The sequence below is a fragment of the Bartonella sp. HY406 genome (assembly GCF_025449315.1).
In the GTDB taxonomy this organism is placed as follows: domain Bacteria; phylum Pseudomonadota; class Alphaproteobacteria; order Rhizobiales; family Rhizobiaceae; genus HY038.
The window spans coordinates 1,903,161-1,960,831 of record NZ_CP104893.1; the positions used below are offsets into that span (position 1 = coordinate 1,903,161).

Below are 57,671 nucleotides of genomic sequence, written 5' to 3' on the forward strand. Positions count from 1 at the left end.
CGGCTCAGGCATCTGATCATAAACTTTGCGCAATGCGGGAGCCATTTTATTGGTAAGCGTACCAGCAACCATCATAACATCTGATTGGCGCGGAGAAGCGCGCGGAGCATAACCAAAACGCTCATTATCATAATGCGGCATTGAACAATGCATCATCTCAACTGCACAGCAAGCAAGACCAAAGGTCATCCACATCAATGAACCAGTACGCGCCCAAGTAACGAGCGCATCTGTAGATGTAACCAAGAAACCCTTATCAGAAAGCTCGGCATTAATATCCTGGAAGAACTTGTCGTCAGCACCAATAAGCTTGCCAGTATTAGGATCAATAATTCCTTTAGGCTGCGGCGCGACCAAAGTCTTATTTCCGGTCAATTCCATTCCAGAGCCCCTTTCTTCCATTCATAGATAAAGCCTACAGTCAAAACGCCTAAAAACAGCATCATTGACCAAAACCCGAACATCCCGATATCACGGAAAGCAACCGCCCACGGGAAAAGAAAAGCTACTTCAAGATCGAAAATAATGAATAGAATTGAAACAAGATAAAAACGAATATCAAATTTCATGCGCGCATCATCAAACGAGTTGAAGCCACATTCATAAGCAGATAATTTTTCTGGATCGGGCGAACGATAAGCCACAATATAGGGCATAATCAACAAAGCACCTGCAATCACCAATGATACTATAATAAATATCAATACAGGCAGGTAATTCATCAGAATATCAGGCATATCCTTTAACACCTTTTCAAACGAGGCAACGCCATTAAACACTTTGCATTTAAGAAAACAGCTCAGTGCACCAAAGAATCTCTTTAGACATTTTCCTCGCCCAAACAGCTTCAAGGGCATGCTGCGCGAAATTTGTCGCAAGGGTTAACGCAGAGTACACAAACAAGCAATAGTTTTATCACAAAAAAGATAATTTATGCGACATTTTGCTTACTGTTAACAGATGAAATAGAATTATCCAAAAACCCTACTTCACAACTCAACTTTTCCCTAACACCATAGAATTTACGGTATTTTTGCTATAATATCTTTCAATATGGTTTCTCAGATTAAAGATACAAGACACTAATCTTCACTTTATTGAGAAGCCACCATATTTTCGCCAAAACTAGCAGATTTGAGCAAAAATCATGATGCAACCATAGAATCATTCTAACACAAGTTCAACTTAATTTATTACAATTTAGATGATAGTCACAGCATAGGTAGCTGATCGTTTTGCGTTCCCTTGCAAATATCACCACCCAATGGAGTAATGACAAATTAAATAGAACAAGTGAAATTACCAGAGTTAAATCTAAACGCTTTTACAAGAGCAAGATGAGTCGATAGCATTAAGCGCTAAATAGAAATCACCACAAAACATAAACTGAACAAGCAAAGCTACAATGAGCCAATATTGCAACTAAAGCAAAAACTAACAAAGCTAGCATAAACCAGAATTATAACATATTATTTTATGTAGGGAAAATTAATAGCGCCACTAAACTTAAAGTTTAGTGGCGCGAGTGACGGGACTCGAACCCGCGACCTCCGGCGTGACAGGCCGGCACTCTAACCAACTGAGCTACACCCGCGCATTTGACGAAACCGTTAGTTACTGAACTTTCTTATTATCGAATTTTCATCACCATTTCGTCTGGCGTGAGCGGTGTCTAAGACGTTCAAACAAAGAAGTCAAGCGCTTTAATTGAAATAATTTCAATTTATCCATTTTTTATTGTTAAATGCCACAGTCAGCCAAACGGCCACTACCTCAGCCCATAACACAAGGCACAAAATACTAAGAAGGCCTTTTGAATAATAATGACTTTCACCAAAACGTTAAATGTAGACAGGAATGCAGTTTGCGAGGATAGCAAAAAAACAACAAAGATAAAATGAATAAGAATTAACCTATCTAACAGGGCGCAAAAGCAGGCAAAAACACCAGCCAACTTAAGCCAATAGATAGTAAAACTAGACATAAAGGGAAAAAGAACAATCAGCTATTGATTAAAGTGTGCAGTAAAGCCACCAAACCCAATTAATCAAAAAACATTTTTGAAAGGTTAAGTGGCGCGAGTGACGGGACTCGAACCCGCGACCTCCGGCGTGACAGGCCGGCACTCTAACCAACTGAGCTACACCCGCGCACTTATCAACCAAGCCAATAAACTATTTAAACAACAGCTATTTGTTTGGCGTTGGCACCGTTTAAAAGGTTAAAATGGATTCGTCAACCACATATTTTAGAAAATCGACACAAATTTCACTTTTCTTCGCTTTTTTCTAAAATTTACAAAAAAATGCAATTTTTCATTTTTTTTGCTTGCACTTTGCAAAACTATCAATTAGAGAGTGCCTACCCTTAACGGGGGCGATTAGCTCAGTTGGTAGAGCGCTTCGTTTACACCGAAGATGTCGGGAGTTCGAGTCTCTCATCGCCCACCATTATTTCTTATTATAATTGTAAGAAATAGAAAGTTATAAAAGGGCGATTAGCTCAGTTGGTAGAGCGCTTCGTTTACACCGAAGATGTCGGGAGTTCGAGTCTCTCATCGCCCACCATTATTTCCACTTTGAAATCTTAGAGTAATTTTACTACCAGCTGCTTCGCAATAACTTGGCTTTATATCCGCTTGTTTAGTTACAATGGTCAATTTCCATAAGGTTTAAAAATAAATCTACAGCAGCTAGTTTTTTCGTTACTTAAGCAAAAGCGTAATATCCTGCTTAAAGCCTAACTTTAAACACACTATTATCTACTTAATTTCTTATTTGATTCTTTAAATAGAGTTTCATAATTTAATGAATATGATGGATATTTAAACAGATGAGGAATTTACAGTGAAAAAACTTGGCTTTCTTTTTTCAGCGCTCATAGTTTTAACTGCCTGCAATAGCACGTTACCAGCGCAACTATCACCTGATAATACATCAGCAGAATTTGAAAGCCGTTTTTACGATGGTGGTGAAATTCAACCACAGACGTTAACAAGGGCAGCAGGAATTGCCCAAAGACGAGGCTTTGAGTATTTCACCCTTGAGACAAAACGTCCAGAATCATCAAGCAGGCCGCGCTTTACCGTAGATTATGGACGCAATCCCAATGGCTTTGGTGACGCTGGTGCATCTACCCCCAACGGATTGAATGCTGGAATAACTGCTGGTGGCGCGACAAGAACCCATTGGTTAGTTCGATTCTATAATGGTAATGACCGCCCAAGCCATTTAAATGTCTATTCAACCAAAGAAATATTAAACCGCCGCTAATTATCACGGGACTTATTGGGGGCAGTTTGCCCTCACATCATGTAACGACAAAATGGCAATAACAAACAGAATCAATTTTATTGAGCTGCATAGGAAATTACCATGAACAATAACTCAACTAATTCATATACAGCTGCCATGCTTGCCATTGGCGACGAATTGCTTTCAGGCCGAACAAAAGACAAAAATATTGCGCTCCTTGCTGAAACTTTAACTCAAGTCGGAATTGAATTAAAAGAAGTACGTATTGTTGGCGACGAAGACACTGCAATTATTGCTGGCATTAATGCTCTTAGAGCCCAATATGATTATGTTTTTACCAGTGGCGGCATAGGGCCAACCCATGATGATATTACCGCAGAATCAATATCAAAGGCTTTTGATCTTCCTTGTATTTTCAATCCCGAAGCCGAATTGATTCTTAGTGATTATTATAAAGAGCGTGATGTGCCTTTTACCCCTGCCCGCCGTTTGATGACAAGAACACCGCAAGGAGCAAGCTTAATAGCAAACTCGGTGTCAGCAGCACCCGGCTTTAAAATTAGCAATGTTTTTGTACTTGCCGGCGTTCCCAATGTTTTTAATGCGATGCTCAATGCAATTTTGCCAAGTTTAGATAAAGGTACACCTTTTCAATCCATCTCAATTAACTGCCCCTTTGGTGAAGGTGTCATCAGCCAAAAACTAGGCGAAATACAAAAAGCCAACCCACAAACAATTATCGGTTCTTACCCCAAATTTTCAGAAAATAAAGAAAATCCGTTTTCTGTTGAACTCGTCATAAAAAGTAAGGATGCAACTGCATTAGATAAAGCAAGTGCGGAAGTATTAAGCATGATCAAAGAGTTAGAAAAATAATACCTATCTTTTTAAAATACTGATTTTACATTTATATATTGCGATATTTATGATGTTCTATAGAATTTAAAAGCAAGTTAGGGCAAAAAATCTAACTTGCTAAAATAAAAAATAAAAATAGTTAGGAAAATTTAATAATAATGAACAAACGACAAATTCGTGCAATTTTTAACCAAGACACTATTCGTGTATATCAAGCTTTTAATAATGGTATTGCTGATGCAGCAATCAAAAAAGGGACTTTTAGCTCTCCCCCCTTTAGCCTTACCCGTATGACATGGATTAAACCATCCTTTTTGTGGATGATGTATCGCTGTGGCTGGGCCCAAAAAGATGTTGGGCAGCAACGGGTTTTAGCAATCGATATTACCAGAGAGGGGGTTGAATATGCGCTTTCCCACTCCTGCCTTAGCCATTTTGACGCTGAGCATCATCAATCCCATGACGAGTGGAATCAACAGTTAAAAAATAGCCCTATACGCATTCAATGGGATCCTGAGCGCGATATTTACAGCAAACCGCAAGACCACCGCTCACTGCAAATTGGCATATCTGGAGCAATGGTTGAAAAATATGTTAACGAGTGGATTGTTGCCATTAGCGATATTACGTCGCAAGTAAAGCAAATGAAAAAGCTACTCGATGCGGGTAAAGAAGATGAACTATTGCAACAATTACCGCAAGAAACTGTTTATCCATTGCCACAAAAAATTAAAAAAATAATTAGCATGGATAACTAAGTTTAAATATAATCTTTAAGACGAAAAATAACAACGTCTATTTTTGTCTGCAAAAGGTGTCTTTTAGGTCGAGCAACTAAAAATTAGCCCGCGCCCTTATCTCCATCTATCAAATTAATTAGATTTAACGGTAAGCCGCAGAATTATGAAACCATTATTTTTGGCCAAGTTAATTTATTATATAGGTAATTAATGCCTTAATATTGGTTTATAAAACCGTTGCAGCTTGAAAATAGGTATAAAATTGTTTTAAAAGCAATTTATTATCATAGTAAAACCATATTAACATGGAAATGCAAAAATCAAAATAATGAGATTAGAGTATGAGGCTCATCTCCATTATTTTCGTATATCCATTACTTCTAAATGAGAGAACAACATGGCATCTGTTGGCAATTGGCTAAAAAGATTTATATTGCGTAGTTTCATCTACCTGTTTGGGATAATCATTGTTTTGGTTGTTATTGGCGGGGTTGCTTTTGTTGTTGCAAGACCGCAGATTAATGATTTCGTTAATAAAGAAATCAATAAATATGGCGTTGAATTAGAAAGCTGGAGCATTGGATTAACCGGCAAGGCTAATCTTTATAAAGTACGAATTCCCCTTTCTGATGGAACAATTATTACAGTTCGGGAAATATCTGCCCGTCCACCTGTTAGCAGTTTTAAAGGCGTTGCCGATCTTTATGATGTAAAGGTTGAGCATGGTGGAGTAAGCTTGCAAATTCCGCAGCTTCATGTCGATGGCATTGTACAAAATGGCAAGGATGTGACAATTCAGTCAAAAAAGTTGCAAATGTTGATGCAAATTGGCCTGTCCTCTATACGCGCAGGTGATATTAATCTTGTTTCTAACTTAAATGGTGCACAGGAAACAGCAACTATAAAAGGTTTTAAGCTTGATAATCTTGATAAGGGAAAAATCGCCTTTATCGGTTTTGATTCAATGCAAACCACATCAAACTTCACACAAGGTGAACTGTCCGGCTTACGCATAGAAAGCGGTGCCGCTAGTGCAAAAAATATTGATGTTGCCTCAGCCTACAGTTTCTTAGAAAATACTCTTTCACAAAATCAATCCGTAGTGGATTTATTTGGCCCTCTAAATCTTTCGAACGTAAAGTTAGATGCAGGATTAAGCGATGGCAAAGAGTTTCATGCTAGTTTAGGCGCACTTAAAACCGAAGGCTTTTCGTTGCGCAACTTGGGACAAAACCCTATTGGACAAGCCAAAGCTGCAATGGCTGTTTTAAAAAATAGCAATGCGAGTAAAGAAGAGCGCAGTACCGCAACCAAAACACTTGTGCAATTGCTTCAAAATATCGCAAAAATAAATGGAAGATTAGAAAATCTTGTCGTTGATACAGCAAGTGGTAAATTGTCCGTTGGATCATTTGAAATAACCCCAAGCAGTTGGAACAGTGTCATTCCAGAATCGCTTTTGATCAAGGCTGACAACGTTCTTTTTGATTTAGCCGACTTGCCAAGTAAAGAAATCCAGACACTAAGAGATATGGGGTATGCCCAGATGGATCTTTCCTTTGTCATGAACCTAAATTGGAACCGTGATGACAATTCGTTGAATATTAACGAATTAAGTTTTACCGGCAAAGATATGGGACAAGCCCAAATATCAGGTAAATTTAAAAACGTCGCCCCCGCATTTTTTTCGGGTGATTTGCTTCAAATGACTATGGTGGCTTCAGGCATTACCTTGCAAAGTTTAGATATTGCATTTAGCGATTATGGTGCATTTGAACGGATCATTAAATCTGGTGCACCATATGGCGGCGTGAGTGAAGCCAATCTGCGTGCCGACATACGTGAAATCGCAGTTAAAAGCCCACCAGCACTTTTGAAAAACCATAAGGATGCAAATGCGATTTCTGAGGCCTTAGGAAGCTTTGTGGACAACCCTGGCACCGTTAATATCCATATCGTTTCAAAAGCACCGGCTGGGCTTAGCCTACTTGATTTATTAATTTCGCAGGCGGACCTACCTGCAATTTTAGATAAGCTTGATTTTAGAGTGACATCAACAGGCAAACCTCATTAATTAGCCTGTCAATTTAATTACATGGAAAGCGGAGTGATACAAAATCAATCCGCTTTTTTATTTTTTTAAATATTCAATGTTACACAATGTAATTGTTTTAATTGATGGCTTACACTAACCCATCATTTGCAACAAAATATTACAGGTAGAAGATTGCGATATTGCTTTTAAAAACACTTTTTGCCGATTATTCCAACATTCGCTTGAAAATGAATATGACTAACTACGCAAGTTTAATGCTAGTTATTATTTTGCGGTTTTTGCTTATCACAAAAGCGTATGTTTAAACTCGTTTTACATTTTTTGATGCGTATATAATACGTTTTTAAAAGATCAGCTTTGAATTTTCTAAACCAAACTTTGGCCAACCCACAAAATCGACCAAAGCATTAGGTCGGCGCGCTCCATCTAAATTTATTATCAAGGCAAAATCTACTTTACCACATATTACGCCCTAAAACGTTCTTTCTCGCAATTGGGCACAATTTCGTTATGAACTTGTCCATCTTGTTTAAACATACCAAAAATTGTTATTTATCATTAAGCCCCCGTTTGCATTTTTACGACGAGTGTGGAAGATTTATCTGGACTAGCAAGAGCTGTTATTATTCAATTACTTTGTCTACTAAATATTTAAACCAATATGGAGTTGTCCAATCTGATTGATACCGCTAATGTAAATAAAATCAATACAATAGGTCTTTAAATGGATATAGAAACAATATTTTTGTAAGAAGAAACTAATGATTATTCAAATATCACGAGATTTTTTAAGGGTAAAATTAGCAAATAAAATAGCGCATATTGAAGGCGAATTATGCTTTCCCCCAACGGAAAATTTTGAATTTATAGTTTACGTTAATAGCATAAAGAATTGGGAAGAGCCTTTTGATAAAATAGAAATTACTGAAGAGGAAAAAGAACAACTTATAAATGATATAAAAAATGAATTTAGACAAAAAAGAGGAAAAGTTGTTTTTGATTAAACCTTTTCATATTACCTTAGATTTTTTTAAATTCGCACTTTAGTGTAAAGTGTTTTCCTTATCTTTGCATCCCAATATCTCATATGCGGAGCATTGCTAAAAGCTAGTAAGCAGATAAACAAAGATATTCGTAGCCTTATATCCATCACTACACAACAATGAATTAATTGCGGTAGGTATTAATTTTCAATATGAAACTGATTGAAATGATAATCGATTACTAGGGGCAGATCCCAATAAGTTGAACGAAATAGTATTTATCGATTAAATGACGGAGTAAATACTCATTTTTCAAACTGGTTAGATATGTGAAAAAAAATTACATTTTTATTAGCTTTTTTAATCATGATAAAAATTTAGTCTCAATCGGCATCTAACTAATCATGAAGGACTACATCTCAAGATAGAAATTCTTAACGGAAAAAGCGGCGAAAAATGCACGACAAATACTTTGTTGAAAATTGAAACGAATATAACGTAGCTTCTGATTGCTGATGATAGGGTGGATTATAATGAATGACGTAGACTTTATTTGCCTTAATTTTTCTGATGCTAATAAAATATTAAAAAAATATATTGACTATGACATAAGTATTTTTAAAAAAAAGATCGAGTTAAAAAATTCCAACAAATATGTAGGATAGACGATTATTTTTCTAAAAGCGATATAGAATTACTGGATAAATTAAATATTAAAAAATATTTAATTGGGAACGTATTTATATACACAGAGGATTATTCCATTGATAATAATATTATATTTGAAATACAATCTTCTAAAGTCGAGTTTTTTGTTCGTCAGTTTCATGAAAATTTCAATGCTCCTTTTTTCAAAGACAAGACTATATTTATTTGCCCCAACACACAAAAACTTTTACTTTATTTTGCAGAAGGTTGGTGGTTCTATTATGATTTACCGTTGGAATTTTCAGAATAATTTTTGCACATGACATGATAATTAAAAAACCAAATGAAATAACTGAGAATGTGCATAAAGCGCAGTTTTCATCGCGAAACTTTATAGGAACATGTTGAAGCAGTTTTTTCATCTCAAGTAATTTTTACGTTGGTCAAGATTTTTATATCAATAGGTTATGATGGTTAATGGCGAGCACATTTATTAAAAAATACAATTAATCAAAGATTAGGTGACATATGATGAAATTAATAGCGCCAATAATTGGTCTTTTCTTCTGTTTTTAACCGGCCTAGTTTTAGCTGACGATAATCCACTTAGTGTGCGTGTTTTAAACTTAACTGCCGCTCTGCCCTCGCCTAACATTGAAGTCAACGTTAAAAAGTTAAATGGTGACAAATGGCAGCTTTTAAATAGCGCAACGGCCAACAAGAATGGCCGTATCACAGCCCTTTACCCTGCTAGAAAAGAAATTTTTTCTGGAATTTACAAGATGACATCTCAAACTTAAAAATGGTTTAAAGAAAACAACCGAGAAGCATTTTTCCAAAAAGTGCCTGTTATCTTTACCTACGATGAAAAAGTCGATCATCCTCACATTCCAATTTTGCTAAGTCCTTTTGGATATTCTTCCTATCGAGGTAATTGGTTATTTTCATATAGAATAAAAAAGGCGGGGTATGAACCCCGCCTTTTTTTATTTAAAAATCATTTTAATCTTAATGATTATTGATTAAAATTTCACGCTTGCCAACATGGTTTGCCGCGCCAACAAGGCCTTCTTTTTCCATACGCTCAACAAGGCTTGCGGCTTTATTATAGCCAATACCGAGGCGGCGTTGAATATAAGAGGTGGAGCATTTTTTGTCACGCATAACCACTTTTACACCTTGCACGTAAAGCTCTTCAGCATCATCACCAGCATTAGCAACGAGTTCTGCGATATTGTCGCTATCATCTTCTGGCTCATCTTCTTCACTGTCGGTAACCGTTGCAAGATAATCCGGTGTGCCTTGGGTTTTAAGATGGGAAACAATATGTTCAACTTCGCTATCTGAAACAAATGCACCATGAACACGCACGATGCGACCGCCGCCAGCCATATGTAGCATATCACCTTGGCCAAGAAGCGTTTCTGCGCCTTGCTCGCCCAAAATGGTGCGGCTATCGATTTTAGATGTTACTTGGAACGAAATACGGGTTGGGAAGTTGGCCTTAATTGTACCAGTAATAACGTCAACGGATGGACGCTGGGTTGCCATAATCAAGTGGATACCAGCGGCGCGTGCCATTTGGGCAAGACGTTGGATAGCTCCTTCAATTTCTTTGCCAGCAACCATCATCAAGTCAGCCATTTCGTCAACAATAATGACGATGTAAGGCAATGGATTAAGATCCATAGCTTCTTCATTGTAGAGAAGCTCGCCAGTTTCTTTATCAAAGCCTGCTTGCACTGTGCACATAATGGTTTCACCATTTTTAAGGGCTTCAGTCACACGTTCATTAAAACCATCAATGTTACGAACGCCTAATTTTGCCATCTTGCGATAACGATCTTCCATTTCGCGTACGGCCCATTTAAGCGCGGTCACTGCCTTTTTAGGATCTGTTACAACAGGGGTAAGCAAATGCGGAATACCATCATAAATGGAAAGTTCAAGCATTTTAGGATCAACCATGATCAAACGGCATTGATCAGGGGCGAGATGATATAAAAGCGATAGGATCATCGTGTTAATGGCAACAGATTTGCCCGAACCAGTCGTACCTGCAACCAAAAGATGCGGCATTTTTGCAAGTTCTGCAATGACCGGTTCACCACCAATATTTTTACCAAGAGCTAAAGCAAGTTTAAACTCTGATGTTTCAAAGGCTTTTGACTGCACGATTTCGCGTAAGAAAACCGTTTCACGTACAGCATTTGGCAATTCAATACCAATGACGTTGCGGCCCGGTATAACCGCAACACGAGCAGATACAGCTGACATTGAGCGGGCAATATCATCAGCAAGACCAATAACGCGTGAGGATTTTACACCAGGAGCTGGCTCAAATTCATAAAGTGTAACGACAGGACCTGGGCGGACATGAATAATTTCACCCTTGATGCCGAAATCTTCCAAAACGCTTTCTAAAAGTCCAGCGCTACGCTCTAAAGTTTCTTGTGAGATTACCGCACCATCTTTGTAAACAGGTGGCTGCAGCAAATCAACGGATGGGAATGTGTAATCATGACCGGTTGCCTGCTTAGTTATCCGCAAACCCGACTGTAGGTCGGTAACGTGGCGCGGTGTAATCGCCACACTCTTAGTTGGCATGTGCTCTGGCTCAACGGCCTTTACATCATCTTCAATGGTTTCAACTTCAACCATATTAGTTGCAGTTTCAATATCTTCTTGGCTTTGCGCTTCGATGGCGATGATGTCGTCATCTGCGGCTAAAGTCTGTTCGGCAAAGGCTGCGTCAGAAAGAGGTTTTTCAACCGCAACAATATGATCTGCTGCTTTTTCGTGTTTTTCAATGCTTTCAGCCTTTTCGATGCAATCCATTGCATCAAAATCCATATTATTATCATTGGCACTAGCAAATGCATGAGAATACTGAATAGCTTGATCTTCTGTTGATGCAACTTCTAATATTTCAGATGCTGGCACATCAATAAGGGCTGCACCGTCATTAACAGCTACGGTCTCAATATCTATGTCACCAACAACATCTTCGTTAAACTCATTTGCTGGAATTGCGACTTGAGATTCAGCTTCAATATTTGCGACTGCGGCTTCTTGATTGTCAGGTACATGAATTGCGGCTGCTTTAGCCTGTTCAACAGCTTCCATCCGGCCAGATTTTGAAAACTTGCATTCAAGCACACGGAAAAGCTCGGTAATGGATGGTTGCGGTGCTTGCGGCTCATTTTCAGGCTCAATCTGTGCCTCTGCAACCATATCAGTTTGTTGATTGCTTGGTTCAATATCAAATGGACCAAATTCGAAAAAGGCGAAATCTGAAATGGCTATTGGCTTGGATTTCACAACCTCAATCTTATTATTCGCAACTGGTGCATTAGTTGTAACAGGGGTTGTAGTTTCAACTGTTGCCGGTGTTTCGATGGTGTTTATTTTATTCGCAAGCATGGTATCACTTTCCGGCCGTTCGAGTTGTATTGATTGATTAACAAGTGGTGATTGGGCTTCAGTCGTTGATTGAACCTCAACGGTAATAATTTCCTTCGCATTTTCTGGGGCTTGACTGATATTCAACAAATCAGCGGTTGGAAGTTCGGTTTTAAGTAAAGCTTCTATATCTTCCTCACTTGGCTCCATTTCACTGCCGCCAATTATAATCGGCTTTTTTTGCTGACGCTCATAAATAGCTTGCAATTGTTCAGCATAAGCGGGATCGCTTTCAGCTTTTTTACGAATAATTTCGATATCTGGCGTGCGCGTAAAACGAACATTTTCCGCCAATGCAAAGGCCTGCCGCCAAATGGGTGGATAATCTGCCAGCGATTCTAGCAAAAGTGGTTTTGAAATAGGTTTTCCATCCGATTTTTGGGTCGGATCAGCCTTAATTGTTTGTTTGTAACTATCATAAGTAAAAGATTTTATATTACGCATAACACTCAAATACACCATGTTTCAGCCAGAATCGTCAGGCTTAATAAACTTATCGATTTTGGTTGATTGCCAACAATCATCAAGCTGCACTGTAATGGGCGAAAGTTAATAAGTTTTTGCCATAATGATTTTCATTGGCACTTTCCTACAAGAAAAATGCAGTGTGGTTTTTTGCCAACAGATATTGAATGACGTAATTTTCAATCAAGTTAAATAAAAGTTTAATTCTTAAGGATTTAAATATTTTTCAACGTTAATATCATTCAAATAGTAACCATATACATCTTGATACAAGGTGAAAGACAGCAAAGGAAAGTTTCAATGTTCCATGCCATTTTATCCTTTTTTTCTAGACAAAAGGGCTTTTTGCACTTGCGGCTTTTAAATCCTATTGCTGCGATACTTCTATTCTTATCCTGTACGAGCATAGCAACACCAACAGTTGCGCAAAATCGCAATAATAGCAGTGAGCATTATACTGCGCAGGAAATTATTGATTCAGGTCATCGTTTTTTTGGTGATACATCGGGTGGACTTGCCACCGCAATTCAAAATATTTTTTCACGCCATGGACTTCCTAATGGCTATATTCAAGGTGAAGAAGGCTCAGGTGCTTTTATTGGTGGTTTAACCTACGGTGAAGGGGCACTTTACACAAAAAATGCTGGTGATTATCGCATGTTTTGGCAAGGCCCATCTATTGGTCTTGATTATGGCGGCCAAGGCTCACGCGTTATGATGCTTGTCTATAACCTTGATAATGTGCGTAATATTTGGGGGCGTTACGGCGGTGTTTCAGGTTCTGCCTATCTTGTTGCTGGCGTTGGCTTTAATGTATTGAAGCGTAAACAAGTGCTTTTAGTACCTATCCGCACTGGGCTTGGGGCACGCCTTGGTGTTAATATTGGCTATTTAAAATTAACGCCAAAGCCAACATGGAATCCATTTTAAGAATGGTGGCTGACATTAACAACCTTCACTGGCAAATTTACCATAAATTTACATAACATTTATGGAAATTATCAAGCCACTACAAGTCTTATTTCAATTAATGAGTAGCTTTTATGATTTGGGTACAATCCATTTTATTTTTCATTTTTGGTAGTGCCGTTACCGGTTTTTTGGTGATGCTTGTTTTTCCGTTGGTTTGGCGAAGGGCACTTTTCCTTGCCAATAAAGCGGTGCGCATGGAAGTGCCCGTTTCATTAAATGAAGTTGAGGTAGAGCGCGATTTTTTGCGGGCTGAACATGCAACAACTGTGGCAAGGTTGGAAGAACTGCTCAAAATATCTGAAAATCGTTATGCAGAGGCTTTACTTCATGCGAGCAAAATGCGCGAGCGTAATTATTACCTCGCATCTTTTGAACAACAAACGCAGGAATTAATAGATTCAAATAAGCAGCTTAGTCATGAAATAGTTACTTTGAAGCAAGAATTAAATGTCGCAAAATCTGCGCTGCTTGAACAAAAAGCTTTGACAATTGGATCAACTATGGCTGAAAGCAACGAGAACGAGACCTCAGCAACGGTTGAAAACTTTAACAAAAACCTTTCCACTGACAACCAACAAGATCTTAAAAAACTAAATCTACGTGGTGAAGGTGATATGCAAAGTCTCACGGCATTAACCGATCAAGAAATATCCCATTTTTATGAGGAAAATAAAAAACTATTGGTAGCCAAGGAACAAACGCTGAATGTATTGCGCGAGCAAATTAAAACTATGGCTGCAATATTAGTTGCCAATGTAGCCGCCAACGAAGGAGCAGACTCGCCAATTTTCGAATTTATATCAAATGATGAAAATGCAAATAGTCTCGCCGGATTGATTAAAAGGAATTTGGCAAATATTTCTAACAAAACAGCTTAAGCAATTTTTAAAATTCATTTAATCATTATCATGACCATTTTAACCATGATAATGATTAAATCGATTAAAATATATATAAGTCATCAAAATATTGTACGATGTCTTGCCAATGATAGCGTGTAGCAAGTACAAGAAAAATATCGCGCCTGTTTTATGCAGTGCGCCATAAGCACTTACACCGGTTTCCCGGCCATGTAAAATCAGAAGGATTGCAAAAATGAGCAAAACCCGTACAGAAACTGATACCTTCGGACCGATTGAAGTTCCCGGCGACCGCTATTGGGGCGCACAGACAGAGCGTTCAATCCACAATTTTGAAATTGGTACCGAGCAACAACCTTTGCCGCTTGTTCATGCTTTAGGGCTTGTTAAACAAGCTGCTGCTGAAGCCAATATGGTTGCTGGCAAATTATCACCCGAAATTGGACGCGCTATCATTGCTGCTGCCGAAGAAGTGGTTGATGGCAAGTTTGATGATAATTTTCCATTGGTTGTCTGGCAAACAGGCTCTGGCACACAAAGCAATATGAATGCTAATGAGGTTATTTCAAATCGCGCTATTGAAATGCTTGGTGGCGAAATGGGCACAAAAAAGCCCGTTCACCCAAATGACCATGTCAATATGAGCCAATCTTCAAATGACTCATTTCCAACAGCAATTCATGTTGCAACCGCCATTGAAACAGTAACGCGTCTTTATCCAGCGCTTGACCATCTTATCTTGGCACTAAAAGCTAAAGAGGATGAGTTTAACGACATTATCAAAATTGGTCGTACCCATACACAAGATGCGACACCAGTCACTTTGGGGCAAGAATTTTCAGGTTATCGCGCTAGCCTAGAACATGGCAAATTGCGTATTGAAGAAGCGTTAAAAGGCGTGCTTTATCTCGCGCAAGGCGGCACCGCCGTTGGTACGGGTCTTAATGCGCCGATTGGTTTTGATAAAGAATTTGCCGCGCAAATGACAACCATCACTGGCATTCCGTTTAAAACCGCAAGTAATAAGTTTGAAGCCTTGGCAAGTCATGGTGCGATTACTTATTTCCATGGCAGCTTAAATGCTTTGGCAACTGATTTGTTTAAGATTGCCAATGATATTCGGTTCTTAGGCTCAGGCCCTCGTTCTGGCCTTGGTGAATTGAGCTTGCCTGAAAATGAGCCGGGTTCATCAATCATGCCGGGCAAAGTCAATCCAACCCAGTGCGAAGCGCTTACAATGGTTGCATGCCAAGTCTTTGGTAATAATACAACTGTTACTGTTGCATCATCACAAGGGCATTTTGAGCTTAATGTTTATAAGCCAGTTATTGCTTATAATGTTTTGCAATCTATTCGCTTGCTATCAGATTGCATGCGCTCCTTTGCCGATCATTGTGTTGATGGTATCGTTGCTAATCGCGCTCGCATCCAAGATCTTATGGAACAATCCTTGATGTTGGTCACCGCATTAGCACCTGCTATCGGCTATGATGCGGCTGCAAAAATTGCAAAAACCGCCCATAAAAACGGCACCACCTTGCGTGATGAAGCACTAAAAAGCGGTCTTGTAAGCGAAGAAGATTATAATCGTCTGGTTCGTCCAGAGGATATGATCCACCCTAAATAAGCAGCTTGCTCATTTCAATTAACAAATTGACAAGCAGAAAGTCTATTCAATGAGGCTTTCTGCTTTTTATTTCTCGCATCAATCGTTACATTTATTAATAAAATTGGCTTTATGCAAAATTGCTGGTTGAAGCCTACGCTTTGATAGGTTAGAAAGCAAAAATTGATTTTTCAGGAATCAATTACGCACCCGTAGCTCAGCTGGATAGAGCGTTGCCCTCCGAAGGCAAAGGTCACAGATTCGAATTCTGTCGGGTGCGCCATTTAAATATAATAAGATCAATGTTTTAAGACATTATTTACTGTATTTTTTCTTGTTTAATTTTAAATTTGTAGCAGTTTTGTAGCAATCAGTGCGAAAATGTGTTTTAAACCAGCGAATTGATCCTTTTGAGCGCAGTTAAATTTGTTATTATTTTCACTTATTTTAAATGAACTTGATAGGCTTGAAGAGCGAATTTTTAACGAAGCTTCACCCACAATTCACTAACTTTTATCATGGAAGTGGTTTGGCCATGAACAAAAACGCACCTTACTCGCCTTCATTATCGCCATCATATTTACCAGCCTTATAATTTTTTTCAATTTGCTTAAATGCGCTGGTGGTTAGCTTGTTAACTTCATAAGCGCATTGCTGGTCTTCCATAAATTCATGGTTGGCAACAATTTCAATATAAGGCTTGGCTTTTTCATTTGCAGGATTTTTATCATAATAAGTGCAAGCCTCTTCTTGGCAAAATTTAACTAAAACATTTTGCTTGTTTAATTTAAAGCTTTTGAGCACCTATGCAATTAGCTTGCAATCTTGCGCATGTGATGATGTTATTAAAAACGTTGATATACTGGCTATAAGCACTGCTGTATAAATCTTTTTCATTTAAGAGCCCCCATACTTCAGATGTAATTTAATGCGTTTACAAATCAGCTATTTTCACCTTAACTTAAACTACAGAATAAGTTATTTAAATTGGAGGATTTGTGATGGAAAAGTTTAGCATTTCTTTTAAAATATTGGGTGCATTACTGGTGGCAGTATTTTTATTAATAAGCCCAGCGCAAGCACGAAAATTTGAAAATTATCCCGCCACTGAAACTTATATGGGCAAGCCTGCCAAATTACAACTCACCAAGGATAATGGTGGCATAACCTTTAAAACAAGAATTACCGAAGCTGCCCAAAAAGGCGTTAATTTTGCTGGACGCTATAGTATTGTTGAAATTGGTTGCGGCACGTCCTGTCTTATTGCTTATGTAATGGATTATAAAAGCGGCAAATTATTTAGCTTTCCCCTTGGTGGTGAAGATAATTATCATATGTAATTGAAATATAATGCCAAAAGCCGCCGTATCGAAGTGGTGTAAAATGATATCAATGCGGCCTAAAATAAAGCCTGTGTAATTCAATATTTGGAAATGCAAAAAGATAAATTTAAGGGGTGGCATAGATAAGGATTAAGTTTAAGGGGCTGGCACCAATAGCTTTTTTAAGGATCTATATAAAATCGAAATTTAAAATAAATATTGGCGATTTATGGAATTGATACAAAATCAATATCATAAAGTGACCAAAACAATGGCATATCCTTCTTTAAAGCCGCTCTCAAGAGTGCTATATTTCCGGTATTAGCTCGCTTTTCTTGCAGTTTAAGTTGTAATCTATCGCCATCATGCATATAGGCATCGTAATTACTTGCAAATTTTTCAGCCTTTTTGTCCTCTAATTGCAACCCTAAGAGCATTTGCTTAACAACGCCCTTCATCTGAAGCTCAGTCATTGAACTGCCCGTTAGCCCAGCGATGTATAAAAGATTTCGACCTTTCAACCCACGGGCTTCATACTGAAAAACCAATTTATTGACTATAACATCGAATAAATTGGCAAAAATATCTTTTTGCCGCCCCGAAAATAATGACTGATTAACATTAGAAAACTCAGCGCCAACAGTTAAATGACCCAATTGTTTGCTTTCAATAAAACTATCATCAATTTTTAAGGCATTCAACTTGCTATTCCAAGTGGCCTCGAAGCGTAAATTGACATTTAAAGCCAAGTCTTTAAATCGCGGCATATCCATTTGATTGATTATCTTTTTAGGAAGTGTAAAATTATCGATTTCAAATGCAACTTTTGTTGGAATGGGTCCACTGGTTTCATAATCGTTTTTCAATGATACGTTATCAAGCTTAAAAATTTGCACGAACGCATCGTTACTATCATTTAAAAATTTTGATGGGGCATATAAAGCTAAATTGTTAATGGAAAAACTATCAATTTTTGGAAAATTCTGCCAAATTTGGGACATAAGCACTTTTGAATAGTCTTTATTCGAATTTTCTTTCAAACCATCCTTATCCAACAATCTCGAAAATTCGCCATCAATAAGATTGTAGAAATTAGCCAAATGTATATTTTCGGCCTGAACTTTATCAATTTGCCATTCACGAGGTAAGCTAAAAAGCACTATTGATCTTGGATGTTCCAAAGCTGTAGCGACATCATCAATTTGATTGAATTGCAATGTCATCTTATTATTTTGATAGGAAATAGTGCCATTTTTAATTATAAACTGATACTCCATCATACCATCTTCAGATTCTTTGACATAGTCTTCAAAATCCAAATCAACAGCTTGAACCATATCCAAAAGATAAAAATAGCTACGCAATAATTTGATGCTTTTGGAATTAGCTAAAGGGTCTTCAACCAATGGTTGACCATCTTTACCGCGCTCGACATCACTCATTGCTAAAACAGCAATTTGATTATTAATTAAATCAACAAGGGTTTCACGATTTTGCCGTAAGAATAACCGCGATAGATTAACCTCTTCAAAATCAATACTCTGGCGACTATCATAATAATTTATATGACGAATATTTGCACTCTTCGTGATGGAGATAAGCGCATCTTTTTTATTGTTTCGGGGCGCGAAAAACAAATCAAAAACTTGCCAATAATTTAAATCACGAAAATTAATATGGTCGATTGATAAATTGACAGAATTATTATCGTAGCTAATCGAATTTTTGCCAATTTCAATAGCCGATCCCCAAAAATATTGCGATTGTATGATGCCTTTTGATACCATCTCAAATGAACCTGCATCCATCGTAAATTTGATAGAATATGGGGTATTACCAATAGATGATATTAACGACATTTCCTCAAAATCAATTTGGTTAATATCCATATTGAGGAAAGAATTTATAATAGCTGGAAAATATAATAATTTAAGCGGAGATGAAGATTCTTCTTCAAATTTTAAATCAGAAATTTTTAAACTATTAAGATTAAATTCAAAACTATCCTTATAATTTATATTGCTTATATCAAAATCAAATCGGCTATTATTTTTAGGTATAATCAGCAAGGTTTCGATATTAATTTTTGCGCTATGACCAACTGCAAGATAGGCGTTTTTAATGCTTATTACGCCGTCATCACGCTCCTCCACATGGTCGAAATATAAACCATTTTGCTTCAAAAAAGTAAGCATTGGTTGGGTTTTTTGTGTTGCTGCATGCGAAAATTGATAACAAAAAGCAGCGAGTAGAAAAAAGGCTACAAACGATAAGCGCATCAATTTGAAAAACACGAATAAACCTAGGTAACAATCGTTTAAATTATACTGCAATCTTAGCATTTGCTTCCCCTTCATTCCACCAAGCAAAACAATAACGTTGAAAGCATAAAAAAACCATTGGTATGTTGAAATTTTAACAACACACCAATGGCTATTCAACGCCTTTAAAACTGTTTTATTTTACAGTGACGGCAATATCAAATAGTGACCATAATGGATCAAGGTTATTGTTTAAATTCATCATAGCTAAAGCTGGGATCCCAACACCAAAATTAGTTTTTGACTTTGCATCAAAGGCAATAACACCGCCATTATTGATAAACTTTGCGATAGGCGCAACGACGCTAGCACGATTTTCACCATCTTCGATATAATTTTGCATGGTAGGAACCAAGCTTGAAATCAAACCATAGCCAACTTCTTCGACAGATATGCCCTCTTCTTTTGCTATGCGTTCTTTAAAGGCGCTAAGCTTTCCCTTATCGTCAATGCTAATTTTAAAATCTTTAACTGTTAAGCCCGATGCGGCAGCTGCCATTTCTATCGTATTACCTGAAAAAAGATATGGCTGCACTTGACCGATGGTTGCACTAGCATCTACACGACCAAAAACATTTGTTTCTAAAAAACTATCATGAAGTAAAATTTGTTTCTTTTCTTCATTCCAGTCAGCTTTAATACGTGCAGATAACTTTAGCATGCCATCGCTAAGGCCAACACTCTGAGGAAAATAGGTAAAGTCTTCGACGAATTGCTGATAATTGACAACATTTAAATCAATAGATGTTGGGATTGGACCAGATACAGCATATTTATGGTTAAGCGATATTTCATCAAATTTAACATTCCCCTTAGACATAGGTAAATTCACATCGACATTTTTAACTTCTATTCCGTCAATCTTAGGATATAGCTTGCCAACATTTGCCATTAAGCCGACAAAATATGTTGTGTCATTTGGTATTGTGTCAAGTTTCGATAATTTATCTAATTCTGAAACAGCAAATTGATATAGGGACGAAAAGTCTACGCTCTTAATACCAACAATACCGATTTTTCCAACTGCAACAGCTTGATCATCCAATAGCGGGCTAGCGGCATTAATATCCAAGCCCTTATATTCTATACTTGTCTTAAAAGGCTCATATCGAATTTTAAGTCCCTCGATATTAACGGTTATATTAACCTCAGAATCGTTCTGGATTGAAATTGCGTTTTTAGCCTCTTGTTGAAATGGACCTACCATATCGATCATATAAAGAGCATCACGAATAAGACCAAATAGTTTTGGATAGTCTAACTCCGCTTTTTCGCCCTTTTCCATAGCCTCACTTACGGATATGGAAGCAGATTTAGCAAATGCCAAGAGGTTGTTTATCGTATCAACCGGTGCTTTTTTTCCGTAACGCATAGAAAAACCATCAGTTGTAATTTCTTCAATTGACATCTGTTCTTCATGTTTTAAGGGTGATTTTGTATCAATTTTATAATTTTTGATAACGACTGCACCGCTCACTTTTTCAAATGGCTGATCTGGCTTATCGTCTGCGATAGAAGCCATTAATACTTGCAATCTCACATTAATATCGTGAACTGTAATATGCTCAATTGAGGCGACTTGGCGAGTGGGTGGCAACGATATGCTATTGGTGCTTATATTGGTAACAATATTATATTTATCAATTATTTGTTGTGCAACAATACCATTATTATAATCATGAAGCTCATATTTATCCATGGCAATTGACGCTGAAATTTTAAGTTCATTCAGGTTAAAAGAAAGTTTAACCAAGGAATTATCAAACACCATTAATTTAAAATCATTGCTTAGTAAATGCAAGGCAAAGGGCGTCATCCTGTCCTTGAGACGAGCATCGAAAACATCCTTACTCAACTTATAACCAGTTATGGAAATAGTAGGCAAAGCAACTTCTACAATCTCACCTTTATAGCTGACATTTTTAAGGGTTAAATCCAGCAAACCATCATCTTTGAGTGCTACATCAAAGCTTTCAACATTAAGCTGCGTAGTTGCACTAACTTGCAATTTTGGCTCAACAAGAGAATAGGTTTTATCAGAATTTTTCTTCCATTCCTTAAATACGACCCCCTGCTCTTTCAATTGTTCAAAAACAGCATTTATTTTCTTTTGCTGCAAGCCAAGATAATAGTAGATGCAGCCGCCTATTAATAGAACAAGAATAATAAGGGTGACAATAAGTTTGCCCTTATTTCCTTTATTCTTATTGTCTGTGATACCCTCTTTGGACATATTTCCAACCCTATTTAATTGTCACAAATTGCTAAACTCTCATTGAAAGATCATTTAACTGCAAGTAATTTATCGCCGTTCTGAAATGATCTTTAAGCTCGCTTAACATAGTGCATTTATTTTTAAAAATAGGAATAAACAAAGGGCGTTATACACATGAAATTAAGTCTTTTAAAACTTTTATTTCTGCAATAAATTTTAAATCTATTCTATTATTCTTCTGCGCTTTTAGTTGTTTCAAGGGCGCTCACAACATCACTATAAAACTCCACCAAGGGTGGGCGAATATTATGAGCAAGCATTTCCTTGCGCAGTGCAATAGAAGCACCGCAGATTATCAATCTCATCTGGCGTTTTTTAGCCGTTTGCGCTAGACTTTCAAGTATATGCGCCCCTGTTGCATCAAGCAATGGCACTGCGGAAAAGTCAAGTATCATTACCTTATAGCTATCAGCGATTTTATCAAGCACCGAGCCAATATTAGCGGCGGCGCCAAAGAAAAAAATGCCAGAAATATGGTAGATGACAACCTCATTATTCAAACGACTATCATCATAGGGGCGAAGCGTACTATTAGCACCATCTACACTATCTTCGCCCACAAAGGGAACATCCATTTCAACCTTGCTTAGGCTTGACATGCGTTGGATAAATAATAACGCGCCAAGTGCAAAGCCAATAATAATGGCTTCCGCCACCCCCCAAAATATGGTTAGTAAAAAAGTGACCGTCAAAATAAAAGCTTCGCCCTTTGATGCGATAAATAAGGTTTTTATCGCACCGCGCTCGATCATATTCCAAGACACAATGGCAAGTACGCCAGCAAGCGCCGCGAGCGGAATATAGCTAATGAGCTGAGCTGCAAACACTATAAACATCAAGATAAAAATGGCATGCATGATACCAGCCATTGGCCCATGAGCACCTGCGCGAACATTAGTAGCAGTGCGTGCAATGGTACCGGTGACACAAATACCATGAAAAAACGCCGTAATAATATTGGCAAAGCCCTGCCCTACTAATTCACAATTAGAGCGATGGTGGCGTCCACTCATGCCATCGGCAACCACTGCCGATAGCAGCGATTCAATCGCCCCAAGCAAAGCAAAAGTAATGGCTGCCGGCAATATCTCGACCATTTTATCAATCGAAAAAACTGGCATCATCGGCATTGGTAACTGCGATGGCATAGCACCAAAGCGGCTACCAACCGTTGCAACATCAAGCGCACCCAAAAAAGCCGCAAAACTTGCCAATGCAATTGCTATGAGCATTCCTGGCCAATGAGGGCGCCATTTTTTCAAAACAATAATAATAATGATTGTGAGCGCGCAAAGGGCAAAGCTTTGAACATTAAAAGTTGTTATTGCGATATATATTGCCGCCATTTTTGCAATGATCGGGCCTGGTTCTCCTCCCTGCAACTCTAAGCCCAATATATTAATCAATTGGCTGCAGAAAATTATTACGCCAATGCCGGCGGTAAAGCCGATTGTTACGGGATAGGGAATAAATTTAATATAGGTACCAAGACGTGCATAGCCCATAATGGCTAAAAATACTCCGGACATTAGCATCGCCAGTAATAGTCCATCCATGCTATGCTCGTTAATTGTGGTGGCGACCACAACAATGAAAGCGCCTGCAGGCCCACCAATTTGAAAGCGACTGCCGCCAAGCAATGAGACAAAAAAACCGCCGATAATAGAAGTATAAAGCCCTTGAATAGGCGAAGCGCCAGACGCAATGGCAATGGCAATAGAAAGCGGCAAAGCAACGATAGCAACGGTTAAGCCAGCTAAAGCATCGGCTTTGAAGTTGCTAAAACTATACCCTTCACGCAAAACCGTAATAAATTTTGGTGTAAACATTTGCCAAAAAATAGAACTTTGCTTTGAGCTATCAGCATTAGATTTATGATTATCTATCCCCTGCCCCGACATTAGCTTTCCCCCTCAAGCCATAAAATTGCCGACCAACTTTCCATAATACTATAGCATTTTTAAAAAACTGTGAAGCGATCTTTAAAAAACGCACATTTGCTATCTGTAAAAAATATGCCAAATATTTTTAAATTTTCGACTATCGCCATCAACCCAACGGATTGTAAATGGCGATTTCATCGCCTAATCAAAGCTTCGCAAATAATCCTTTAGAACTGGTGAGATATGATATCCTTATCAGAAGTTCTTTAAAAGGATGATATGTCCTGCACCATTTCAAAACTTAAATCAAAACGAGCGAGGTATTTGCGTAAGCGGTCGGCATCATTGCCAGTTTTCTTCTGCGTTCTTGAAACGGCAAATAGTGCCCTTCCCGCTTCACTAATGGTTTTATAACGCTTACATTCGCGCACGACAAAATCAAGCTGCGGAATATCAAATGGATCAATCATCGCCAATTTATCCTCGCCTAAAACAGTTGCAAGCAATTGTTGATCTTTGTCCAAATTTTCACGGCTCCAACTATATTTTAACCGCTTAATCTCCTCCGATACTGTTTGCTCATTAATGCGCGACTGCGGTGCAAGGGTTGACATGCGCAAAACTGCTGCCCACAAGTCACGAAAATTACCGCACCACTCGGCATTGCTAGACATGGCAAAATCTAAAAACAAATTACGTGCTTCTTTATTAAAAGTAACTTTTCGCCCCTCATCTCGCTGATAATTATCAAGCTCATAATCAAGATTAGGCTCAATATCTTCACGGCGATTTTTTAATGCAGGCAATTCAAATGTCCAAAGATTAAGCCTTGCATATAAATCTTCTCTAAATCGACCTTTCGTTACCTCTTCACGCAAATCCCGATTAGTACCGGCAATGAGTTGAAAATCCGATTGGGTTTCAACATCCGCCCCAACTGCAAAAAAACGCTTTTCTTCAATAGCACGCAAACACATAGCTTGTTCATCAAGCCCAAGTTCGCCAATTTCGTCCAAAAACAACAGCCCTTGATCCGCGGCTTTCATCAAACCTTGGCGGCTGCTAGCTGCCCCTGTAAAAGCACCTTTTTGGTGGCCAAACAAGGTTGACATTGCCTGATCGCCGCGCAAGGTAGCGCAATTCACCTCGATGAGTGAACCTTCAACCTGACGCTGCATTTTCTTTAATTCATAAATACGTCTTGCAAGACGTGATTTACCCGCGCCCGTTGGCCCAGTTAACAAAATTGGTGCTTTTGAACGAATAGCCACTTTTTCTATTTCGTCTATAATATTATTAAAAGCATCATTGCGGGTAGCAATGCCTGACTTTAAAAAAGATGTCGCCGATTGGCGCTCCTGCGCAAAACGCCGCGCAATTATGTCATAGCGCGATAAATCAAGATCGATAATTGAATAAGAACCAATAGAGCTTCTATTGCCACTTTCATCCCTCAAAGACGGCGAAAGCTGTAACAAACGCCCCGGAATTGTGCGCGTCTCCGTGAGCAAAAACCAGCAAATCTGCGCAACATGGGTACCGGTAGTGATATTTACATAATAATCTTCATTTTCAAGATCAAAATCATAATTGGTAACAATGGAGCGCAATTGCTCATAGACCTCAGCAAAATCCCAAGGATTTTTAATGTCGACAAAATTTTGCACGACTTTTGTCTTGGGTGAAATCTCAGCAATATCCTTAATAATAACTTCGGCGAGCTGGTTATCATTTCTGTGATTGATCATCTCTACCCGATCAACAGGAAAATCAGCCTGCTGACAAAGCGCAACCGTTGGTCGCCATTTTGACCAGCGTTTTGCAAAAGCACCAATATCAAGGGTTGTACCAAGAACTGAAAAGACAACCGTTTTTTTATCCATAATTATAAATCTTTATAAAAAATTATCACTGATAATATTATGCCCGTTTTAACATAAAAAGGAAGACGATATTTTTATAAAATTATTTTATCAATAAAATCAGTAAGATAAAAAAATATTTTGTAGTTTTCAGTTATCTTTATCGAAGTTGGCACGCCTTATGCTTAGTCAATAGGTGCAGGCAAGATAATTTAACCAAATACCTTGTCAGAATGTCAATAATAATAAGCATGAAAAAGCCATGCTGGAAATAAAGAGGAAATACAATGGCAAACTTTGAACTTTTTGCTTCCCTACGCGGAAAACTTGTTCCTGCAACCAATAGCCATAACCATCATGGCGCACCAGCCTATGAGCTTTCACCAAATGAAGCCCTAGCACAGCTTGCAGTGACTGGCACCTTTAACAATACATTTTACGCCAATGGCGGCGACCAGTTGGATAAGATTTTAGAACTTAGCGAAAAAGTTGACGCGGAGTTTCTTGCAAAAACTGCCATCTATGCTTTTGAAAAAGGCTTGATGAAAGATATGCCTGCTTTATTGCTCGCAATTCTTTCTAAAAACGAGAGTACTTATTTCAACCAAGTATTTAAAAGGGTTATCCGCAACGGTAAGATGCTGCGTAATTTCGTGCAAATTATGCGCTCTGGCACCATTGGTCGTAAATCACTTGGTACTCGCCCTAAACGGCTTGTGCAAGAATGGCTTGAAAATGCCAGCGACATTGAAATTTTGCGTGCCAATATCGGAAATAAGCCTTCGCTCGCTGATGTTATCAAAATGGTCCATCCACGCCCAAAAGATAAATCTCGTGAAGCGCTTTATGCCTATATTATGGGTAAAGCCCATAATATTGACGAACTTCCTGCGATTGTCCGTGAGTTTGAAGATTTTAAGACCAACAAAAATGGCAAAGTGCCAGAAGTGCCTTTCCAAATGTTGACCTCGCTGAACCTTACTAAGGAGCATTGGGCAGAAATTGCACATCATGCCGGCTGGCAGATGCTGCGGCAAAACCTTAACACTTTTTTACGTCATGACGTATTTTCAGTGCCTGGTTTTACGCAATTTATTGCAAACCGCTTAAAAGACGAGAATGAAATTCGCAAGGCTCGCGTTTTTCCCTATCAGCTGATGACTACCTATCTAATGGCTGACAATAAATTGCCAGTCTTAGTTAAAAACGCATTACAATCGGCTTTGGAAATAGCCATTGACAATGTACCTGTTTTAAAGGGTGACGTTGTACTTTGCCCAGACGTTTCGGGGTCAATGTCATCGTCAGTCACCGGTTATCGCCCTGGCGCAACCTCGATTGTAAGGTGCATTGACGTCGCAGCACTGATATCGGCAGCTATTATGCGCAAGAATAACTCTGCAAGAATTTTTCCATTTGATTATCAAGTATTTAATATTGATATTAACCCTCGCGATAGCGTAATGCGCAACGCAAAAAAGCTCTCTAGTTTCGGTGGTGGAGGAACCAATTGCTCTGCTCCACTTAGCATATTAAATGCAGAAAAGGCTAAGGTAGATTTTGTGATCATGATTTCAGATAATGAATCATGGGTGGATGCCAATAATTTAACTCGACCAGGTCAAACAAAAATGATGGAAGAATGGGCGAAGCTTAAAATTCGTAACCCAAAAGCAAAGTTAATATGTCTCGACATACAACCTTACATCACAACACCTGCAGCAAATTTTGATGGTGTTTTCAATATTGGTGGATTTTCCGATGCAGTGTTTACACTTATCGGAATTCTGACAAAACAACAGGAAACAGAGCAATGGACAAAAATGATTGATGCAATCGAGCTATAAGCATTAACAATATGCTATCTTCAGCTAGCAATTATAAGCTGAAGATAGCATAAAATCAGCCAAACATTACAAATGGCCAAAATCATCAAGTTTTAAACAAAGCTTGAAATGGCCTTTTATGCCCTTAACACAAATCTTTGTTTTCATTTATTTTTTTCAAAATAATACTTTACAAAACAAAAAATAAATGCTAAATAAGACTCACTAAATTGAATTCATGGCAAATGCCAGTGGAACTACATTAGGTCACGGGTTAAAGTCCTACCCTGTTCATACACATGAACATGAGCTCAGACTACTGTTTCACTACAAACTTGTTGCTATGATTTTTATTAAACTTTAGATATGACAAATGCCGACGGAACTACATTCCAAAATCTAGGTCGCAGGTTCAAATCCTGCCAAGCCCGACATTATGGGCTTGTAGCTCAGTGTTAGAGCGAGATAGTTTGTTTCGTTACTCCCTTGTTGTCATAGCTATATAAATTTCATTTTTGATATTTGTGGCGAATGCGCAATAAGAATACATCTTCCACGATGCTTTTTACCATTCTTATTCACCCTTGTCGCCACAACTACATTCTACCATAGCAAATGCCGATGGAACTACATAGGTAATGCTTTAGAGTGGCATTGTTGAATAGTGTAATAATAGCAATATTTAGCAATAAGGCTTTAAAGACAGCACGTTCAAATCGTGCAAACTATTTATAAGTTTAAGCAATGTTTAAAACTATAAATAGCTGATTTCATCTCTTTTGTTGCTATGACTTTTATATAAATCTTGAAATATCTGTGGCGAATGCGCGATAAGAATACATCCTTCCACGATGGCTAATAGCCTTTCTTATCCCCACTTGTCGCCACAGCTCTTATCACCATAGCGAATGCAGATGGAACTACATTGGTAGAAGGCTGTAACAGTCTGTGCGGATTCGATCCCCGCTACATTTTAATAAATTGCAAGCAATTGTAAGCTTTAAAATGGGAGCGCTTCATCACTCTTGTCGCTATGACTTTAAATCTAGTGTGGATAATTGGAATAAAAAGCAAGCAAAAAACACCGATTTTTAGCTAATCATTATTTAGCCGATATCTTTGCTTGATGTATTTTTTGCAAAATTTTAATTTTTTAAGCTCTTATAAAATATGCTAAATTTAAATCCTCTACTTTTACTCGCACCAGTGCTTTAAAGCATCAATAATTTTTAAATCATCAAAGCCCACCGGCTGACGGTGGGAAATAATGATAAAGGCTGTACGCGGCAAGGCTTTATTCAAGACATTGAATAACTCGGCCTCAGCTTGTGTATCCAAGGCACTCGTTGCCTCGTCCAAGACAACCCAAGCTGGTCGATGTATCAATAACCGTGCAAATGATAACCGCTGCTTTTCACCACCAGATAGAACCTCAGCTTCATTACCATCGCTCATCACGGCTAGATTATAAGCGTGCAACAAACCAACATCTTTAAGCGCTGCTAAAATTATGTCTTCTTTAATCACCTCACTGCTTAATGGATATGCTACAGCATCAGCAAGTGAGCCTATTGGAAAATAAGATTTTTGGGGAATAAACATGGTTTCGTTTGTCGGCCAATGAATTTCACCTTTAAAATGCGGCCAAAAACCCGCCAAAATTTTTACAAATGTCGTCTTTCCAAATCCAGATGGGGCATTTAACCAAACGCGATCTCCAGCCTTAATCTCAATAAATGGGCAACAGAACAATTGTTTATCATCGGGAGTATACGCAGTTACGTCTTTGCAAAATGCTTTACCTGCAACAACGCCCGATTGCTCCCTTTTAAATGAAAGACCGGAACTTTTTTGCAAATGAACTCGATTGGCGGCACTAAAAAACATATCAAGGCGGCCAGATGTAGCCACAAGATCCGCAAGGTCACGATAAGAAAAGATAAACCACGATAGGGTTGTAACTACACTTGAAAAAGCCATACTAACTTGCATCAAACCACCAAAAGCAATGTGACCCGCTAAATAGCCCGGCAAAGCAACAAATAAGGGAATCCGCAAAACCGTATGATTAAATGGAAAGGTAAAACTTGAAAGAATAGCTTCACGTCTTATCAACTTGCGCCAATTTTGCTTAATATTGCGAAATTTTTGCTTAAATATTTGCCGTTCAGCAGCCTCGCCTTTGGATAGTGCAACTTCATCAAAAGCGCCACGCCAACGTGCCATGGCAAAGCGAAAATCAGCTTCATATTTTTGTTGTTCACAAAATAAGGATTTAAGAGGATAACCAAGCTTATGGGTTATAAAACTACTCACAGCAACATAAATAAATGCGGTCCAAACCATATAATGAGGAATTTCAAAATGCATCCCCGATAAATCAGAACTTAACGGAAAGGCAGCAAGATTCCACAAAAGAATAACATAAGAGAACAACCCTACAACCCGATTTATCAAATCAAGAGCTTCACTCAACAAGCCTTTAATAAACAAACGACAATCTTCAGCGACACGCTGATCTGGATTATCAATTGGATTATTTTTATCATTAGCCAAAACCCAATAGGCCCTATTTTCAGTCCATAGGCTAATCGCGCAATCAGTTAGAGTTTCTCGCCATTGCATTTCAAGTACCTTACAAAGATACTGATATGCTATACCACGCAAAGAATTAGCTGCAATAATCAGTGCAAAAATTCCAGTTTGCTGCATCACTTGGAAGGTATCAATCTTTTCGATGGCCGTATAAAAAGCTCCTGACCAAAGCGTCAAGCGTATGCTAACATATACAGAGGCTAAATTTAACATTATAGCCACGCCAAATAACAACAAGGAAATTCTGCCACCCTTGGCTTTTATGCATGGTGCAATTAATCGCATAAATTGTGATAAGATATTAAACATAGTTTATACTTCAACTAAAATAGTATGATTTTTAAATGCATAAGGCAGCTTTTTAACAAACTATAAAAAATGCTAGAGCACTTTAAGGTTTGACTAAACCAAACTGCTCTAGCCTTTTTGCTTGCTGCATAAATTTTAAAACCTTACAGTCGCCCCAAGCTTAAAAAGCCTTCCTGGACCTGTCTGCAGTTCAAGCGGATTAACATTGGCAACAGCAGCTGAAGCTGGAGTTTTTGTATAACCGGTTAAGGTGTTTGGAAAATATCGACGATCAAAAATATTCTCAACGCCTGCACTTAGCTCAAAATTGTCATGTGGTGTCCACTTGGCATAAACATCAAATAACGCATAGGAAGAGGGCAGAAAATCACTTTCATTTGCATTCTCTTTACGCCCTGCCGCCAAAGTTGTTAAAGCTTCAAACTCTAAATTATAATCAGCAAGCCGATGTTTAACCCCCAAAACAGCAGTAATCGGAACTGCGCCGTCAAAAGCTGTTCTTTCCGCATCGCGGTCAACTTTCTGTCGCCCTTTTGACCAGCTAATATTCGCCGAAATTGTGGTATAATCGAAAACTTCATATTCCCCAGCAAACTCAATCCCCCAAAGATGAACTTTGGATACATTATCAAAAGTATAGGCGGGCACGCGACTACCATCAGGTGCGGTGATCATTACTTGTTGAAATGATCTGATAAAATCTGTGTAATCCGCATAAAATGTACCAAAAGAAAAATAGCCCTTATTATACGATCCGCGAAGTCCTATCTCGTAATTTTTAACATATTCTGGTTTTAAGTTGGCATTCGGTATAATTGAACTACCTGAAAATGGATCATTACTGGATTGGAAAAGCTGTTGTGATGTTGGCATCTTAAAGCCTTCACCATAAGATGCATAAGCGGAATAAGTTTCATCAAAATGGAAAATGCCACCCAAACGCTTTATAAGTTCGCTTTTTTTATGTTCTTGCGGTGCGTAACCTGGCAATCCAGGATAATTTTTGTCACCTGTAGGATCAATTTCGTAATGCGCAAGACGCAAACCAGGCGTCACAATTAAGCGTCCCTCTAACAAACTGATTTCATCCTGCAAGTAAATATCAGCCCTTTGTGTATCAACCTTAGGAAAACTAAACCCCTGATTGGTTTGGGTTACGGTTAAACCAGTCAAAGAATTAAATGTTTGATTTGTCCCCTTATAATTCCCTTTTGTCGTGTCACCATCAAAACCATAAGTCAAAAGATGTGCAGCCCCCGCAAGATTGAAGTTTGATTGCAATTGTATATCTGCCTCAGCAAAAGTTTCACTATATTTTCGATATTGATTTACCAAATGATAGCGATTTGAATAAATTCTTTTTTGCAAGCTGTCTGTTTCGCGAGATTGAGGGGAATAGGAAACGCGCCATTTTATGCTATCCAACCAATTTTTATCCACATTCCATTGATGTTCAAAAGCAATACGTCTGCGCTTCATATCAAGATCTCGGATGTAGGAATCATTGATATATGACGTAACGCTTGGTCTTCCCGTTGCAGATTCTCCTAAATCATATAATTGTAGAATTTCCGTATCGCGTCCAAATAGCTCGCCAGTTAGCTTAAATGTATGATCTTTTGTTGGAGACCAGACGGCTTTAACCAATAAATTATCAACATCAGTATCAGCAGGAAACAAGACGTTGCATCCTATTTGGCGGCGCGTACAGCCCCATATGCCTCCATCAGCACGGGCTTTACGTAACCGTGGTTCATGCAGCGATACTTGATTATAACTTCCCAATATTTGTAAGTCACCAAAATCATAAGCACCGGTCACCTGCTTTTTCCAAGAACGATCAAAGCTATCATATCCGGTTTTTAGCTCAACAACCCAAGGCTTATTAGTAAATTTTAATAAATCAGATGGATCGCGGGTACGAAACATCACAGCACCGCCCAGTGCATCAGCCCCCCATAAAACCGAGTTGGGTCCTTTTACAATTTCAACTGCTTGAAAATTACCTAAATCAAAAAAATCTCGACTACCATCAGTAATACTTTCCTGAATGCGTGATCCATCAACGGTCAACTGAACGCGATTTCCCGAAACACCACGAATGGTAAAGCCAGTTAATTGCCCCCATGGATTTGTTATAGAAGTTTGTCTCGATACCGATACGCCCGGCTGATGCCGAACAAGATCTTGGATGTCATTTATCATATGATCATCCATCTGTTGCCGCGTAACAACCGATATTGTTTGTGGTATATCTAGAATAGTTTTTTCTTCTCGTGTTGAGATTATTACAACGGGTTCAAGCATACTGGCTGATGGCAATTCTTGATTATTGTCTTGCAGCACAGATACATGTTGTGCATTTAGTGTTCCAACGCCAATGATAGATGTTGATAACAATAGCAATCCATAAAATCGTAAAAAATGCTTTTTTGAAAAAGTCAGACTTTTCATTTCTTTTCTCTTTACAAATGATGGCGAGGAAAATAATATGACTAAAATAGTCAAGTTTAAACATTTAACTCAACTAAAAAATTGAGCAAATAATAAAAACTCACAATATCAACAGAAATAAAAAATATATTTCTTAATTTAAGTACCCAAAAACAATAAAATTTTCTTTCCGAAGAAATATTCACATTATAAAGAATCAATAATATTATTTTAATTAATGATAACTTTATGCATATAAATTGTAATAATTATAATTAAAAAATTTAATTTAAGATATTAATTAAAATATAAAATAAATTACTATATATTAAAACTATTTTTAACATAAATACTATCTACGCCTTGGGTTAACAATTGTGGCTAAGATTGCTATAGCAACGGCAATGTCGCAATAATTTTAGGAGCCGTTCTAGATAAGCTAAATTATCTAAGGTTAGCTGGTGAGAAAAAGTCGTTTAAGTTGGTATAAGTAATGCAAGTTTATAGATTTATTTACAACTGGTTCAACAGCGAGAACAACAGCTGCTTTGGTTGATATCAATAAGACAACCGCGGCCTATTATTTTCATCGTTTACGATTATTGATTTACCTTCACAGTGAACATCTAGAAGTGTAGACAATTAAAATTAAGGCTGATGAACCTTATTTTTGCGAGCGAAGCAAAGGCAAACGTGGTCGCGGTGCTTTGGGAAAAGCACCAGTTTTAGGCTTTTAAAACGTGATGGTAAAGTTTATACAGTTCAGTTTGATAATAGAAAAGCAGCTACCTTTGTTCCTATTATAAACGCGCATGTCAAACCAGTTAATGTTGTTTATACCGATCGTAGCTATAATATTCTTAAGTAAAGTGAATCCACTCATTATCATATTAGTCGCAGCAAATTATTTGCCGATAAACAAAATCAAATTAATGGAATTGAGAATTCTGGGAACCAAGCCAATCGACTCTTACGAAAAATTAACGGTATTCCTCGGGAGCATTTCCACATATTTTTAAAGGAGTGTGAATGGCGTTTTAATAACAGTGGCCTCAAATCTCAATTTACTAAGTTAAAACAATTAGTAAAAAAATTTGGCCTAGTTATCAAGGACAATACAAACATTATTATAGAAACGATCGCCGTAACTTTTACTAATCTTGAACAAAGTGAATAGCAATGGATTCTAAAGCGTGAAGCACATCATAAGAAAATCAGCAAAGAATAGGGTATTATGTTGAAACTAAGTTATTTCACTCATTGCAGTAATGCTACTACCATTGAAAAAAGGCGGCTCAACTATTGAAACCGCCTTCGCTTTATAATTTTTTAACTGAATTGTAGAATTGAAAAAATATTTTATTGTTTGTTTTCAACCGAGCCGTCACCAAAATGACGACCTTCTTTTGGTGGGGCTTTCGTTTCTACTGGTGAGCCGTCCTTTTGGCCTTCAACATAAGAATTTTCTTGTGAGCCATCGCCAAAATGACGACCTTCTTTTGGTGGAGCTTTCGTTTCTACTGGAGAACCATCTTTCTGGCCCTCAACATATGTATTTTCTTTGGAACCACCATTTATGGTACGCTCTGCTGCAAAAACATTGCTTGCAGCTAATGACAACATTGCAACTGATACTAATAAAAGCTTTTTCATTATCTTCGTCCTCGTTTTGCCGCTAATATTTTAGCGAAAATTTCAAAATATTATCTAACAATACCTAGGACGGTATCAAGGAAGGTCAAGATCGTCTAATCAAATAATATTGTATTTATAAAGGGATAGATAAATTAAATGTTACTAAGCATTTTTAGTCTGCCATATTTTCACAAGCCCTTGAATTAATGTTTTCCCCTTTCTGCAACATATGATTTCAATAAACTAAATTTCCATTTAAACAACATTTGAAACAATTTACTTTTAGTTATCGGTCAGTGAGCATTGACTTTTTAACGCAAAATATTGCTATTTAATTTAGCGTAAAAACCATAAAGAGTTTAGAAAAACTCAAAAATATGTGTTTTATGAAAAGATTTTTCATAAAATCTGCGGATTAGCATAGTTTATATTTTCACATTTTATTTTATTCCGTTACATTGTCGTTAATCAATGGAGGTGACGATGATTTTAAAACGCAAATTGGTAACTGTGCTCGCTTCACTTATTGCAGCAACAGCAAGCCTCGCTCCAATACATGCGGCGCAAGCTGCTGACCGCATATTGAATGTTTCCTATGATCCAACCCGCGAATTTTATCGCGAATATAACCAAGCCTTTTCCAATTTTTGGAAAAAAGAAAAAGGCACAGATGCAGTGGTTCGCACTACCCACGGTGGTTCTGGCTCACAAGCGCGATCAGTGATTGAAGGCTTAAATGCTGACGTTGTCACTCTCGCACTGGAAGCGGATATTAACGAAATCGCAGCTCGTACCGGCAAAATTCCTGAAAACTGGCGTGGTACACTCGCCCATAATAATGCCCCTTATACGTCAACGATTGTATTTTTGGTACGCAAGGGCAATCCACAAAACATAAAGGATTGGGGCGACCTTACCCGCTCTGATGTAAAGGTTATTACCCCTAACCCCAAAACTTCTGGCGGTGCACGGTGGAATTTTTTAGCTGCCCTTGCTTGGGCGCGCAAAAATTTTAACGGTGATGAAGAAAAAGCCCGCCAATATGTACGTGACCTTTATCGCAACGTCCCTGTACTAGATACTGGGGCGCGTGGCTCAACCTTAAGTTTCACCCAACGTGGCCTTGGTGATGTGTTGCTTGCTTGGGAAAATGAAGCCATCCGCACATTGGAAGAAAAACGCGGCGAAAATTTCGAAATTGTTGTACCATCAATCTCTATCCTTGCTGAACCACCTGTTGCCCTTGTTGATGGCAATGTCGATAAAAATGGTACAAGAGAAATAGCCACCGCTTATTTACAACATCTCTATAGCCAAGAGGGGCAATCTTTGGCAGCAAAATATGGCTACCGCCCATCAAATCCTGAGCTTGTCGATAAAGCACTTTTGCAAAAATTCCCACCTTTGACATTGGTAAAAATTGAAGATTTTGGCGGTTGGAAAAAAGCACAAGCAGAATTTTTCGATGAAGGCAGTTTCTTTGACCAAATTTTTAGTGGCAACCAATAGGAGCCAATAAAATATGGCATTAACAACAGCAAAGCCTAACTCATGGAAGACACCAAGCATTATACCCGGCTTTGGTTTAACCTTCGGGATTTTTATGACCTATATGTGGATATTGATATTGCTGCCAATTGCGGTGATATTTTTCCGCACCTTTTCGCTAAGTTTTAGCGAATATATTGATATTATCAAAACGCCCACCGTTAGCCATGCAATTTGGCTAAGCCTTTGGACATCAATGCTTGCTGCATTAATTAATGTATTTTTTGGGCTGCTCATTGCTTGGGTTCTGGTGCGTTATAATTTCCCAGGTCGCCGCCTTGTTGATGCCTGTATTGATTTACCCTTTGCCTTGCCAACCGCTGTTGCAGGTATTGCTTTTGCAACGCTTTATTCGCCTATTGGTTGGCTTGGATCGCTACTCAACAACCTTGGCATCAGCATTATCAATACCTCAACCGGTATTGTTATTGCGCTTATTTTCATCGGTATTCCCTTTGTTGTGCGCACCATTCAACCGGCGATTGCCGAGTTTGAAAAAGATGTTGAAGAAGCCGCTGCAAGCCTTGGTGCAAGCCGTATTCAAACCTTTATTAAGGTTATTTTGCCGGCCCTCTTACCATCAATTATGACTGGTTTTGCCCTTGCTTTTGGTAGAGCAATTGGTGAATACGGCTCGGTCATTTTTATTGCTGGGAATTTACCACGCGAAACGCAAATTGCCCCATTGATGATTGTTATTCAGTTAGAGGGCAATGCTGCTAATAAATATGCCAATGCCGCAGCTATTGGCGCAACCATGCTTGTTATTGCCTTTATCATTTTGTTGGCTATTAATCTATTGCAAGCCTATAATCGCAGGAGATTTGGCAATGGCTAATCATATCACACCACAAAATCCGACAAGCGATAATATTTGGTTTAAATGGATAGCTATAGCAGTTGTATTACTATTCTTGACCATTATGCTTTTTTTGCCATTGGCAATTGTCTTTGTTGAAGCTTTTGGTGAAGGTTTTGATGCCTATTGGCAAGCCATCAGTGAGGCAAGCACGCTAAACGCGATTAAACTCACACTTATTGTCGCTTTAATCGCGGTAACGTGTAACAGTTTGATTGGCATTTTGGGCGCATGGGCAATTACCAAATTTCGTTTTCGCGGTAAGGCCTTTGTCATAACTTTAATTGATTTACCTTTTTCCATATCACCCGTCATTGCTGGGCTTGCACTGATTTTGGTTTTCAGCATGGATAGTGTCTTGCGCCCGGTGCTTGAATATTTCAACATTGAAATTATCTATGCAATACCCGGAATGATTCTTGCAACCATGTTTGTAACCTTTCCCTTTGTTGCTCGTGAACTCATTCCATTGATGCAAGACCAAGGCACCAGTGATGAAGAAGCCGCCCTTTCCCTTGGTGCAAGTGGTTTTAAAATCTTTTGGCTGGTAACTTTGCCTAATATTAAATGGGCGTTACTTTACGGTATTTTGCTCTGCAATGCCCGTGCTATGGGCGAATTTGGTGCAGTTTATCTTGTTTCCTCACGCATTGAGGGGGAAAGTATGACATTGCCCTTGCAAATTGAGCTTATGTATTATTCCGACATTACGGCTGCCTGCGCGATAGCAACACTGCTAACCTCGCTTGCATTGGTAACACTTGTCTTAAAAACATTAATTGAAAAAATTTACGCCCGTAAGGGAGCACGCACAGGCCATTAATATGAGCTGATGCAAAATATAGTTTCGAGGATTGACTATGGATGTTCGCCTAAATTCCTTAAATAAAGAATTTGACGGCTTTGCTGCGTTAAACGATATTTCACTTGATATTCGCTCAGGCGAATTATTAGGCCTGCTTGGCCCATCAGGCTCCGGTAAAACCACCCTTTTGCGCCTTATTGCTGGCCTTGAATTCCCAACTTCTGGTACTGTTTATTTTGGCGATAAAGATGCATCCTTACACTCAATACGTGAGCGCAATGTCGGTTTTGTTTTTCAGCATTATGCGCTTTTCAAGCATTTAACCGTTTTTAACAATATTGCATTTGGCCTCAATGTTCGCCCTTCAAAAACGCGCCCATCAAAAGCCTTTATTAAAAATAAAGTGATGGAGCTTTTGGATCTTGTACAGCTAACAGGACTTGAAAACCGCTATCCCAATCAATTATCGGGTGGGCAACGTCAGCGTGTTGCTCTTGCCCGCGCCATGGCAATTGAACCGCAAATCCTGCTTCTTGATGAACCCTTTGGCGCATTAGATGCGCAAGTTCGCCGCGAGTTACGCCATTGGCTGCGTGAAATGCATGATAAAACTGGTTTTACCACCATATTTGTTACCCATGATCAAGAAGAAGCACTTGAACTTTCTGATCGCGTTGCCATTATGCATAAAGGCACAATCGAGCAATTAGGCTCGGCTGACGAAATTTACGACAACCCGAAGACCCCCTTTGTCTATGACTTCATTGGCGAATCCAGTAATATTATTATTGAGATAAAGTCAGGGAAATTTCTATATAACGGCAATGAAATTAACATAAAAAGCGATTTACCCGATGGTAAAGCCAAGCTGTTTTTTCGCCCACATGAAATTGAACTTACAAATGCGGGTCAGCAAAGCCTTAACGGTAAGCTCATTGCCCGCCGCCGTGTCGGATCAGCAAGGCGCGGCGAAGTAAAACTTGATAGCGGTGATATGGTGGAAATTGAATTGCCGCGCGATTATCAAGGACAAATTGGCGATATTGTTCATTTTATACCGCGCTTTTATAAAATTTTTAATATTTAAAATATTTCAGCAAGACATTAAGGCCACCACTTCATTGAAATGGTGGCCTTTTTTAATTATTGCGCCATTTTTTCCATAATAACATCAACAATTTCAAAGCGGGTTACATCAACCAGTCCTTTGTCAGAAATGCGCAATTGCGGAATAACCACCAACGCCAAAAGCGAATGCTGCATATTGGCATTATTTAAAGTACAGCCACATTCCGCCATAGCATCAACAAGCTTTTGCGCTTTAGCTGCAACAATTTCGGCGCGCTCATCAGACATAAGGCCTGCAATTGGTAATTCCACCATAGCAAGCTCTTTGCCTTCAGATATCATTACCATACCGCCGCCAACTTCTCCCAGACGATTGGCTGCCATTGCCATATCATCCTTATTGGTACCAACAACAATCATATGATGGCTATCATGGGCAACAGTTGACGCCAAAGCACAAGGCTTATTATAGCCAAAGCCTGACACAAAAGCATTGGTGACATGGCCTGTTGCACGGTGGCGTTCAACCAGTGCAATTTGGCAAACATCATTGGTAATATCCATGCTAACAATGTTATCTTCAACTGGCAATATGGCTTCAAGTGCCTTGGTTGGCGCTTGGTTTTCTACCATACCAATAACACGCACCCGCACCTTTGCAGCATTATCAGCAACAACATCAAAATCATCGCCTTTTAATACTTTGCCAAGATGCACAGTGTTTTTTACGTGAGCTGGATATTGTGTAGCTGGAATATTAACAACAAGATTGCCATTTTCAGCCAAAAGCTTACCTTGGCCGATAACCACTTCAATCGGTAATTCTGCTAAATCAGATGTAATAATAATATCAGCACGGCGACCTGGGGTGATTGAGCCCAAATCACGCTCAAGACCAAAATGCTGTGCAGTGTTTAAGGTTGCCATTTGAATAGCGGTAATTGGCTTTAAACCTTGCGAAATGGCATGGCGGACAACGCGGTTCATGTGGCCGTCAAATACCAGTGTGCCAGAATGGCTGTCATCGGTGCAAAGCAAGAAGTTGCGAGAATCCAAACCATGTTCGGTGATAGCTTTAACCTGTGATGCCACATCATACCAAGCAGAGCCAAGGCGCAGCATAGAGCGCATGCCTTGGCGAACGCGTGCCATTGCATCATCTAGGGTTGTACCCTCATGGTCATCGGCAGGGCCACCTGCAATATAGGCATGAAAAGCACGGCCGCGCTCAGGTGAAGCATAATGGCCGCCAACGGTAAGACCAGCTTTTTGAGTAGCTGCAATTTCAGCAACCATTTTTGCATCATTATTAGCAACACCAGGGAAATTCATCATTTCGCCAAGACCAATAATATTAGGCCAAGACAAGATTTCGCTGATATCATTCGCACTAAGCTCGGCGCCAGCTTCTTCAAGCCCGGGTGCGCTTGGCACACAGCTTGGTGCCTGCACAAAAATATTAATTGGCATTTGTTGCGCTTCATCATTCATTAAGCGCACGCCTTCAACCCCAAGCACATTGGCAATTTCATGGGGATCAATAAACATGGTTGTTGTACCATGGCCAATAACCGCACGGGCAAATTCGGTTACATTGACCATGCCGCTTTCAACATGCATATGCGCGTCACAAAGCCCTGGCACCAAATAGCGACCATTAGCTTCAATCACCTGCGTTTCAGTGCCGACTGTATAGGTGGCATCTTCACCAACATAAGCAATGCGCCCAGCACTCACGGCAACATCAATATTGGCAATAATTTCACCCGAATGGACATTGACCCATTTACCGTTTTTAACAACCAAATCAGCCGCTTTGCGTCCCATGGCGACATCAACCAATTGCGGCGCAACTTCATGCCATTGTTTCATTGTTCATTTCCTTAAATTATTTCAATCATTCTTTAAAATGCGGATTTGGCGTTATAAGCCAAACCAAAATTACGATGCTAAACCATTATTTAATGGGCTGATTAGCTGACTTTGTTCTGTCGGCTTTTCAGGCGCGGTAGGCGCAAACTTATAAGCTTGAATTTGTGCAACGAGCATAACAGCAATAAGTGCTACAAACCACATGACAAGACGAATTTCGCGTATTTTTCCTGTAACAATTTTCATCAACACATAGGTAATAACTGCCAAGGATAGGCCAAGGGTAATCGAAAAAGTAAGCGGAATAAGCAAAACAGCCAAAAATGCTGGCAAAGATTCCTCAAAGTTTTTCCAATCAATACGCCCTAAAGGTTCTGCCATGAAAAGTCCGGTTAAAATCAATACCGGCGCAGTTGCAATAGATGGTACTAAAGATAGTAATGGCGACAAGAATAAAAACGGTACAAAAAGCAAACCTGCAACGACTGCCACAAGACCCGTGCGCCCGCCTTGTGAAATACCAGCGCCCGATTCAAGATAAACAGTGGCTGGACTTGTGCCAAGCGGCGCGGAGATTAATGCTGCGACCGCGTCAACATGCATAGATTCACGAATATTATGCGGCATATCATTTTCATCCTTTAGACCAGAGGCTTCTGCAAGCCCCATAAAGGTGGAAAGCGCCTCCACAAAATTGGTGAAAAGAAAGACAAAAATAAATGGGATATATAGAATTTGCAACGAGCCAATAAGATCAATTGTACCAATAAAACTAAAATCGGGTGCGGCAAAAACACCACTCCAATTCACAATAGTTTCAAGACCGCTACCGTAGGTATAGGCACTACCATCGCCCCAAATACGGCCAATAGGAATAGCAAGCAAAGTCGTAATAATCATGCCAAGCATCAGCGAGCCTTTAACGCCGCGACTAACCAAACCAACAGTGATAATAAACCCAGCAATAAAGGTAAGGGTTACTGGGGTAATCGGTGTTAAGGCAACGATCGTATCAGGGTCTGCAATAATAAATTTTGAGCCTTCCAAGCCGATTAAAGCAATGAAAAGCCCAATACCGCAAGCAATACCATAACGAAGATTAACCGGAATGGCTTCAATCACCACGCTACGCAAATTAAAAAAAGCAAGAAGAGTAAATAAAACACCGGCCCAAAGCACACAGCCAAGCGCAATAGGTAATGGTACATTTGCGCCACTTACCAAAGTATAAGCAAAAAGCGTGTTGATACCCATGCCTGGCGCAACAAGAATAGGGCTTTTGGCATAAAGCCCCATGGCACAGCTACATAGAAAACTAACTAAAACGGTGGCTGTTAAACCTGCAGAAAAAGGAATGCCTGCCTTGGTCAAAATATCGGGATTAACCACAATAACGTAAGAGGCTGCCAAAAATGTGGTGAGTCCTGCCAATAACTCAATGCGTATCGACGAACCGGCCTTACGTATACCAAAATAGCGGTCTAAAAATGCAGCAAAGCCTTTATGTTGATGATTTGCAGATTGTTGATTATTGTGTTGTACGCTGCCTTGTTGCTCGACGGCCATTTGGCACCCTTTCATCTATTGCACTTGCAGCATGTTTTTAGCTGCAGTTTAAACCAGCGCCCCCAATGGTATTGAAAGCCACATTGTTGGTTTTTTAATTTAAAATAAAATGAAAAGCATATTTTGTCTTAGCATTTACTATGACAAAATATGCTGGTGTTGTTCTTAGAGCGTTTTCCGAAAAGTGTGAAGCGGTTTTCGGACAAAAAACGCGGTGTAAACAATGGATTAGAGCGCCAATCTGATCCAATCAGATCGAAATGCGCTCGAATATTGATTTGAAACGAAAAAAGGCATTTACGAATAAATGCCTTTTAAAAACTTAAAAATTATGGGTGGTTTGCACTGGTTCACCATAAGGGGTAATAACTTGCAAATTGACACAATCCACAATGCCAAGATCAGTCATGGCGTAATCTGGAATTGCGGTAATCTGCAACACAAACATATACATAAATGGCCAAGGCAGCTGACAACCAAGGCTGCGTGCGGCATCATCAAGGCGGGTTTCAAATCCCATCATTTCTTCAGGCTCAATATCTGAAACAATACCACCAATTGGCAGATGCAAGAATTCAATCACCTTGCCATCTTTAACAACAACTTGGCCACCTTGCTTTTCAATCAAGGTATTAATCGCAAGTTCCATGTCTTTTTCATTGGCACCAACGCAGATAATATTATTATCATCAGGCGCAGTGGATGATGCAATGGCCCCAGACGTTAAGCCAAAGCCAGAAATAAAACCAACAGGGCGATTACGGGTTTTGCCATAGCGCTCAACAACAGTTAAATATTGAACATCTTGTGCAGGATCTGCTTTTACAAAACCATTTTCAACGGGCAATGTTACCATGCGTTTGGTGCGCACAAAGATTTTCTCAGGTGTAACATTAATTGCCATAAGCTCAGTTTTGTCGCCATTACCTTTGGCTTCAACGCGAATTTCACTTGCTACAACTGGCTCGGCTTTCATGCTTTGCAACAAAGATGGACTGCGCGTTGGCGCAACAAGCTTAACGCTCATTTTGCCGCCCTTTGCAACAAGGCTACCATTGGCGATAACACCATCAATGCGGAAATTACGCAAATCATCAACAAGAAGAATATCAGCAATGCGTCCTGGTGAAATAGAACCTACCTTATGATCAATACGCAAAGCATCGGCACCATTAATAGTTGCCATTTGAATAGCAGCCATTGGTGAAATGCCCATAGCAATTGCCATACGCACCATATTATCAAGATGACCACGGGTAAGAATATCACTTGCAACCACATCATCAGTACAAAAACTAATGCGGCGTAGGGCTTTAACACCCATTTCCGTTACAATACGTAAATTATCGGTCAAGAAATGCGAAATCGACGATTCACGAATGACAACATGCATACCATTGCGTAGCTTTTCCAGCATTTCTTCAGGGCTATAGCTTTCATGATCTGAACGCACGCCTGCCGCCAAATATTGATTCAATTTAGAGCCGCGTGTCATTGGGCAGCAACCCAAAGCTGGTAAGCGATTGGCAGCGCCAATAGCCAATGCTTCTAAAACATCGCTATCTTCTTCCTGAATAAATTCACGAACTGTTTCCCAGATACCAACGCATTCAGGCCAATGATGAGTATTGCGGTGATCTTCAGGGCTAAAATAATGGCCAACGGTTGAACGAGGCATTGTGTAAGGGGTTTTGCAAGGCGCACCCCAAAAGACTTTTAATGGCGTATTTTTTGCTTCATCCAAAAATTCACGAGCAGCATCGGGGCCACCAACAACAATAATTTGATCAAGACCGGTAACAATTGAGGTCGTGCCAAGTGGAACAACTGCTTTTGCAAAACTAGTTAAGGATAACTTAGAGCACTCAACATGAAGGTGACCATCAATCATGCCTGGGCAAAGATAGCGACCTTTCGCATCGATTATCTCAGTGTTAGGACCAACATAATCTTCAATATCACCAACTGCGATAATCTTGTCTTTATAAATGGCAATATCTGCATCATAAATTTCTTCTGATACAACATTGACGAGTTTGCCACCCTTGACCGCAAGAGTTGCCTTCATTTCAAGGCCGGCAGCCGCCCGAATAAATTCACGAATATCGCTCACATCAATTCTCCAAAAGCAATGAACCGCAACAGTGAAAATCATCACTTTGCGCTCACTGCTCAAATAAAAGCTTAAGAGTTTTTTGGCTTTTGCACATGCAAAAGCACTCTATTTATTGGCGTTCTATAATGTGGATGATGAGTAAATACAAGAATTTGATCACAAAAAACTAATATTCACAAGCTATCGACAACTGGGATAATCTTCTATATTTTTTCAATCCATGGTAATTTATTTTTACTTCCATGAGAAAATAACACAATTTTTTCAAAGAATTAAAACCATCATAAATATTTCACTAAAGGTTGCGATATAATTTTTAATCGTGATTTTTAGCGAAATTAAATAAAATTTAAGCGGTACACCAAGAGTAGCCCGACAAATATTTCAAGCAATTATGGAATCACATTGCAACAACTTTTCTCACAAATTAAACTATCGCCAACTTTAACCAAACGCGCCTCTCCCGCTATCTGCTCATGATTGGCGCTTCAACATTGGAATAGGCAAGGACATTATCTGGCAAGCGTTGACCTTTTATTTTGATTGCCGATAATTGCTGATTAAATGCTAAAAGCTCATCATGGTTAAATTGTACCTTAACAGCACCGCAATTTTCAACCAAATGTGCCATTTGCGTTGTTCCAGGAATTGGCACAATCCAAGGCTTTTGCGCCAATAACCAGCTAAGTGAAATTTGTGCGAGTGTTGCTTGTTTTATTTCTGCCCATTTTCTGAGTAATTCCACAATTTTTAAATTATGGGGCAAATTTTCTGATGAAAAGCGTGTTTCAACTTTACGAATATCACCATCAGCAAAGCGCGTCCGCTCATCAATTGCACCAGTTAAAAAGCCAACGCCAAGCGGGCTCCATGGTACAAAACCAATGCCGAGTTCTTCGCAAATGGTTAGCACTTGCTGTTCAGGTCCTCGCCAAAGCAATGAATATTCGCTTTGCACAGCGCTTAGCGGTAATACCGCATGGGCACGGCGCAATGTGCCTGTACCCATTTCGCTTAAGCCCCAATGTAAAACTTTGCCTTCATTCATAAGATCTTTTACCGCGCCAGCAACGTCTTCAATCGCGATATCTGGATCAACGCGGTGTTGATAGAGCAGATCAATATGATCGGTTTGTAACCGTTTAAGCATGGCTTCAACCGCGAGTTTAATGTGCTCGGGCCTACTGTTTAACCCTGGTTTACGCTCGCCGGTATTACGGTCAATATTCCAGCCAAATTTTGACGCAATCACAATCTTATCACGAAATGGCTTTACTGCTTCACCCAAAATGCGCTCACATTCAAGCGGACCATAGGCTTCTGCCGTATCAAATAAAGTTATGTCATTATCATATGCCGCTTGAATAAGTTTAATCATATCCGCGCGGTGTGGTATGGTGGTTTGATAGGTACGGTGCATATTTTGTACACCTAAACCAATGCTTGAAACGTCAAGCGCACCTAATTTTCGCCGGCGATTATTCTCTATTTTTTGTGGCGTATCGCGAGCTAAAGATTGGTTATTTTTTCCAGCATAAGCAGCTGACAAAAAGGGCAGCGTTGCAAGACCTACAGTTACTCCTAAAAATCCGCGCCGCGTGGTATTTTGAATAGGTTTTGACATTTTTATTCCTTAGGTGAAAAAATCAAAGTGAACAATTTTGAACACCTTATTTTCATTGATATGAAGGTGACAATTATTATTTCATTGCTTTTTGGAGCGCATATTCAAAGCGGTTTGCCGCCGTTTCTTCAAGATGCTGGCGCAAAATCTTAGCAAATTCTAAAATTTGCTTTTGGCTAATACCTTGCCGCAAACTTGCCCCACATGGAAACGTAACTGCGCCTAGACACCTTAGGTGCTTGGAATATAGCTATAAAAGACACTGAAAACTAATTTAACTAATTTATGCGTCACAAAATCCCCCCCCTTTACAGCGCAGGATTAATAAAATTGCCAATTTTTAGGATGTTTGTGGCGCCTTATATATGCGCGGCTATCTTGCTCTTTACGATGAACGGCAATTGCATAGCTCTAAAATAGGCTAAGAACTATGCAATAATAACTTACAATTCCTTATTAAAAAACTTGGTCAAATCTTGCGCAATTTCATTGACATAAGGCTGCTTCCAATAAGTTTCGATATGAGTCGCACCATTAATTTTGATAAGGTTTTTATTGCTTGTGCCAGTGGCTTTTGCCAGTGCCTGTTCGCTCATATATAGGGTGTCGGCATTAGAGCCAGCAATAAGCAATAATGGCTGCCCGATGAGATCGATATGATCGGTTGCATCAAAGGTCATAAGATCAAGCAAACTGCTTGTTGTATATTTAAAGGTAGAATTGGGGTGATAATGACTTCGGCCATAATATTCCAATCCTTCGCGGTATAGTCCAGCAGGAGCCTTGGCAATATCTTGATCGGTTGTGGTTTTTAAATCAAAATTGGCAGTATATTGCACATCACCTAGAAATTCTTTTGCCCGTGCTTCACTTGCCTCGCTTAAACGTTGTTGGATTGTGCTGACCTGACTATCTTGCATGCCATTACGGCGCACAAGACCTGAATTGAACATGCTGATAGTCGCAACTGCTTTTACGCGTTTATCACTTTGTACGGCGGCAAGAGTGTAACCACCACCGCCACAAACACCCAAAGCACCAATGCGCATTGTGTCCACACCAGGATAAGTGGCAATAAAATCAATCATGCCATGAATGTCATTAATGCGGTTAAATGGCTTATCAACATTCCGTGGCTCACCGCCACTTGCCCCTTGATAGGCAGCATCAGCAGCTATTGTAATATAGCCTTGCTCTGCTAAAAGCTGCGCATATAATCCGGCGACTTGTTCCTTAACGCCGCCATTAGGATGGGCCACAACAATTGTTGGATATTTTTTTGCTGGATTATAATTAGCAGGCGTATAAATATTTGCGGCTATTTCAATACCATTAACCTTATAGTGCACCGCATGAATATTGACTTTTCCAGCCTCATTTTTAGTAATTGCCCCATCATAGGTTAGTGTAAACGGATTTTGTTGATAATCATTGGCCATAACATTTCCTGTCAATATAAGTGTGGCGGATAAAAGAAGCGCTGATAAAAGCTTTTTAGATCGCAAGGGGTTTATCCTTAAGTTAAGGCGTAAAATTCACTTTTCACACCGTTTTGCTGATTAGCCAATTATAATTGATTAATAAAATTTGACAATTAGCGATGTTATTCATAGCCTGTTGAGCAATTTTCAATAATCGATTAAGCTATATCCTGCATTCAGCATTATAGGAAAAAACAGCATGTCGCGTATTGCACTGCCAGAACTCAGCATTTTTATCACTGTTGCCGAGCAACGCAATTTTAGTGCTGCTGCACGTGAATTAGGCGTTTCAACATCTGCTTTAAGTCACTCAATCCGAAAACTTGAAGAGCGGCTTGGCATCCAGCTTTTTATTCGAACCACAAGATCTGTTGCTTTAACCGAGGCTGGTAAGCAGTTATTTTTGCGTTCAGTACCTGCAATTAATGATTTAGAGCAGGCTATTCATGATTTAAATTCTTCGCGCAATCGCCCATCGGGAACTATTCGTATTAGCAGTGCCGAAGCTGGTGCAAAACTGCTTATTCGCAATATGTTACCAAACTTCTTTAAAACCTATCCCGATATTCATGTCGAATTTGTTGTCGATACGCGTTATATTGATATCGTTGCCGATGGCTTTAGCGCTGGCATTCGCCTTCTTGAAGATGTGCCGCTTGATATGGCTGCCATTCCTTTTGGCCCCGATGAAATCCGTATTGCTGCGGTTGCATCACCGGATTATCTTGAACAGCATGGCACGCCAACGTCGCCAGATGATCTTAAAAAACACCAATGTATCCGCTTTCGTTTTTCAAGTGGTGCGCTCTATCATTGGGATTTAGAACAGCAGGAGCGCAGTATGAATATTGATGTGAATGGCCCAATGACGCTTGGCAATACTAATCTAATGGTTGAAGCAGCATTAACTGGTATCGGCATTGCATGGGTGCCTGATTATCATGTCCATGAACATATCAAGCAAGGCCGATTGGTGCAGCTGCTTGCGGATTGGAGCCCGAAGATCGGCAGAACATGTCTTTATTATCCGCTTAACCGCCAACAGCCGCAGGCGCTCAAACTCTTTTGCGATGCTTTACGAGCCTGGAGTAAAAATTCTAATAAGGCGCAAGACTAATTTTATAGATTAACAAATTGGCCATATTTATTCATGAGTAAAGCTCATAATAGTATGCAATATTAATGCAATTATCACACCTATTAAGCTGTGCCATAATCTTCTTGAATTTTTATTTTCATTTAAGGAGAAAGGACCATGCGAACACTGATTGTGTTGCTAACACTAATTTTCAGTGCGTTCCAGGTTATGGCACAAGATATGTCAATTGGCGCAAATAATTTTTATAAAAGCAATGAAGTCACACTTCAAAAAGTCCATTTTAAAAATCTATATAATATGGATGTTGTTGGTAATCTCTTTGTCCCTAACAATCTTGATCGCAGCAAAAAGAATGCAGCGATTATTGTTGGTCACCCAATGGGTGCAGTTAAAGAGCAAGCATCCAATCTTTATGCACAAAAACTTGCTGAGCAAGGCTTTGTAACCCTCGCAATTGATCTTTCATACTGGGGTGAAAGTGCAGGTGAGCCACGTAATCTTGTTTCCCCTGAAATTTATGCCGATGATTTTAGTGCAGCAGTCGACTATCTAAGCACACAGGATTTTGTCGACAAAAACCGAATTGGCGTTCTAGGAATTTGCGGCAGTGGTAGCTTTGCAATTAGCGCGGCAAAAATTGATCCAAGATTGCGGGCGGTTGCAACGGTTAGCATGTATGATATGGGCGCAGCCAACCGTAATGGCATCAATCATGGTGTAACGCTTGATCAGCGTAAAGCAAACATTCAAGCAGCCATCGAACAACGCCAAAAAGAGTTTGAAGGCGCAAAAACCGAATATACCAGTGGTACAGTTGATGCTTTAACCAAAAATTCCAATCCCATTGAACGCGAATTTTTTGATTTCTATCGCACGCCACGCGGTGAGTTTACACCACAAGGCCAATCGCCTGAACTTACCACCCATCCAACATTAACTAGCAATGTCAAATTCATGAATTTTTATCCCTTTAATGACATTGAAACCATTTCACCACGGCCAATGCTATTCATTACTGGCGATCAAGCTCATTCTAAAGAATTTAGCGAAGATGCCTATCGACGTGCTGGTGAACCAAAAGAACTATTTTATGTAAAAAATGCCGGCCATGTCGATCTTTATGACCGCGTTGATCTCATTCCTTTTGGTAAATTAACCAGCTTTTTTGAAAGTAATTTGAAGTAAATAGCCACGTTTTTTTGGCAAAAGACTATTAAAAGAAAGTCAGATTGCCAAGGTAAATGCCTTGGCAATCATCACATTAAATCACTGACATATTTTACCTATTTTTGAAATTTATAAAGAGATGTAATCCACCATGGTACTCAACCAAAATGAAATGGCAATTATAGCACCACAATGGTCGGCAGTTTTTTCGCTTTTCCTTGGCGTTACGGGTCTTATCACTGGTGAATTTTTATCAATTAGTTTGTTAACACCTATTGCCCATGACTTATCGATCAGCGAAGGTTTAGCTGGACAAGCTGTAACTGTTGTAGGGCTTTTTGCCGTGACCACGAGTATTCTGCTTAGTCCGCTTACCAAAACTATCGATAGACGGCTCATTTTACTTAGCCTATCAGCCTTGTTGATTGTTTCCAATGCGCTGGTTGCCATTGCCCCCAATTACATTGTCTTGCTTATTGCCCGTGCTTTACTTGGCATTTGTGTTGGCGGCTTCTGGTCTATGTCATCGGCGGTTGCCTTGCGGCTTGTGCCTGCAAAAAATGTACCACGCGCATTAAGTATTATTTATGCAGGTGTTGCTGTTGCTACAATTATTTCTATTCCGGTAGCAAGTTATATTGGACAATTTATCGGTTGGCGCAATGTGTTTTGGCTAGCAGCACTGCTTGGCACAATTGGCTTTATCTGGCAATTTTTATCTTTGCCATCCATGCCAGTTAAAACTGTAAGTCGCTTTCGCGATATGGGGCAACTTTTAAAAACCACTTGGGTGATTGCTGGCCTTGGCGGTATGATTTTCAGCTATGGCGGTTACCATGTCTTTTTTACCTATTTGCGCCCTTATATTGAACAATATCTGTTTTTGAATAGTGCCAAGCTATCGCTAATCTTGCTTGGCTTTGGCATTGCTAATTGTTTGGGCACATTTTTTGCCGGAAAATTATTAGGTCAAGGTTTTCGCATTACCATCATTGCTATCCATGCCATATTGGCATTTATCGCCATTAGTTTCTATTTTAGCAATGGAAATCTTATTGAAAATATAGTGCTGATTATGATGTGGGGCTTCATGTTCGGCATTATTCCAGTTGCTTGGTCAACATGGATTGTTCACACCCTTGCCGATCGCGCTGAAATTGCTGGTGGACTTATGGTTGCAGCCATCCAGCTTTCCATATCAATTGGCGCGGCAACTGGCGGCGCTGTTTTTGATAGTGGTGGCGCTAAGAGCATATTTGCCATTGCAACTCTTTTTCTCGGCGGTGCCATCACTCTTATTTTAATCAGCTTCCAACTATTTTATAAAACGACAGGCAAGCATGCTTAATCTCTTTAGAACACTGTTAATCCTTTACCTTGTCCTTGGTTCAATTTTTTATCTCAATATTGCGCATGCTAATCAGAAAGGAAATATTATGGCTATTACCTTAACCATTGATGATGAAATTTTAACTGCTGAAATTGAAGATAGTCCAATTGGTCATGATTTTTTATCACTATTACCATTGACGTTGACACTTAATGATTACGCATCAACCGAAAAAGTAGCCAATTTACCTAAGCGGTTAAACCTAGAACAAGCACCTGACGGTTTTACCCCCGTTATTGGTGATATTGCTTATTATGCGCCTTGGGGCAATCTTGCAATTTTTTATCAAGACTTTTCCTATTCTAAAGGTCTTGTTAAAATTGGCACACTTCGCGGTTCTATTGATAAATTGCTAAAAGATGGCCCCTTTGAAGTGCGAATAGACAAAACACCGTCGTAATTTTATATCAAGAATTCTTAAAACAACCAAACCATGCCGTATTTTGGTCATGCAATGCTTGCAATGTGTTTATACCTATTGTTATCTATTTGCCGTTATATAATATCATCAAGTGCCCGATAGGGGTGATGATAGTTGAATTATAAGACATTTTAAGGAATCGGTATGACCAGACTGCGCCGCCTTTTACCTCTTGCTGTAGCTTGTACACTGCCGCTTTCTAGCGGTGCTTTTCCAACGGGCGCATGGGCACAAAATGCATCAGCAACAGCGCCGCGCGATATGACGAGTGCCCCACAATCGGTGTCAAATCTTGCCTCTGGTCTGCTTGATGCGGTGGTTAATATCGCCACCTCACAAAATGTCAAAGGAACTGAAAGCGGTGATAACCCACCTGTTGTCGACATTCCAAAAGGCTCGCCTTTTGAAGATTATTTTCAAGATTTCTTCACCGATAAAGACGGCAAGGCTCCCCAACAATCACGTAAGGTTGAGTCGCTTGGTTCAGGATTTGTTATTGATGCGAAAGAAGGGCTGATCGTGACTAATAATCACGTCATTGCCGATGCTGATGATATTGAAGTTAATTTTACCGATGGTTCAAAGCTAAAAGCTGAATTGCTTGGAACAGACCCAAAAACTGACATCGCTTTGCTGAAAGTTAATCCAAACAAAAAAAAGCTCACTGCGGTTAGTTTTGGTGATTCCGAAAATGCTCGTATTGGTGATTGGGTAATGGCAATTGGTAATCCATTTGGTCTTGGAGGGACGGTAACCCTTGGTATTATATCAGCGCGCAACCGTGATATTAGCGCTGGCCCCTATGATGATTTCATTCAAACCGATGCCGCAATTAATCGTGGTAATTCTGGTGGACCACTTTTTGATATGAATGGCAAAGTGATTGGCATTAACACAGCAATCATTTCGCCAACGGGGGGGTCTATCGGCATTGGTTTTGCTATTCCTGCCGACATGGCAACTGGCGTTATTGCGCAATTAAAAGAATTTGGTGAAATTCATCGTGGTTGGCTTGCCATTCGTATCCAACCGATCAATGAACAAATTGCTGAAACTCTTGAGCTGCCAAATACCGATGGCGCAATGGTTGCCAGTAAAATGGAAGCTGAAGATGTGGATAATAAAGCGCTTAAAGAGGGCGATGTTATTTTAAAATTTGGCGATAAGCCGATTAAAAATGCCAAGGATTTACCGCGTATTGTTGCTGAAAGTCCAGTTGGTCGCAATGTAAAAGTAACTATTTTACGTGATGGTAAGCAACAGGTGGTTAACGTTAAACTTGGACAGCTAAAAGAAGAAGAAAATGAGCCTGCAATTGATGATACCAGTGATGGGACTGAAGATACGACAAGTGCTGATAATGCACCAAAGCCGCTTCTTGGTATGCAAATTACAGCGCTTGACGAAAATTTACGCAAGAAATTTGGCATTGTAGAAAGTGTTAAAGGCGTAATCATTACCGATATTGAAACCAACTCGATCGCCTCTGATAAGCGGATCCTTATTGGCGAAGTGATTATCAGCATCAATCAAGAAGTTGTGTCCAACCGCGAAGATGTGATTAAGCGTATAAAAACCTTGCGTGATACGGGCCGCCAAAACGCCCTCATCATGGTTGCAAAACCCAATGGCGATTTACGTATGGTAACACTGCCACTAAATTAGGTCAAAAATAAAGGGAGAGCGGATTTTAAACTGCCCTCCCCTTTTTAAAAATAATGTGTTTTAAGCTTATTTATTTTCCTGTTGGCCAAAGAGGATTTTTTGCGCTTCTTGATCATGAGATAAATCATTTTTCATTTCACGACCAAGTTCAAGTCCGCGCTGTACAGCAGGACGCTCGCGCATGGTGCGCAACCAACGTTTTAAGTTTGGATATTCTAGCAAATCAATTCCATAGGCATCATATTTTGATACCCAACCAATTGATGCAATATCAGCGATAGAATAATTATCGGCCAAATATTCCTGCCCTTCAAGGCGTTTATTCATCACACCATATAAGCGGCGCACTTCCTTGGTATAACGCTCAATAGCGTAAGGGATTTTTTCATTGGCATAAACAGCGAAATAACCAGCTTGCCCTGACATAGGCCCAAGGCCAGATATTTGCCACATCAACCACTCGTCAACCGCAACCCGCTTTCTTTCATCAGTTGGATAAAAACGCTGAAATTTACGGCCAAGATACATTAAAATTGCGCCTGATTCAAAAACCGAGATTGGTTCGCCATCTGGTCCTTCTGGATCAATAATGGCCGGCATGCGGTTATTAGGTGAGATCGCTAAAAAATCTGGCTCAAACTGTTCGCCTTTGCCAATATTTAAATAGTTAACATTATAAGGCACACCGAGCTCTTCAAGCATGATGCTAATTTTCCACCCATTTGGGGTTGGCCAGTAAAAAAACTGTATTGGTTTATTCTGGCTAGGCATCGTCGATAACTCCGTAAAATAGGTTGCTAATTGGGCTTTTTGATCTATCCCAATTTGTTTACACATAATCGCTGACAAAGGCTTCATGAACTTAGAAACCATTATTGCGAAATTTTAAAGCTGTTTTTTAATACCACACTTTATAAACAAATGTAAATTATCGTGTTTCATGGTTAAATTATAGCCTAAATTTTAGTCTGAATTAACCATTATTTTTAATAATTCCTTAAGATCAATAAATAAACTATGAACGGCTTGCTCAGCCTTTATTCAATGAACACCAGTTAGATTATAGTTATTAATCTCATATGGAATATTACAATGAATGATAGTTACGCAAAACGCATGTCGATCTTAAGTCTTAGCATTTTTGCAACGGCGCTTACTTTGGGCTTTGCCATTCATTATGCTAAAATGCCGGCCTATGCAGCACCGCTTTATCAAAACAGTCAAAATATGAATGGTAATAATAGTTAAACTTTATTGTTAGCAGTTAAATTACACTGGAAATTTTGCCGTATTTACTCGCTCTAAATGTATTGTGATAAAACATTTGGAGACAATATGCGCAAAAATACTCAATCTAGCCTTTTTAGCCTTATCTGGATGCTCTTACTAATTACAGCGACAGTACCATTATTAATAAGCTATTTAGGCGCACTGCATCCAATGCTGGATTCCGTTGCTCATTTTAGACGCCATATGGCATTTGTGCTTATTATAGCAACTATTCCAATTTTTTTCACAAGCTTTAAACGTTTTGGATTAGCAATTATTACATTTAGCTTATTTTGTGTTTTATCCACCTATCAAACACAAGGTTTGAAACCAACAAACATCAGCAGCACACGGCACTTTAAACTCATACAGACAAATTTGCGTTATGATAATCCCAACGCCCAAAAACTGATTGATTTGTTGAATTCAGAAAAGCCTGACTTTATTACCTATCAAGAAGCATCAAGCCACTGGCAAAAAGCCTTAAGCGAATTTGCACGAACCAACAACTATTATACTTATAAATGTGAACGCGCCCAAATATCAATGATTGGTGCAACCGGATTTTTATCACGCTATCCATTCATTAGCACCATGCCAGAAGAAGCATGCCCGCATGATGCAGGCATAGCTACTGCGATGGTTGATATTAATGCAAAAACGCCACTAAAACTATCATCTCTGCATTTATTTTGGCCTTGGCCTTATCGTCAAAAAAGCCAAATAATTGCACTCCCCCTAACAAAAGAACCGTTACAACTTATTGGTGGCGATTTTAATGCAACCAGTTGGAGCTACGCAGTGAAATTTGTTGAAGACAAAACTGCAACGCGCCATGTCAATGGCATTGCTTCAAGCTGGCTAAGATACAGTTTCCCTGATAGCATAAGACCAATTTTAGGACTGCCAATCGACCAAATATTGCTCAGCGATGAATTTAAACTCAACAAGGTCGAACAACTTCCTTCAATTGGCTCAGACCATCTGCCCATAAAAGTAGAATTTTCACTATAGGCAGCATCACTGTTATAATCTGCATCAATGAAATTTCATACAGCCCTAATCCCGATTACAAATTTTACTAAATCGTTGGGTTACTATATCAAAATGGCGATACAAGTTAAGATCATTACTCAGCAATGATCTTAACGCGGTCACCAGCAGATACCACCGATGTTGGTGACAATGCATTTAATATGCGAAACAATGCGACCTTTTTATCGGTTCCTTGCATTTGATTAGCAAGCGATGCAACGGTCTCTCCCGGTTTTACCGTTACAACATGAACGCGAAGCGGTTTTAATGCAGCAATTTGTTGACGGCTTAATATTTTAAACGAGTTTATTGTCGTGCTCGTAATGCTTGGCAGCGAATTGTTATTTTTAGGTGCTGCAATTAAAAAACGGAAGATCTTATTTTTAACAAGAATGACAATAACATCAAATTGCCATTTAGGGCTTTGCGCGCTAGCGGTTGCTGCTGGATATCCGCCAATATCAACCGAGCGCACACTATCGACATCAAGACCTGATACCCAACCACTTTGAATGTAATTCTTAGCACTGCTAATATCGTCTGGTTTATTAATAGCATCAAAGCGAATAGCGGTATCATCAGCGCCGCTAGCAACCACTGCAGCACTAGAATTATCAATTGTAAAACCATTCGGTACGGTAAAAGCAACCCCAAGTTCAGGATGAATAAAGTTTTGACCTCTGATATAACCTTCTTTGGCGGTATCACCAAATACCATATCATCGATACCTTTTAAAAATGAATCGCGATCTGTTGAGCCAACGCCTGGTGCACTTACCAAGCGTGCCTGCCCAAGAGCTAATTGGACACGTTGCGGTGTTGCTGGGTGGGTGGCCAAAAAGTCAAGCTTTGCATCAGTTGCACCTGATACGCTTCTAAACTGGGAATAGCCTTCCATGGTCTGTAAAAACCTTGCTGATGCAAAAGGATCATAGCCTGCCTCGGCAACGGTCTTAATGCCAATCTTATCAGCCTCCAATTCCTGATTGCGCGAAAACTGCGCCAAAGACATTTTACCACGCAGCTCCGTCTGGCGCTCACGATTTCTATCCGATAAAACTTCAGAAACGACCTGATTGCTTAATTCAACTTCAGCCTCTTTACGCAAACGTTGTACACCGTGATTAGCGGTCACATGCGCCATTTCATGCGCAATTACTGCAGCAACTTCAGATGAGTCATTGGCAAGAGCCAACAGACCACGCGTTACGTAAACATAACCACCTGGCAAGGCAAATGCATTAATATTGGGGGAATTCAAAATAGTAATGCGATAAGTTTGGTCAGAACTGCCAGCAGCAACAGTTAGTTTACCAACAATTTTGGCAACCATACGTTCCAATTGCGGATTATTATATTCGCCACCATATGTAGCAAGAATGCGCGGATGTTGGGCGGCACCAAGCTGCGACATTTGATTATTTTTATCGACAGTATCAACAATATAGGGATTAATAGATGGCTTTAACCCACCATCAGGTTTGCTATAATCTATCAATGTGCAACTACTTAACAGTGGCAACATCAATAGAGCAAAGTGAACGGAAAAACGCTTTAAAGAACGCTGTTTGCCTTTTGTTGATATAGTTTGACTAAAAGCCATTGCCATTATTTTTCTCACTGCACATATTTAATATAATATATTCTAATTAAAATATATTTTTATATTTTTGCTTAAATTTCAATAGACATGTATCAATTGAAAACCACACTTTAATAAGCCAAGCCATTAGACTTCTGTAGCTATAAATCACAATTTTCAATCTTTAAAGCCAATTTCCATAAGGCTATATTATTAACAACAACTATTTGCTAAATACTTACCTTTTTGTTGCGATAAATTACTGAATAATATACGCAATATTATATCTGCGATAAACCTGTTTTTTTTAACTTAAAGCATTTACAACTCGTTTTTTTATGTCTGTGACACAAGAGGCACGGTTTTCAGGTTCGTTAAACCAGAAAACTAAGTAAACAACGACATCAGCCGGCAAAACCACCACTATCAAGAAATTTTTGTTCCTCGGTGGTGGTCTTCCGATGCAATACCAAATTGCGGTGAGGGAAACGTCCAAAACGTTTAATAATATCTTGATGGATAAGGGCATATTGATAAAAGCTATCATCACCCAACTTTTTAAATAATTTAATACTTTCCTCTTGATCGTCAATATCTTCAGAATGCTCATACGGCAAATAAAAAAACGCCCGCAAAGCTTTTTCTATTTTTTGATCAAAGCCCAATTTTACAGCATTTTTGGCAATCTTTAAGGCCTTGAAATCACAAGAAAAAGCCTTTGCATCATTGCGAAACATAT

Annotated in this window: 39 protein-coding genes, 5 tRNA genes and 3 pseudogenes (2 of these 47 cut by a window edge); 26 read left to right on the forward strand and 21 right to left on the reverse strand. The window is 39.2% G+C overall.

Annotation, left to right across the window (positions count from 1 at the left end; translation table 11 throughout):
* The 4 genes from N6B01_RS08025 to N6B01_RS08040 form a co-directional block, all read right to left on the reverse strand.
* Positions 1 to 381: the 5' portion of a NuoB/complex I 20 kDa subunit family protein gene (locus N6B01_RS08025; protein WP_182417250.1), read on the reverse strand. 198 nt of this gene lie to the left of the window's left edge; the window shows 381 of its 579 coding nt (coding positions 1-381); its start codon is at positions 379 to 381; its stop codon lies beyond the left edge, outside the window.
* Positions 372 to 737, reverse strand: a complete 366-nt coding sequence (locus N6B01_RS08030) for an NADH-quinone oxidoreductase subunit A (RefSeq protein WP_182417251.1) — start codon at positions 735 to 737, stop codon at positions 372 to 374. The genes N6B01_RS08025 and N6B01_RS08030 overlap by 10 nt, the downstream gene beginning before the upstream one ends.
* Before the next feature lie 780 nt (positions 738 to 1,517).
* Positions 1,518 to 1,594 (reverse strand) — tRNA-Asp (locus N6B01_RS08035).
* A 479-nt stretch (positions 1,595 to 2,073) separates the two neighbouring features.
* Positions 2,074 to 2,150, reverse strand: a tRNA-Asp gene (locus N6B01_RS08040).
* A 224-nt stretch (positions 2,151 to 2,374) separates the two neighbouring features.
* Here N6B01_RS08040 and N6B01_RS08045 point away from each other — a divergent pair.
* The 8 genes and pseudogenes from N6B01_RS08045 to uraH all read left to right on the forward strand — a co-directional run bounded on the left by N6B01_RS08045 (position 2,375) and on the right by uraH (position 9,561).
* Positions 2,375 to 2,450, forward strand: a tRNA-Val gene (locus tag N6B01_RS08045).
* 41 nt (positions 2,451 to 2,491) lie between these two features.
* Positions 2,492 to 2,567 (forward strand) — tRNA-Val (locus tag N6B01_RS08050).
* Between the two features lie 279 nt (positions 2,568 to 2,846).
* Positions 2,847 to 3,272, forward strand: a complete 426-nt coding sequence (locus tag N6B01_RS08055) for a hypothetical protein (RefSeq protein ID WP_262078215.1) — start codon at positions 2,847 to 2,849, stop codon at positions 3,270 to 3,272.
* 102 nt (positions 3,273 to 3,374) lie between these two features.
* Positions 3,375 to 4,130 carry a competence/damage-inducible protein A gene (locus N6B01_RS08060; RefSeq protein WP_262078216.1) on the forward strand — a complete coding sequence of 252 codons (756 nt, stop codon included), beginning with the start codon at positions 3,375 to 3,377 and terminating at the stop codon, positions 4,128 to 4,130.
* 140 nt (positions 4,131 to 4,270) lie between these two features.
* Positions 4,271 to 4,870, forward strand: a complete 600-nt coding sequence (locus tag N6B01_RS08065) for a DUF4291 domain-containing protein (RefSeq protein WP_262078217.1) — start codon at positions 4,271 to 4,273, stop codon at positions 4,868 to 4,870.
* A gap of 379 nt (positions 4,871 to 5,249) precedes the next feature.
* Positions 5,250 to 6,926 (forward strand): aq_1923 C-terminal domain, encoded by a 1,677-nt coding sequence (locus N6B01_RS08070; protein ID WP_262078218.1) that lies wholly within the window; start codon positions 5,250 to 5,252, stop codon positions 6,924 to 6,926.
* Positions 6,927 to 7,669: 743 nt separating this feature from the next.
* A complete protein-coding gene (locus N6B01_RS08075; protein ID WP_262078219.1) occupies positions 7,670 to 7,912 on the forward strand; it encodes an Imm74 family immunity protein in 243 nt (80 codons plus the stop codon).
* 1,238 nt (positions 7,913 to 9,150) lie between these two features.
* Positions 9,151 to 9,561, forward strand: a pseudogene (uraH, locus tag N6B01_RS08080) (hydroxyisourate hydrolase).
* Here uraH and N6B01_RS08085 read toward each other — a convergent pair.
* A complete protein-coding gene (locus N6B01_RS08085; RefSeq protein ID WP_262078220.1) occupies positions 9,548 to 12,445 on the reverse strand; it encodes a DNA translocase FtsK in 2,898 nt (965 codons plus the stop codon). The pseudogene uraH and the gene N6B01_RS08085 sit on opposite strands and share 14 nt — an antisense overlap.
* Positions 12,446 to 12,919: 474 nt before the next feature.
* Here N6B01_RS08085 and N6B01_RS08090 point away from each other — a divergent pair.
* The 4 genes and pseudogenes from N6B01_RS08090 to N6B01_RS08105 all read left to right on the forward strand — a co-directional run.
* A pseudogene (locus N6B01_RS08090) lies at positions 12,920 to 13,396 on the forward strand (DUF1134 domain-containing protein); the annotation flags it as partial.
* A gap of 113 nt (positions 13,397 to 13,509) precedes the next feature.
* Positions 13,510 to 14,316: a hypothetical protein gene (locus N6B01_RS08095; protein ID WP_262078222.1), complete on the forward strand. Its 807-nt coding sequence runs from the start codon at positions 13,510 to 13,512 to the stop codon at positions 14,314 to 14,316.
* Positions 14,317 to 14,533: 217 nt separating this feature from the next.
* Entirely contained in the window at positions 14,534 to 15,925 is a 1,392-nt protein-coding gene (gene fumC / locus N6B01_RS08100) for a class II fumarate hydratase (protein ID WP_262078223.1), read from the forward strand.
* 185 nt (positions 15,926 to 16,110) lie between these two features.
* Positions 16,111 to 16,187, forward strand: a tRNA-Arg gene (locus tag N6B01_RS08105).
* 269 nt (positions 16,188 to 16,456) lie between these two features.
* On the opposite strand, the gene N6B01_RS08110 is transcribed toward N6B01_RS08105, so the two are convergent.
* Positions 16,457 to 16,708 (reverse strand): hypothetical protein, encoded by a 252-nt coding sequence (locus tag N6B01_RS08110; protein ID WP_262078224.1) that lies wholly within the window; start codon positions 16,706 to 16,708, stop codon positions 16,457 to 16,459.
* Positions 16,709 to 16,905: 197 nt separating this feature from the next.
* Between N6B01_RS08110 and N6B01_RS08115 the strand changes: the two genes are divergently transcribed.
* On the forward strand, positions 16,906 to 17,244 hold the full coding sequence (locus tag N6B01_RS08115; RefSeq protein ID WP_262078225.1) for a hypothetical protein: 339 nt from the start codon (positions 16,906 to 16,908) through the stop codon (positions 17,242 to 17,244).
* A gap of 209 nt (positions 17,245 to 17,453) precedes the next feature.
* Here N6B01_RS08115 and N6B01_RS08120 read toward each other — a convergent pair whose 3' ends face one another.
* The 4 genes from N6B01_RS08120 to rtcR all read right to left on the reverse strand — a co-directional run bounded on the left by N6B01_RS08120 (position 17,454) and on the right by rtcR (position 25,588).
* Complete coding sequence (locus tag N6B01_RS08120) at positions 17,454 to 19,421, reverse strand: hypothetical protein (RefSeq protein WP_262078226.1); 1,968 nt, start codon at positions 19,419 to 19,421, stop codon at positions 17,454 to 17,456.
* 262 nt (positions 19,422 to 19,683) lie between these two features.
* Entirely contained in the window at positions 19,684 to 21,780 is a 2,097-nt protein-coding gene (locus N6B01_RS08125) for an aq_1923 C-terminal domain (RefSeq protein ID WP_262078227.1), read from the reverse strand.
* Positions 21,781 to 21,992: 212 nt separating this feature from the next.
* Entirely contained in the window at positions 21,993 to 23,723 is a 1,731-nt protein-coding gene (locus tag N6B01_RS08130) for a SulP family inorganic anion transporter (protein WP_262078228.1), read from the reverse strand.
* 248 nt (positions 23,724 to 23,971) lie between these two features.
* Positions 23,972 to 25,588 carry an RNA repair transcriptional activator RtcR gene (gene rtcR / locus N6B01_RS08135; RefSeq protein WP_262078229.1) on the reverse strand — a complete coding sequence of 539 codons (1,617 nt, stop codon included), beginning with the start codon at positions 25,586 to 25,588 and terminating at the stop codon, positions 23,972 to 23,974.
* Positions 25,589 to 25,854: 266 nt separating this feature from the next.
* Between rtcR and N6B01_RS08140 the strand changes: the two genes are divergently transcribed.
* Positions 25,855 to 27,414 carry an RNA-binding protein gene (locus N6B01_RS08140; RefSeq protein WP_262078230.1) on the forward strand — a complete coding sequence of 520 codons (1,560 nt, stop codon included), beginning with the start codon at positions 25,855 to 25,857 and terminating at the stop codon, positions 27,412 to 27,414.
* A gap of 1,173 nt (positions 27,415 to 28,587) precedes the next feature.
* On the opposite strand, the gene N6B01_RS08145 is transcribed toward N6B01_RS08140, so the two are convergent.
* Together N6B01_RS08145 and N6B01_RS08150 are read right to left on the reverse strand one after the other, a co-directional pair.
* On the reverse strand, positions 28,588 to 30,297 hold the full coding sequence (locus tag N6B01_RS08145) for an ABC transporter ATP-binding protein/permease (RefSeq protein WP_315973307.1): 1,710 nt from the start codon (positions 30,295 to 30,297) through the stop codon (positions 28,588 to 28,590).
* A gap of 135 nt (positions 30,298 to 30,432) precedes the next feature.
* Positions 30,433 to 32,751 carry a TonB-dependent hemoglobin/transferrin/lactoferrin family receptor gene (locus N6B01_RS08150; protein ID WP_262078231.1) on the reverse strand — a complete coding sequence of 773 codons (2,319 nt, stop codon included), beginning with the start codon at positions 32,749 to 32,751 and terminating at the stop codon, positions 30,433 to 30,435.
* 482 nt (positions 32,752 to 33,233) lie between these two features.
* On the opposite strand from N6B01_RS08150, the pseudogene N6B01_RS08155 reads away from it, so the two are divergent.
* Positions 33,234 to 33,907 (forward strand): annotated as a pseudogene (locus N6B01_RS08155) (IS1595 family transposase).
* Positions 33,908 to 34,089: 182 nt separating this feature from the next.
* On the opposite strand, the gene N6B01_RS08160 reads toward N6B01_RS08155, so the two are convergent.
* Positions 34,090 to 34,383 (reverse strand): mucin-associated surface protein, encoded by a 294-nt coding sequence (locus N6B01_RS08160; RefSeq protein WP_182417296.1) that lies wholly within the window; start codon positions 34,381 to 34,383, stop codon positions 34,090 to 34,092.
* Between the two features lie 465 nt (positions 34,384 to 34,848).
* Between N6B01_RS08160 and N6B01_RS08165 the strand changes: the two genes are divergently transcribed.
* From N6B01_RS08165 to N6B01_RS08180, 4 genes are read left to right on the forward strand one after another with little or no spacing between them, the layout of a single operon-like run.
* Positions 34,849 to 35,874 carry a sulfate ABC transporter substrate-binding protein gene (locus tag N6B01_RS08165; RefSeq protein ID WP_262078232.1) on the forward strand — a complete coding sequence of 342 codons (1,026 nt, stop codon included), beginning with the start codon at positions 34,849 to 34,851 and terminating at the stop codon, positions 35,872 to 35,874.
* Positions 35,875 to 35,887: 13 nt separating this feature from the next.
* Positions 35,888 to 36,751 carry a sulfate ABC transporter permease subunit CysT gene (gene cysT, locus N6B01_RS08170; protein WP_262078233.1) on the forward strand — a complete coding sequence of 288 codons (864 nt, stop codon included), beginning with the start codon at positions 35,888 to 35,890 and terminating at the stop codon, positions 36,749 to 36,751.
* Positions 36,744 to 37,595: a sulfate ABC transporter permease subunit CysW gene (gene cysW, locus N6B01_RS08175; RefSeq protein WP_262078234.1), complete on the forward strand. Its 852-nt coding sequence runs from the start codon at positions 36,744 to 36,746 to the stop codon at positions 37,593 to 37,595. The genes cysT and cysW overlap by 8 nt, the downstream gene beginning before the upstream one ends.
* Before the next feature lie 37 nt (positions 37,596 to 37,632).
* The gene (locus N6B01_RS08180) at positions 37,633 to 38,664 is read left to right on the forward strand and encodes a sulfate/molybdate ABC transporter ATP-binding protein (protein ID WP_262078235.1); all 1,032 of its coding nucleotides are present in this window, start codon (positions 37,633 to 37,635) and stop codon (positions 38,662 to 38,664) included.
* 56 nt (positions 38,665 to 38,720) lie between these two features.
* Here the strand turns inward: N6B01_RS08180 and ade are convergent, their stop codons facing one another.
* The 5 genes from ade to N6B01_RS08205 all read right to left on the reverse strand — a co-directional run bounded on the left by ade (position 38,721) and on the right by N6B01_RS08205 (position 47,262).
* Positions 38,721 to 40,517 (reverse strand): adenine deaminase, encoded by a 1,797-nt coding sequence (gene ade, locus N6B01_RS08185; protein ID WP_262078236.1) that lies wholly within the window; start codon positions 40,515 to 40,517, stop codon positions 38,721 to 38,723.
* A gap of 69 nt (positions 40,518 to 40,586) precedes the next feature.
* Positions 40,587 to 42,083: an NCS2 family permease gene (locus N6B01_RS08190; RefSeq protein ID WP_262078237.1), complete on the reverse strand. Its 1,497-nt coding sequence runs from the start codon at positions 42,081 to 42,083 to the stop codon at positions 40,587 to 40,589.
* A gap of 322 nt (positions 42,084 to 42,405) precedes the next feature.
* Positions 42,406 to 44,196 (reverse strand): adenine deaminase, encoded by a 1,791-nt coding sequence (locus N6B01_RS08195; protein ID WP_262078238.1) that lies wholly within the window; start codon positions 44,194 to 44,196, stop codon positions 42,406 to 42,408.
* 469 nt (positions 44,197 to 44,665) lie between these two features.
* Entirely contained in the window at positions 44,666 to 45,823 is a 1,158-nt protein-coding gene (locus N6B01_RS08200) for an aldo/keto reductase (protein WP_262078239.1), read from the reverse strand.
* Between the two features lie 443 nt (positions 45,824 to 46,266).
* Positions 46,267 to 47,262, reverse strand: a complete 996-nt coding sequence (locus N6B01_RS08205) for an alpha/beta hydrolase (protein WP_262080618.1) — start codon at positions 47,260 to 47,262, stop codon at positions 46,267 to 46,269.
* Between the two features lie 241 nt (positions 47,263 to 47,503).
* Between N6B01_RS08205 and N6B01_RS08210 the strand changes: the two genes are divergently transcribed.
* From N6B01_RS08210 to N6B01_RS08230, 5 genes are all read left to right on the forward strand, one after another.
* Positions 47,504 to 48,421 carry a LysR family transcriptional regulator gene (locus tag N6B01_RS08210; RefSeq protein WP_262078240.1) on the forward strand — a complete coding sequence of 306 codons (918 nt, stop codon included), beginning with the start codon at positions 47,504 to 47,506 and terminating at the stop codon, positions 48,419 to 48,421.
* 138 nt (positions 48,422 to 48,559) lie between these two features.
* A complete protein-coding gene (locus N6B01_RS08215) occupies positions 48,560 to 49,588 on the forward strand; it encodes an alpha/beta hydrolase (RefSeq protein WP_262078241.1) in 1,029 nt (342 codons plus the stop codon).
* Between the two features lie 133 nt (positions 49,589 to 49,721).
* Positions 49,722 to 50,918 carry an MFS transporter gene (locus N6B01_RS08220; protein ID WP_262078242.1) on the forward strand — a complete coding sequence of 399 codons (1,197 nt, stop codon included), beginning with the start codon at positions 49,722 to 49,724 and terminating at the stop codon, positions 50,916 to 50,918.
* 88 nt (positions 50,919 to 51,006) lie between these two features.
* A complete protein-coding gene (locus N6B01_RS08225; RefSeq protein WP_262078243.1) occupies positions 51,007 to 51,360 on the forward strand; it encodes a cyclophilin-like fold protein in 354 nt (117 codons plus the stop codon).
* Between the two features lie 282 nt (positions 51,361 to 51,642).
* A complete protein-coding gene (locus tag N6B01_RS08230) occupies positions 51,643 to 53,046 on the forward strand; it encodes a Do family serine endopeptidase (RefSeq protein WP_262080619.1) in 1,404 nt (467 codons plus the stop codon).
* A 66-nt stretch (positions 53,047 to 53,112) separates the two neighbouring features.
* Here the strand turns inward: N6B01_RS08230 and N6B01_RS08235 are convergent, their stop codons facing one another.
* Positions 53,113 to 53,817 (reverse strand): glutathione S-transferase family protein, encoded by a 705-nt coding sequence (locus tag N6B01_RS08235; RefSeq protein ID WP_182417309.1) that lies wholly within the window; start codon positions 53,815 to 53,817, stop codon positions 53,113 to 53,115.
* A gap of 321 nt (positions 53,818 to 54,138) precedes the next feature.
* Between N6B01_RS08235 and N6B01_RS08240 the strand changes: the two genes are divergently transcribed.
* Positions 54,139 to 54,294 (forward strand): hypothetical protein, encoded by a 156-nt coding sequence (locus N6B01_RS08240; RefSeq protein WP_262078244.1) that lies wholly within the window; start codon positions 54,139 to 54,141, stop codon positions 54,292 to 54,294.
* 87 nt (positions 54,295 to 54,381) lie between these two features.
* Positions 54,382 to 55,329 (forward strand): endonuclease/exonuclease/phosphatase family protein, encoded by a 948-nt coding sequence (locus tag N6B01_RS08245; protein ID WP_262078245.1) that lies wholly within the window; start codon positions 54,382 to 54,384, stop codon positions 55,327 to 55,329.
* A 115-nt stretch (positions 55,330 to 55,444) separates the two neighbouring features.
* Here N6B01_RS08245 and N6B01_RS08250 read toward each other — a convergent pair whose 3' ends face one another.
* Together N6B01_RS08250 and N6B01_RS08255 are read right to left on the reverse strand one after the other, a co-directional pair.
* Positions 55,445 to 56,875 (reverse strand): M48 family metalloprotease, encoded by a 1,431-nt coding sequence (locus N6B01_RS08250; RefSeq protein WP_262080621.1) that lies wholly within the window; start codon positions 56,873 to 56,875, stop codon positions 55,445 to 55,447.
* Between the two features lie 461 nt (positions 56,876 to 57,336).
* Positions 57,337 to 57,671, reverse strand: partial view of a DUF924 family protein gene (locus N6B01_RS08255; protein ID WP_262078246.1) — the 3' portion only. The gene runs 208 nt beyond the window's last position; only the last 335 of its 543 coding nucleotides appear in the window; its start codon lies beyond the right edge, outside the window; the stop codon is at positions 57,337 to 57,339.

Coding starts and splice junctions, on each gene's coding strand:
- N6B01_RS08030 (WP_182417251.1), bottom strand. CDS start 737: ATGCCTGATATTCTGATGAATTACCTGCCTGTATTGATATTTATTATA.
- N6B01_RS08060 (WP_262078216.1), top strand. CDS start 3,375: ATGAACAATAACTCAACTAATTCATATACAGCTGCCATGCTTGCCATT.
- N6B01_RS08065 (WP_262078217.1), top strand. CDS start 4,271: ATGAACAAACGACAAATTCGTGCAATTTTTAACCAAGACACTATTCGT.
- N6B01_RS08070 (WP_262078218.1), top strand. CDS start 5,250: ATGGCATCTGTTGGCAATTGGCTAAAAAGATTTATATTGCGTAGTTTC.
- N6B01_RS08075 (WP_262078219.1), top strand. CDS start 7,670: ATGATTATTCAAATATCACGAGATTTTTTAAGGGTAAAATTAGCAAAT.
- N6B01_RS08085 (WP_262078220.1), bottom strand. CDS start 12,445: ATGCGTAATATAAAATCTTTTACTTATGATAGTTACAAACAAACAATT.
- N6B01_RS08095 (WP_262078222.1), top strand. CDS start 13,510: ATGATTTGGGTACAATCCATTTTATTTTTCATTTTTGGTAGTGCCGTT.
- fumC (WP_262078223.1), top strand. CDS start 14,534: ATGAGCAAAACCCGTACAGAAACTGATACCTTCGGACCGATTGAAGTT.
- N6B01_RS08115 (WP_262078225.1), top strand. CDS start 16,906: ATGGAAAAGTTTAGCATTTCTTTTAAAATATTGGGTGCATTACTGGTG.
- N6B01_RS08120 (WP_262078226.1), bottom strand. CDS start 19,421: ATGCTTACTTTTTTGAAGCAAAATGGTTTATATTTCGACCATGTGGAG.
- N6B01_RS08125 (WP_262078227.1), bottom strand. CDS start 21,780: ATGTCCAAAGAGGGTATCACAGACAATAAGAATAAAGGAAATAAGGGC.
- N6B01_RS08130 (WP_262078228.1), bottom strand. CDS start 23,723: ATGTCGGGGCAGGGGATAGATAATCATAAATCTAATGCTGATAGCTCA.
- rtcR (WP_262078229.1), bottom strand. CDS start 25,588: ATGGATAAAAAAACGGTTGTCTTTTCAGTTCTTGGTACAACCCTTGAT.
- N6B01_RS08140 (WP_262078230.1), top strand. CDS start 25,855: ATGGCAAACTTTGAACTTTTTGCTTCCCTACGCGGAAAACTTGTTCCT.
- N6B01_RS08145 (WP_315973307.1), bottom strand. CDS start 30,297: ATGTTTAATATCTTATCACAATTTATGCGATTAATTGCACCATGCATA.
- N6B01_RS08150 (WP_262078231.1), bottom strand. CDS start 32,751: ATGAAAAGTCTGACTTTTTCAAAAAAGCATTTTTTACGATTTTATGGA.
- N6B01_RS08160 (WP_182417296.1), bottom strand. CDS start 34,383: ATGAAAAAGCTTTTATTAGTATCAGTTGCAATGTTGTCATTAGCTGCA.
- N6B01_RS08165 (WP_262078232.1), top strand. CDS start 34,849: ATGATTTTAAAACGCAAATTGGTAACTGTGCTCGCTTCACTTATTGCA.
- cysT (WP_262078233.1), top strand. CDS start 35,888: ATGGCATTAACAACAGCAAAGCCTAACTCATGGAAGACACCAAGCATT.
- cysW (WP_262078234.1), top strand. CDS start 36,744: ATGGCTAATCATATCACACCACAAAATCCGACAAGCGATAATATTTGG.
- N6B01_RS08180 (WP_262078235.1), top strand. CDS start 37,633: ATGGATGTTCGCCTAAATTCCTTAAATAAAGAATTTGACGGCTTTGCT.
- ade (WP_262078236.1), bottom strand. CDS start 40,517: ATGAAACAATGGCATGAAGTTGCGCCGCAATTGGTTGATGTCGCCATG.
- N6B01_RS08190 (WP_262078237.1), bottom strand. CDS start 42,083: ATGGCCGTCGAGCAACAAGGCAGCGTACAACACAATAATCAACAATCT.
- N6B01_RS08200 (WP_262078239.1), bottom strand. CDS start 45,823: ATGTCAAAACCTATTCAAAATACCACGCGGCGCGGATTTTTAGGAGTA.
- N6B01_RS08205 (WP_262080618.1), bottom strand. CDS start 47,262: ATGGCCAATGATTATCAACAAAATCCGTTTACACTAACCTATGATGGG.
- N6B01_RS08210 (WP_262078240.1), top strand. CDS start 47,504: ATGTCGCGTATTGCACTGCCAGAACTCAGCATTTTTATCACTGTTGCC.
- N6B01_RS08215 (WP_262078241.1), top strand. CDS start 48,560: ATGCGAACACTGATTGTGTTGCTAACACTAATTTTCAGTGCGTTCCAG.
- N6B01_RS08220 (WP_262078242.1), top strand. CDS start 49,722: ATGGTACTCAACCAAAATGAAATGGCAATTATAGCACCACAATGGTCG.
- N6B01_RS08225 (WP_262078243.1), top strand. CDS start 51,007: ATGGCTATTACCTTAACCATTGATGATGAAATTTTAACTGCTGAAATT.
- N6B01_RS08230 (WP_262080619.1), top strand. CDS start 51,643: ATGACGAGTGCCCCACAATCGGTGTCAAATCTTGCCTCTGGTCTGCTT.
- N6B01_RS08235 (WP_182417309.1), bottom strand. CDS start 53,817: ATGCCTAGCCAGAATAAACCAATACAGTTTTTTTACTGGCCAACCCCA.
- N6B01_RS08240 (WP_262078244.1), top strand. CDS start 54,139: ATGAATGATAGTTACGCAAAACGCATGTCGATCTTAAGTCTTAGCATT.
- N6B01_RS08245 (WP_262078245.1), top strand. CDS start 54,382: ATGCGCAAAAATACTCAATCTAGCCTTTTTAGCCTTATCTGGATGCTC.
- N6B01_RS08250 (WP_262080621.1), bottom strand. CDS start 56,875: ATGTTGCCACTGTTAAGTAGTTGCACATTGATAGATTATAGCAAACCT.